The organism is Vibrio sp. UCD-FRSSP16_30, assembly GCF_001676025.1.
GTDB lineage: Bacteria > Pseudomonadota > Gammaproteobacteria > Enterobacterales > Vibrionaceae > Vibrio.
In genome coordinates, this window is record NZ_LZFW01000015.1 from 1 (window position 1) to 56,639 (window position 56,639).

The window sequence follows — 56,639 nt, forward strand, 5'->3', positions numbered from 1 at the left end:
AACGTATAATTTAATTCGATATCAAATGGTCGAACTCTGCTTAAATTTAAAGGGGAATTACCTTCCTTATCAGTTGAGTTTTAATGGAACCTTGGCCCATATATCGGCGTTACTTGTTGGCTTACCTTACTCAACGCCGGGCGCAATTCCAAGGCAACTAAAAGGCTTCCATAACATGGCAGAAAGCTTAGTGCTGGAGAGGCGAAGGGAAAGAACATTCCCAAGGGCAGTCAAACCTAGACCGCAGCGATATGCCAATAATAAAAAAGCCGTTCACACTCTTAAGTGAACGGCATTAGAGCCTTTGCTCTCGTTTTTTATTGACCCAATCACGGCTAGCTCTATGCTAGCACTTGATTTAACCATTGCTGAAATTGAGATTTTGGTAGTGCGCCATTAATGCTATCCAGCATTTTGCCGTCTTTAAAAACCATCACGGTTGGAATACTACGAATTCGGTATTGAGCCGCCAAGCTTTGCTGATCTTCGGTATTGATTTTAACAAATCGTAAGCGCCCTTCACTTTCCGCTGCAACATCAGAAAATACTGGAGCAAAGCCAACGCAAGGATTACACCAAGGTGCCCAAAAATCGACAACCACCGGTTGTTTACTTGCTATAAGCGCCGAGAAGTTATCTTGTGTACCTTCTATTGGAGAACCATCTAAAAGCAAGTTTTGGCACTTACCACATTTAGGCATTTCACCAAGTCGCTCGGTAGGAACTCGGTTTAAACTTTGACATGATGGACAGCGAGTTTTAAATGACGTCATTGGCTTCCTCTAATAACAAATTAACGATTTCGCTAGAATACCGACCTTAAACCTAGCGAGCAAAAGATAAAATAGATACCGTTCCACAGCATAATGAAAGCTCTGATTTTAAAGCCTTACTCATTACGGGTAACAACACCACCACCGAGTTGCTTTGGGCTTGTTGTAGCTCCAACTCTGTACTGAGCTGTGCAATGTGTTGCCAACTTTTTCTTTGCGCATCACGGCGACAGCTTTCAATGAACACCTCATCAATACCCTGATAATAAAGCACCATTTCAGCTGACTGCATCAGCCTTAATGCTTTTAAGGTTAGCATTTCAAAATCTTCACCGGTTTCAATCCAGGTAACAGAATAAGCAGGCTCGAATTTGCTCTCGCTTAACATGCTTTGATAATAATCATCCAGTTGCTTGAGGCTACTTGCCGACTTAACCGTTTGCGCTTCAAAGAACTGCTCCCAAAATAACCGTCTACGAGTTACATCAGGCAGTGATTGTTTAATGTCATTACGTTTTGAGGTGGCAAAATCGGCCAATAGCCCCAGATTTTGTGGTAATACCGCCTCAAACGTTCTGCGCAAATTGCGAATGAGCACCGGCGATCCACCACCACTTGAAAAAGCGACTTGGATTCTGCCTCGATTGATCATTGATGGGGTAATAAAATCACAGTAGTCAGTATCATCGACCACATTGACCATTATGCCCGCCAATTTCGCGTCACGATGAACACGATGATTGAGCTCTGGGTTATCGGTTGTTGCCCAAATCTGCACAAATTCATCAATTAAATGCTGTTGATAAAAGCCTTTAATCCAATGAATCTTTTCACTGTGCACCAAATTGAGCAGACATTCTTCCAATGTTGGAGACACAACGGTTATGTATGCACCTGCGTTTAGTAAGCTCTCTACTTTGCGGCTGGCAACTTCGCCGCCACCAACAACCAACACTGGTCTTTGATTCAGATCATAAAACAACGGGAAATAACGCATTACCTTCCTTATAAATTTATATCCATAGCCAACCTTATTTCACTCTTTTGGTGCAGTAAAATATTTTATAAAACAAACGGTTAGCGATATTATTTGATTTTGCCACAAAAACAGCGATAGATCACAAAATAACAAGTTCCATTAGCATAAACATCTAGATCAGTCACAGTTTTAGCGTGTTCTGCCCGTTTACCTAAAGTTAAGCAATGTTGCACTATTTACAAACTAGCAACATTTAGTCATTCTAAAGTGGTTCGTTACAAGTAAATCATAATTTGCAATTAATTGAGATACTTAGCAACGTCAGCTACTTTATATGAGGGCAAGGCAAATATGCCCCAACTTGGTGAGCCCTATATTGAGTTTACATTTACTTAATTAATGTAAACTTTACTATAACCCGCGACACCATTCACGGACTAGACAGAAAGGATACAATTAGATGGCGAATAAACTCACAATTCTAGCGTCTGTAGTTGCAGCATCTACCGCAGCAATGTCAATGTCAGCTTCTGCCGCTGATAGTACGTTAGACAAAGTTTTAGCATCAGGATCTCTCACTTGTGGTGTGAGTACTGGTCTTCCCGGTTTCTCTAACCCAAACTCAAAGGGTCAATGGGAAGGTATTGATGTCGAATACTGTCAAGCACTTGCAGCTGCAGTACTCGGTGACAAAACGAAAGTAAAATACGTTCCTCTAACAGCAAAAGAACGCTTTACTGCCCTTCAATCTGGTGAGATTGATGTCTTGTCCCGAAATACTACCTGGACACAGCACCGTGATACCGCACTAGGTTTAAACTTCGTAGGGGTTAACTACTACGATGGTCAAGGCTTCATGGTCAAAAAAGACCTTGGTGTTTCCAGCGCTAAAGAACTTGATGGCGCAGCCGTTTGTGTTCAATCTGGTACAACAACTGAACTTAACCTAGCCGATTACTTCCGTGCAAGTGGTATGTCATATAAGCCTGTAGTATTTGATACTGCGGCGCAAACATCAGCCGGTTTTGATGCAGGCCGTTGTGATGTTCTTACTACCGACCAATCAGGTCTATACGCACTGCGTTTAAACCTTAAAGATCCGACAACTGCCATCGTATTACCTGAGATCATTTCTAAAGAGCCGCTAGGCCCTGTTGTTCGCCAAGGCGATGACAAATGGTTTAACGTGGCAAAATGGACGCTTAACGCAATGATCAATGCCGAAGAGTACGGTATTTCATCTAAAAATGCCGATCAAATGCTTAAGTCAACGGATCCAAACGTAAAACGTATTCTTGGTGTTGATGGTCCTAAAGGTACCGCTCTAGGTCTTAAAGACGATTGGGGTTACCAAGTGATCAAGCAAGTGGGTAACTACGGTGAAAGCTTTGAGCGCACTGTTGGTACTGGTTCTCCACTTCAAATCACCCGTGGTGTTAACGCACTATGGAACGCAGGCGGTTTCATGTACGCGCCACCAATGCGCTAATCCTTGTGTTGTAACCGAAGGGCGGCCTCGCCGCCCTTTTGTTTAAATGGTTTTTATTAAAGGTTAGTTGTATGACCCCACCAGACGTCAGCCCCACCGGATCAAGTCCGGCATCAAAAAGCTCAAATATTTTTTATAATCCAACGTTTCGAGCCGTAGCCTTTCAGGTGTTCGCTGTTCTCGGATTAGTTTGGTTCTTTTATACCATCGTTAACAATGCCCTAAGTAATCTGGATGCGCGAGGCATCGCCACTGGATTTGACTTTTTATCAAGAGAAGCTGGTTTTGGTATCGGCTTACATCTCGTCGAATACAATGAAACATTTAGCTATGGACGTACCTTTGTGGTTGGCTTGCTCAATACCGCGCTGGTTTCTGTTCTTGGCATAATTCTAGCGACTGTCCTCGGTTTTGTTATGGGTATCGCTCGATTATCCAGTAACTGGTTGGTCAGCCGTTTAGCCGCTGTCTATATCGAAATATTCCGAAATATCCCTTTATTGTTGCAAATTTTCTTTTGGTATTTCGCTGTATTGCAGGCGCTCCCGTCTCCTAGACAAAGTTTAAGCCTTGGCGAAGCGGTATTTTTAAACGTGCGCGGTTTGTTCTTCCCAGCGCCAGTCTTTAATGAAGGTAGTGGCCTAGTTATTGGCGCATTTATCGTTGCCATAATCGCTTCTGTTGTTATCGCCATTTGGGCGCGAAACAAGCAAAAGCTGACAGGTCAACAAACACCCGTTGGACGTATTGCGGTTGGTTTGATCCTTGGTCTAACACTGATTGCGTATTTTGCTGCAGGCATGCCAATTTCAGCAGAGTTTCCAGAGCTTAAAGGATTCAACTTTAGAGGAGGGATTAGTATTATCCCTGAGTTAGCGGCACTGACGCTAGCACTCAGTATTTATACCGCTGCCTTTATTGCCGAAATCGTACGTTCTGGTATTAATGCGGTAAGCCACGGCCAAACTGAAGCGGCAATGTCTCTGGGACTACCCCGCAGCCGCACTCTTCGTTTAGTCGTGATACCACAAGCATTGCGTATCATTATTCCACCGCTAACCAGCCAGTATTTGAACCTAACCAAAAACTCATCTCTTGCAATGGCAATTGGTTACCCTGATTTGGTATCGGTATTTGCAGGGACAACACTCAACCAAACCGGACAAGCCATAGAGATCATCGCCATGACAATGGGTGTATACCTCACCTTGAGTTTACTGACCTCTCTGATCATGAATATCTACAACAAAAAAGTTGCGTTGGTGGAGAGATAATATGAGCATACATCAATTTCAGCCCGATCTTCCACCACCGTCAAACTCTGTTGGCGTTGTTGGATGGATGAGAAAAAACCTCTTTAGCACTCCTGTTAACTCGGTGGTCTCTATTATCTTGGCTTACATCGCTTTTCTACTTGTGAGTCAAGTAATTAGCTGGGGATTTGTTAACGCCGATTGGATAGGCACTACAAAAGATGATTGTACTAGTGCTGGCGCATGTTGGGTCTTTATCAGCGTACGCTGGGAGCAGTTCATGTATGGATTTTATCCAGAAGCAGAACTGTGGCGCCCTCGCCTATTTTACGCCACTCTTGCAATTTTCATTGCCGCGTTAATCTACGAAAAAACACCTAAGCGTACTTGGATATGGTTGTTCTTCGTTAACGTTTATCCTTTTATCATTGCCGCATTATTGTACGGTGGTGTATTTGGCTTAGAAGTTGTCGAAACCCATAAATGGGGTGGACTACTGGTTACGCTAATTATTGCATTAGTCGGTATTGTGGTGTCTTTGCCTATTGGCGTGATATTAGCATTAGGCCGCCGCTCTGAAATGCCGATTATTCGCAGTATGTGTACTATCTACATCGAAGTATGGCGTGGCGTGCCATTGATTACCGTACTGTTTATGGCCTCGGTAATGCTGCCGCTATTCCTATCAGAAGGAATGGAAACGGATAAACTGATTCGCGCCCTAATTGGTGTGGTACTCTTTAGTGCCGCCTATATGGCCGAAGTGGTACGTGGTGGATTGCAAGCCATTCCAAAGGGGCAATATGAAGCGGCTGATGCGCTCGGCCTCACATATTGGAAGAAAATGCGTTTAATCATTCTTCCTCAAGCACTTAAAATTACTATCCCTTCGATTGTAAATACTTTTATTGGTTTATTTAAAGACACCAGTCTGGTACTTATTATCGGTATGTTTGATGTATTGGGCATAGGTCAATCGGCGAACACCGATCCCGAATGGCTAGGCTTTGCTATCGAAAGTTATGTATTTGTCGCGTTAGTGTTCTGGGTATTTTGTTTTGGCATGTCGAGATACTCGATATGGCTAGAAAACAAACTTAACACCGGTCACAAACGATAATTATCAAGGACGTATTATGACGCAACAACAAGATTACATGATCCAATTGAAGGACATGAACAAGTGGTACGGCGAGTTTCACGTACTAAAGAACATTAACCTTAGTGTTAAGAAAGGCGAAAAGATCGTTATCTGTGGCCCATCAGGCTCAGGTAAATCAACAATGATTCGCTGTATTAATCGCCTTGAAGAGCATCAAAAAGGCCACATTTTTGTTTCGGGTACTGAACTGACCGAAGATCTGAAAAATATCGAAGCAGTGCGCCGAGAAGTGGGCATGTGTTTTCAGCACTTCAACTTGTTCCCTCACCTAACGGTATTAGAAAACTGCACTCTTGCGCCAATTTGGGTGAAAAAAATGCCTAAAGAAGAAGCTGTTGCGGTGGCAATGAAATACTTAGAAAGGGTTAAGATCCCCGATCAAGCCGACAAATACCCAGGACAACTGTCTGGTGGACAACAACAACGTGTGGCGATTGCTCGCTCATTATGTATGAATCCACAAGTGATGCTTTTTGATGAGCCAACATCGGCACTGGATCCAGAAATGGTTCGTGAAGTACTCGATGTTATGGTTGAGTTGGCTGATGAAGGTATGACCATGCTTTGTGTGACCCATGAAATGGGCTTTGCCAAAGAGGTCGCTGACCGCGTGATCTTCATGGATGCGGGGGAAATTATCGAAGAAAACAACCCTGTCGACTTCTTTGAAAATCCACAATCGGACCGTACTCAAAACTTCTTATCGCAAATACTTCACCATTAATTGGATTGTTACTTACAATTAAGGGTAGCAATGCTGCCCTTTTTTATTGCTAAACTCACACTAATACACTAAATGTTACACATTACAGTTCACTCTGTGCCGGTATTTGCTTACTATCAAGGGGCATAGGCGAACGCTGTACTTGAAAAATGGAACTTTTCGCCGCATATATATACTAATTATTTAAAGGTCTTTGAGGAACACTATGAACAGTCCAATGGTATCACGCACTCGCACCCAAGAGAGTGTGTTACAAACCAATAAGGTTTTGCGTAACACCTACTTCTTGTTATCACTCACATTACTTTGGTCTGCTATCGTTGCCGGCTTCTCTATGGCTATGAACCTACCTCGTCCAGGGATTATCCTTATGCTGGTTGGTTTCTACGGTCTGCTTTTCTTAACTGAAAAGAACAAAAACAACAGCATGGGATTGGTCTTTACCTTCCTATTCACCGGCTTCTTAGGTTATACAACAGGCCCGATTCTAAACATGTACATCGGTGCTGGTATGGGTGATGCCATCGTGACGGCACTTGGTGGTACAGCATTGGCATTTATGGGTGCTTCTGCTTACGCTCTTACGACTAAACGTGACCTATCTGTTTTAGGTGGCGTACTAATGGCAGGTTTCGTCGTACTACTTATTGGTATGGTAGCGAATATCTTCCTACAAATGCCGATGATTCACCTTGCGATGAGCGGAATGTTTGTTCTGTTCTCAACCGGTATGATTTTGCTAACTACGCAGCAAATCGTTCGTGGCGGTGAGACTAACTACATCTCGGCAACCATTAGCCTTTATGTTTCAATCTATAATCTATTCATCAGCCTACTAAGCATCTTAGGCATCATGAATAACGATTAATCGGTAACCACTTACCTATTTAAAAGCCCGCACTAGTTGCGGGCTTTTTGTTTTTTATTGATAATCACTGCGACTCATCTTTATTTAGGAACTTGTCATGTTTGAATTCAACGGTAAAACCATCAACACTGATGCTCAAGGGTATTTACTTAATCATCAAGATTGGCAAGAAGGTATGATTGAAATATTGGCGCAAGAGGAAGGAATTGAGCTTACTGAAGCTCACTTGGAAGTGGTGCATTTTGTTCGCAATTTTTATCTAGAATTCAATACCTCACCTGCCGTTCGTATGTTGGTTAAAGCGATGGAAAAAGCCCATGGGCCAGAAAAAGGCAACAGCAAATATCTGTTTAAGCTCTTTAAGAAGGGGCCGGCTAAACAAGCAACTAAACTCGCTGGTCTGCCAAAACCGGCCAAGTGCCTATAAAATACTAAAGTCAGCGTAGTGCCTAAATTCCGTTTTTAATGATGTTAAACTGTCAACAGAAGCGGTTCTAGGCCCTACTTCTAACCAAGCCGCCAACTTTTCTATGGCAAGTTCATTGCCACAAGCGACGACTTCAACACTGCCATCATTCAGGTTTTTAGCATAACCTGTCAGCCCAAGTTGCGTCCCTACGTGTGCGGTGTGATAACGAAAGCCCACCATCTGTACTATGCCTGTTACGTGAAACTTTTGACACATGGATTGCATCACAAACTCCTATTTGAACAAATATCACGCTAATGACATAAAGTATAATCTCAACTGATTTGCTTTTGCAGTGAGCTTACACGACAATGTCACAAAATTTTCTTCGAGATACTGATTTCTTATGAGCGCATCCATCAAACTAGCTAAAGGTCGAGACAAGTCTGTTCGCCGTCGTCATCCTTGGATTTTTTCCAGAGGCATTGAAACTGTTTCAGGTGAACCAGAACTTGGTGAAACCGTCGATGTGTACGCTAACAATGGTCAATGGTTGGCAAAAGCGGCGTACTCTCCGCACTCTCAAATCCGCGCTCGTATTTGGAGTTTCATCAAACAAGACATTGATACTGAGTTTTTCATCGGCAGAATCAAACAAGCTCAAATGCTACGAGACGAAAGCATTGCTCGCGGTGAATTGACGGGCTACCGCCTAATCGCGGCAGAATCTGACTCAATGCCGGGCGTGACCATTGATAAATACCAAGATTACTTGGTCTGTCAGCTGTTAAGTGCTGGCGCAGAGAACCAAAAGCAAAACATCGTAGACGCTCTTAAGCATTGCTTCCCTGAATGTTCTATCTATGAGCGTTCAGATGTTGCAGTACGTAAAAAAGAAGGCTTAGAAGAACGTACAGGCCTATTACATGGCATAGAGCCAAGCGAACCTATCGTGATTGAAGAAAACGGCGTAAAGATTCAAGTTGATATTAAGACAGGTCATAAAACTGGCTTTTATTTAGATCAACGTGATAGCCGTGATCAGTCAATGAAGTATGTGAAAAACAAGCAAGTATTAAACTGCTTCTCATATACTGGCGGCTTTGGTCTTTACGCTTTAAAAGCTGGCGCAGATCGAGTGATTAATGTTGATGTTTCTCAGCCTGCATTAGATATCGCCAAACAAAATGTCGAACTGAACGGCTTTAATGTCAAAAAAGCGGTCTTTTTAAACGCCGATGTATTTAAAATCTTGCGTGAATATCGCGATCAGGGCACTAAGTTTGATGTGGTGATTATGGATCCGCCGAAAATGGTAAGTTCTAAAAATAACCTCACTAGCGGTGCTCGTGGTTACAAAGATTTGAATATGCTTGCCATTCAAATCCTTAAATCAGGTGGTACGCTTCTTACCTATTCTTGCTCTGGCTTAATGGAATCGGGATTATTTCAAAAGATCATTGCCGATGCTGCGTTAGATGCAGGTCGTGAAGTGAAGTTCGTGGAATCTTTCACACAAGCCAGCGATCATCTATTTGATACCGCTTATCCAGAAGGTTTGTACCTTAAAGGGTTTGCCGCAAAAGTTATCTAACTAAATTTGCTACCGATAAAAAAGAGCCTCTAACAGTGATAATTCATCATGTTAGAGGCTCTTTTTTTTAAGCTCATGCTTAATTATACCAATCGTAGTAAATCTCTGATCAGCCTAGCTGGTTAAAACACTTGATAACCGCGTTGAAATTTTTGATTGTAGAATAACTACTTATCAAAAATATTCGCCTTGTTCTCGAGTGTTTTTCCTGCGCTATTTCTGATCATTTACTTACTGTGATTGGTATTACATCAACATATAGTCACTTGATTTGTCAGGTATCACTCATTTTTGACGACTAACTGGTCAAGGATTTCTGCCGCATTAAAACTTCCGTTATCACCAATTAAATCACCCAATTGATCCCTAGAGTCCTGAATCACAATGGTTTGAGTGCCGCCACTATGATCAATATCTAAAGTAATATCTTGCCCAACAAGATTCACTTCTATCTTAGCTAAAAGCTCATCCAAATTATCACTGTCTGTTGGTTCCAAAATATCGGTTAGAACAATCAAATCTTGACCGATTTCAAAGTCAGTTATTAAATCAACGCCATTATCAAGACTGTTACTCTTCCACACAAACTGATCTTGCCCATCGGTTGCGAGCAGTATGTCCTCGCCTAGTGTAGCAAGCTGTTCATTGTTATCCTGATCTGCAATAAAGAATGGCACTATTGCGGGAGTATCAACGATAGTGACATCAATTTCATCTTGAGACTCTTTCGGTGAACCAATACTGGCGGCAACCAGATGCAAGGTAAAAGACTCATCGCCTTCGATCTCGATATCTGGATGAGCTTCAACTTCAATAGACAGCAACCCATCATCGGAGTTTCCTCGTCCAACTACAATGTCAGCGCCGGATACATTAGTCACAGAGACTTCAATATTGCCATCACTATTCACCGATGAGCTTGAAACATATTGATCAGATGTGGTCATGTTTAAAACAAATTCTTCAGCGCTTAAACCTTCACTAAAGCCAATCAAAGCGAAAGTAAAAATCAGGGTTGAATTGTCTTTTATCGTAACATTACCACCTTCAAGAAGTTTCACCGCGATTGAGCCACTGATTTGCCCTTCTGCAACAGTAAGACCTCGTTTAGGTGTTAATCCCCACGCCCCATAACTGTCATCATCGGGTTCATTATCGGGCTGCTGTGCTTGTCCATCTAAAATGATCAAAGGCAGTTCAATTGATTTGCTTTGAGCATCACCATTGCTGGTTTCGGTGGCGGTGGCGGTCACTTCAATAATGTAGTTTCCAACCTCTGGTACATTCGCTTTTAGACTGCTCAAATCAAACTGCGATACATCCGCAATTTCATTGCTGCCCACAATTAAACTGTGTCCAAAGTCATCTTTAACTACAGTGCCCTCTGGTAGTCCACTCAGCTGAATCGTGAGCTGTTCACTGCCATCAGTATCATTTAAGCTGCTGTCAATACCCCATAATTCAACAAAGGTATCGACTTCACCATAGGCATCACTCGACTGTAAAATTAGATTATCTATCAAAGCGCCATAACTGTTTGAGTCTGTAGATTGCAGCAGTAAACGATAACTTCCTTCTTGTTCTGATGGTAAGGAAATTTGAACTTGTCGCTGCCAACTATTGTCATCAGGTCTAAATTCATAAAGCGTCTGCGCTTCATCCATTATCGGATTGCCTTGCGCATCTAACTTAACCCAAATAACATCTAAATCACTATCTCCATTGGCCCATCGTCGCGCTGCCACATCAAAGGTAAAGCTGTAATAACGACCTTCTTCAACCTGAATATCGGTGTATATCGAGTTATCACCTCTATCACCTTCTATTTCCATGACTAAGTTAGTCTTACTAGCCCCTTTTCTATAAACAGACTCTTTGCCTATCTCGACTCGGTTATCATCATTGGCATACCAAGTGCCCAAAGTATTAGCGCCAAACAAACCACTGACATCAATATTAGAACTCCAGTTTTTACCCGCTAAGTCTGTATCTTGAAAATCAATAGAGGCTTCTTTTTGATGGTTAATTACCGCAAGGTTTGGGGCATCTGCCTGAGCTTCTATATCGATAGTGATGGTTTCTACACTACTTTTCTTGTCACCATCGCTAATCGAAAAATCAAACTGAGCATAATCAGTTTGCTGATCACCTAAGCCTTGATTATCAAAGTCATCATCTCCAGATTGATTATCAGAAGGTAGGAATCTAAATTGCTCGCTGTCAACAGCTGACCATGAAATCTCATCTCCTAACTCAACATCAAGCCATTTGTCACCGACATATAGCTGCAACACACCAGATTCCGGTAATACTTTAATGACAATGGATAAATCCTGAGTAGCATTATCAACATCAATTACGCCAAAATCAGACCAATTAAAGACTAAAGCACTATCTTCAACGCCATTGAGCATCGCACTTTCTGCGCTCGGTGCATCGTTAATATTAGTCAGGCAAACGGTCACTTTAGCGGTATCTTCCCCGCCATTACCATCTATGACCTTCACGTTTAGCTTATAATCACCTACATAAGCATCGTCGATGTCTTGGTTAACCGTAATAGATCCCGTCTCAGGGTCGATATCAAATAGACCGTTCGTCGTCGTACCATCATCAAAACTGTAGATTAAGTCGTCACCATCCCCATCAAAGGCACTAACAATGCCCACTTGACTGCCTGCTACGATCCCTTCTGGCGTGGTAAAATGATATTTATCACGGTTTGGCGCACTATCTTGAGTGTCGTCACCAGATAAAAATTCGGGCGCATCATTAACATTGGTTAACGCGATGCTCACTTGCGCGGTATCTTCTCCGCTATTGCCATCGGTGACTTTAACGTTAAGCTCATAATCACCAAGTTCTGCATCGTCGATATCTTGATTGACGGTAATTGCCCCTGTTTCAGGGTCAATATCAAACAGGCCGTTTGTGGTAGTACCATCTTCAAAACTATAAGTTAAGTCGTCACCATCCTCATCAAAGGCACTAACCACCCCCACTTTGCTACCTGCTAGGCTGCCTTCTGGCGCGCTGAACTGGTATGCATCTTGATTAGGTGCACTCTCTTCATCATCGTCACCGGATAAAAACTCAGGAAGATCATTAATATTGGTTAACGCGATGCTCACTTGCGCGGCATCTTCTCCGCTGTTGCCATCGGTGACTTTAACGTTAAGCTCATAATCACCAAGTTCTGCATCATCGATATCTTGATTGACGGTAATTACCCCTGTTTCAGGGTCAATATCAAACAGGCCGTTTGTGGTAGTGCCATCTTCAAAACTGTAAGTTAAGTCGTCACCATCCCCATCAAAGGCGCTAACCACACCTATTTCGCTGCCTGCTAGGCTGCCTTCTGGCGCGCTGAACTGGTATGAATCTTGGTTGGGCGCGCTATTTTTATCATCGTCACCAGATAAAAACTCAGGAATATCATTAACAGGCGTGACACTAGGATCAACCTTGGTGGGTTCACCGTCTTGCGTGCCGTCGTTTGGTGTTAGAAAAAATGGGGGAAGCTCATCACCTTGATTAATCAGATCAACGGCTTGCTCGGTAAGGATAACCTCACCTTTATCATTTAGCTGATAGTGTATTTCATCTGACAAACCTACCGTGACACTGTCACCATCAGCATCATTTGTAGTAAAGATGGCAACCACATCACCGCGGGTAGTACCGCTATCTTCTATGAAATCATTGACTAAAGTAACTTCTAGGGTAGGAATTGCGTTTTGTGGCTCCTCATCAACGGGCTCGTCATCAACCGGATCGTCGATATTGGGTTCATCAGTATTCGAAGCTTCAATAATAGGAATAAGATCTAATACTATCGCTTCAATGGCTTCATTTTGTTGCGCAGTAAATTGATCAGAAAACAAAGCCTGCGTATCAAAATTAGTACTGGCGATAGTTTGCGCACCGTCTCGTTCAACCGCGCCTGTTGTGGTAAGACTTGAACCGTCTTCATCTTCATCGTCTAATTCATCATCTTGTTCACTTTGCGCAACTGAACTTAATACACTTTGAACACCAGATTGAACATCGACAGATTGGATAGACTGTTGCTCTGCAATGGAAACACGTATTTCGCTGACCAGATCCTCTGGCACGGTAAGTGGTTTATCACCAACAGATAAGATGACATCCCCTGGTTGTGGTTCATAACCTGGTGGCGCTATCTTAAGATTACCTTGAGCGTCGATAATCAACCATGCATCACCAGAGGCAACGTCTTGAGCAAACGAGATACTGTCCATGTGTTCTCCTCAGCATGCTATTTCTAGCCTGCAATAAACCGTAAACTTTCGTTTATGATTAAATTTTACACTACTTTGAAGATGACAGAGCAATAATTGTACAGAAAACACACACGGAGATTTGTGGTAATTTTGTTTAATTGGTTATGGTAATTGTTTTTTTATTAACTATTATGTACTTATGTAACCAATGTTTTTTGAAACGCGAATGATCGCTTCATAATTGGTTAAACCAAGTAACGGAATACTAGGAGCATACATTGAAAAGGATTAAGCTAACCGCGATCGCTGTAGCGACTATGCTGTGCAATCCAGTTTCAGCCCAGTCATTAGAGCAAGCAATTTCTCATACTCTACAAACGAACCCAACGGTTAAGAGCTCATACAATGAGTTCATGTCATACATTTATGATAATAAAGCAGCAGTCAGAGAGTATTACCCCAAGGTAGATCTTACTGCAGGTGTAGGTTGGGAGAATTATCAAAACGATCAAAGTCGAGACGAGGATTATACTGCGATAGATGCCTCTATCCGGTTAACTCAGCTTTTATGGGACGGTTCAAATACTTTAAATAATATGGACCGCACAGCGGCAGAAGCTGAATCACTTCGTTATAAAGTACTCAGTGATGCTGCCGATACTGCGCTAGAAGTATCAAAAGTGTATTTAGATGCGCTCAAAGCCTATGAAATATTAGCGCTGTCAGAAAGTAATCTTGCCACTCATAAGAAGATTTTTAAGGATATAAAAAAGCGTACTGATTCCGGGATCGGCTCTACTGCCGATCTTTCTCAAGTTGAAGCTCGCGTAGCCAAAGCGCACGGTAATCTTCTTGCCGCGCAAAACAACCTTTTTGATACACACACCCAGTTCACTCGCATTGTTGGGCAAACACCGCAAGGTTTAGTTTTCCCCCGTGCAGACGTTACTCGTATCCCACTTACCTTGACAGATGCCATTGATGTTGCTATCGATAAGCACCCGGTCATTAAGACTGCCATTGTAGATGTGGACGCTGCAAAATTTCAATATAAACAATCGAATAGCCCGAACCTACCCAGTTTCACTATTGATGCAGGCTACGACTACTATGACGATGCCGAAGGCGTTGACGGTCGACGTGACGAAATGAACGCCACCTTGAGAATGCGATATAACTTGTTTAACGGTGGGGTCGATAGCGCTAAAAAAGACAAAGCAGCCTATCAAATGAACCAAGCAAAAGATCTAAGAGACAGAGCCTACCGCCATGTAGAAGAGAGTCTTAGATTATCTTGGAGTGCATTGGATTTAACCCTGCAACAAAAAGAGTTTCTCGCTGACCACGTTGATGCCGCTTCCGATACTGTCGTCGCTTATGATAAGCAGTATAAGATAGGTAAACGAACGCTACTTGATTTGCTCAATACTGAGAACGAACTGTTCGAGTCGCGTAAAGGTTATGTCGATGCTCTTTATGCAGAGCAATACGCAAAATTTCGAGTGCTGAATGCAACAGGTACCCTACTCGAATCTTTATTGGTTGATATTCCAGAAGAATGGAATACGGCGGTGGAGTACTAAAATGAATAAATTAATTTTAGCTTCAATTATCTCATTTACGATTGTCGGTTGTGCAAACGACACCGATGAATACATCACTACACCATTACCCGAGCAACAAGCCGACCTTAGAGATTTTGATAGTGATGGTGTGGTTAACGCTAGAGACAAGTGCCCTGCAACACCAAGAGGTGCACGAGTTAATAACGATGGTTGTGAAGAATTAATTGAAGTGGCTCAAGAGCAAACACTTAAAATACTGTTTGAGAATGACTCAACTGAAATCAATCCTGTTTTTGCAGGTCAAATTGAAGGTATGGCAGACTTTCTCAACCAATACCCTGAAACTTCTATAGAGATTCAAGGGTTTGCCAGTAACCCAGGTGATAGAGAGTACAATCTAACACTCTCAAGAAACCGAGCATTGTTTGTGCAGGACAAACTCATTGGCTTTGGTGTAGCACCAAACAGAGTGACTATTGTGGGTTATGGTGAAGACGAAAACGAAACTCACAACCCAACAGATGAAGCTTTAGAAAGACGTGTTGAAGCCACTGTAATTGGCTTTAAAGGTGACTTTATTAAAGAGTGGACCATCTTCACCAAACTGCCTAAGTAAGATCAGCAACACCTTTAAATCAATATGAGCCGAGTATCAACACTCGGCTTTTTCATTTCTTGTAAGCTAAATTGTGCCATAGCGCTAGCAAGCGTGCTAATATAGCGGGTATATCATACCGTTAGGAAAAAATCATGAGCCAATTAAGCAACGATACTCAGAAGAATTTAGAACAATTCATCGAGCAGAGCAAAAAAGACAATCGTGTTTGGGGTCTTAAAAATGAAGATGGTTGGCTAGCATGTGACTCAAGTGAGTTTGAAGAGTGCGAAGTAATGCCATTTTGGTCTGACCGTGCTGATGCCGAATACCACAACGTTGAAGAATGGTCTGATTTTGAAGTAATGGAAATCCCTCTGGATATTTTTGTAGAAGACTGGTTAATTACCCTTTCAGAAGATGGCGTTCTTATCGGTACAAACTGGAACGCACAACTTGAAGGCGAAGAAGTAGAACCAGAAACTCTCGCTAAACTATACCTTTAATCTTTATAAAACCCCTATCATATCTATGATGGGGGTTTTCTTTTTTGTTGGGTTCAAACTATGTATAAGCTCATTGCCATCGATATGGATGGTACCTTACTTGATGATAATAAAATTATTACAGCAAGAAATAAGCAAGCAATAATTGATGCTAAAAAACAAGGTGTTACTGTTGTTTTAGCCTCTGGTCGTCCATTACAAGGAATGCTTGATAGCTTAGAGCAACTGCAAATGAACACCAACGAAGATTATGTACTTTGCTATAACGCAGCCCTTATTAAAAATGTGGGTTCTGGTGATGTAATCAGTCAAAGCTTAGTCTCTGGTCAAGACGCTAAACGTATCGCAGATTACGCTAAACAACAAAATTGTCATTACCATGCTTTTAGTCAGCAACATGGTTTAATCGCACCAAAAAATAGTCACTACACGCAACACGAAGCCAATATCAATGGCCTTGATCTTACTATCATGGATTTTGATACCCTTGATGATAAACACCCTATTATCAAAATCATGTTGGTCGACCCTGTGGAAATTTTACAGCCCATCGTTGATGCCATTCCCCAGACCTTTAAAGACGACTACTCTGTTGTTCGTAGTGCACCGTTTTTTCTAGAATTTAGTAATCCAGCCAGCAACAAAGGAACGGGAGTACAAGCTCTAGCGCAACATCTAGGCATAAAGCAAACTGAAGTGATGTGTATTGGTGATGCAGGAAATGACCATGCCATGCTCGAATATGCAGGTCTTGCGGTTGCAATGCAAAATGCTGATGCGCAAACTCAATCGTTAGCGCAATACATTACAGATAGTAATAATGACTCAGGGGTAGCTAAAGCCATTGAGAAATTTGTTCTAGCCTAGATTTTTTGGCTAGTGTTTTAATTGGCTATTTTTGGTTAGGCTTAAAGTGTTAAGGTTTTCGTCATACAATGAATATGCGCTTTAAATCCTAACCGTTTATAAGCTTCAAGCGCATCGATATTAAAGCCCCAAACTTCGACATTGATACGTTTTGCGCCACAATCGATAAACTCACGTTCAATACAATTAAATAACGCCTTTCCTACGCCATTATTACGTGCATTTTCCATCACAAACCAATGATCAACAGTGCCAATCAATTCAGTTTTAATCAGCGGTGATTCCATCTTGCACAGCTGACCGGTAATAAAACCGCATAATTGATCGCCATTTTCTATGGCGAAAATATAACAATCTGGCGTCGATAAATAACGGTCAATTTCCTGTTCAAGCTCAAACAGGCATGGCGACTTTATCATGGCCGGACAGTTTTGATGATGCCATTGATAAAGAGAGTCCCACACAAATAGCAAACTATCTGTGTGCGAATGATTAGCTTGGATTAGATTAAAAGTATCCGACATTTTGCCACACAACCCGTAAAGCCAACGCGATAAGAATAACCCCGGAAAGCTTATCTATAATTCGGCCGTTCTTTTTTAGTCGTTCAAATAACATCGAACTGGATAAAATCAGGGTAATAAATGTGTACCAAAGACCATCAACCAGTAATGGGGTAATCACCACTGTGGCCTTGGCGCTGATGCTATTGCCTACTGCGACATATTGGCTAAATAATGCGATAAAAAATAATGCAATTTTAGGATTAAGTAGCGAAATCAACAGCCCTTCTTTGGCAGAAGTGGCAATCGAAACTGCCTCGCCCGCTTCCAGAGTGCTGGCAATGCCACCTTTAGAGGTCAACGATTTCCATCCTAAATAGCCAAGATAGCTTGCTCCGGCAAGAGAGATGGTCACAAATAACAGTTCAGACTTATGCAGTACTACCGCAAGACCAATCACAGTGATAAAGGCGTAAAAGCCAATACCTATCGAGTGCGCCCAAGCAGCAGCAAGCCCATTTAAACGCCCGCCCGCTAAAGTATGTTTACTTACCGTGGCTAAACTCGGACCGGGAGACATTGCGCCGAGTAAACAGATGGCAAACAATGAAAGCCAAAGATGAAATGACATTGATGATTTTCCAATAATCGAAATAAGGCCTTATGCTATCCCTTTTTAAAAATAGGTAAAGGTTCTATATTTATTTTTTTTGTAGCCCGGCGTCTTTATCCGTTTTATCAATGACCACTATCTGAGATAGCTTTTCATCAATCGTTTTATCAATTTGTTTTAATTGATCCGATGCCTTTTGTTTTCTATCACAAGAGTCTGATTTTGCTTCCCAGCTTTTACCTTCGGTAAAAATGCGACATTCTTCAACTAAGCCATTTAAGGTACTGATCAGCTTAATTCGTTCTTTATTTAATTTTCTCAATTCGCGCTGTAAGATTGCTTGCTGTTCAAAATGAGCTTTAGACTCTAGCAATAATGCACTTTGCGTATCAGAACGATGCTGTAATTGCTCATTTTTCTCGGTTAGCTGCGTTGTTATTGCTTTCTGATCAGTCACTTGCTTTTGTAATTGTTTAACTTGCTCGCCTAATTTATCGTTTTTAGATTTCAAATCTGAGCTTTGTTTTTGTTGCTGTTTGTCTTTTTCTAGCGTCGATTTTTCGAGCTTCTGCTGCGCAGTAATATGTTCTATTTGAGAGCTTTTAGCTTGTTCTAATTCTGACTTCAACTGACTATTCTCAGATTGGAGTAGCTTGATATCATCCGTTAATTGCTGCTGATTTTGTCGCTTGGTTTCATTGTGCTGAGAAAAATGATGAGACATCACTACACTCGTACCAATGGCGCCAATACACAAACAAACGATCCCAGTTAAGACGTGAGCTTTAGTTAACCCTAAATTATTCATTCTATTTAGGCTCTTTAAGCGAACTATTGCGACTTTATTACCCACAAGCTTCCCCATTAGCGAATTAACTCACTGACAACCAAACTTACAGTGTAGAGCGCAAACCCACTGCACAACACAATAATCACCCACTTTTGCAGCTTTTCACTGGCGTTGTAATACACCAAGAAAAAAGCAAGGGCACCTAATATGGCAATAGCAAATAAACGAGTCATTTACACTCCAAAATCCATATAGAAACATTCAGCTTTCAGTTTAACAGTTAACTCTTTGTTTTAGTTATCCTAAAGTAAAAGAAATTTCGAAAGCCTCTTGAATCTGTAACTATTTATGTTAATTTAGCCACCTGTAAGTAAATTACTTACACACCTAGCGTTTTTACGCTAGTTCCGATGAAAACTGCAGGAGAGTGACGTTTTATTACGTCCACCGAAGAAGTAAATCTTTCAGGTTCTTGTGATACGTTCTTGTTTCAACAAGTGAGGACTGCAGTTGGAGGAATCTCTGGAGAGAGTCATTAAATTGGCCGCCGAAGGAGCAAGCCCTTTTAGGGTGAAACTCTCAGGCAAAAGGACAGAGGAGTGAAATTGCGTTTAACCATTTTTTTGTAGTTAATTTTGTTCTTTTGATCCGCATTCACTCTTCTCCTTATATGTAGTTTTTTTAAGGGGAAACCATGCTTTTTTCACAATCTTCGCTTCACTCTATTTTACAATCCATCGACAGTTTTGTCTGGGGACCACCTCTTCTTATTTTATTGGTCGGTACCGGTGTTTATTTTACCTTTAGTCTAGGTCTAATTCAGTTTAGGCATCTTCCTACTGCCCTAAAAATGGTATTTAGTAAATCAGGAGACTCGCAAGCTAAAGGCGACGTTACTGCATTTGCTGCTTTATGTACTGCCCTTTCCGCCACCATTGGTACAGGTAACATTGTAGGTGTTGCGACGGCTATCAAGTTAGGTGGTCCAGGCGCATTATTTTGGATGTGGCTTGCCGCTCTGTTTGGTATGGCAACCAAATACGCCGAGTGTTTGTTGGCTGTTAAGTACCGTACTACCGACGATAAAGGCGGTATGCTAGGCGGTCCAATGTACTACCTACGTGATGGCGTTAAATCGCCAGTACTCGCAACTTTGTTTGCGGTATTTGCCTTAGGCGTTGCGCTATTTGGTATCGGTACATTCCCACAAGTAAATGCAATATTAGACGCATCAGAGGTCACTCTTGGTGCTAACCGTACCTATGCAGCAGTCGTGCTTACTATCCTTGTGGCTTTGGTTACTTTAGGTGGCATCAAGTCTATCTCTCGTGTGGCTGGCAAAGTTGTGCCTACCATGGCTGTGATTTATGTGGTGGCCTGTCTTAGCATCTTAATTAATAACAGCCATCAGATTCTATCTGCGGTTGAACTTGTTATTGTCTCTGCCTTCACCCCAACAGCGGCAAGCGGCGGCTTTTTTGGTGCTAGTGTCATGCTTGCCATTCAATCGGGTATTGCCAGAGGTGTATTCTCTAACGAATCCGGTTTAGGTAGCGCGCCAATGGCAGCTGCGGCTGCTAAAACAGATTCATGTGCACGCCAAGGCTTGATCTCAATGACGGGTACATTCTTTGATACCATCATTATCTGTACCATGACAGGTTTAGCTCTGATCATTACAGGCGCATGGCAAACGGATTTAGCGGGCGCAGTAATGACGACTCACGCGTTTGCGGTTGGTCTTAATGCGGATGTATTTGGCCCTATCATTGTCTCTGTTGGTTTACTGTTCTTTGCTTTTACCACCATCCTAGGTTGGAACTATTACGGCGAGCGTTGTGTGGTTTACTTGTTTGGCACTAAAGCTATATTGCCGTACAAAGTCGTGTTCATCGCATTAGTATTTTCTGGGGCGTTCATGAAGTTGGATATGATTTGGCTGATTGCCGATATCGTGAATGGCTTGATGGCAGTCCCTAACTTGATTGGACTGATTGCCCTGCGTCAGGTGGTTATAGCGGAAACTAAACTGTTTTTTAATACCACGTTACCGGTAGGGCGAACGCATGAGTAAACAGTTTTCGACCAATCATGTGCATCATCTCCACAAGACGCCGTAAAATCATCCTTGATGGCTTCATTGTGGCATCCATGCCACAAAGACTTGTTCCGATAATGCACATGATTTTGTTCAAATAACGTTCGTGATCTCACCCTGACGTTACCGACGAAAGTAACTGGTAAGTAGTTAATATTTAATTACCCTAATAGGTTAAATCAATAAAGGTCGCTGTATACAATAGCGACCTTTATTTTTATGTAGATTAGAGAATATTGGCTTTAGTATACAACTTGAATTTGAGAGTAAAATTAACCTTTCTTTATCGCCAGTATATTAGGATTACCGGTACTTGAATTGGTTGACACTTTTACTTCAAATGGATAAATCCCTTCGATTTGCTGTTGAGTTAATACCTTTTGCGGTGTGCCATCGGCGATTAATTGCCCTTTATTTAGCAAAAGTAATCGGTCACAAAATTCTGCGGCGGTATTTAAATTATGCAGCGCGACAATCACCGTCTTCCCCTCTAAAGCCAAGCTATACAAAATATTCATCAGCTGCGCTTCGTGGCCTATATCTAAACTGGCACTGGGTTCATCAAGCAAAATAACGGGGGTGTCTTGCAATAAAATTCGAGCCAAATGAACCAGTTGTTGTTCACCACCTGATAACTGATCGACCTGACGATCTTCAAGGGATTCAATATCAAGCCTTTTAAGCACTTGCTGTATCTTTTGCTTTTTGCTGTTTTTATCCAAATGCTCACTGTTTAACAACCCTAATGACACCATTTCGGTGACCTTATAAGGAAATTCAACTCGATTAATTTGTGGTAGATAGCTGAGTAAACGTGCTCTTTGTTCTGAAGGCAGCGAAAAAACCTCCTGCCCTTGAATGAGTACCTGTCCTTGCATCGGATTAAGGTAACCACTAATGTGTTTGAGTAAACTCGACTTACCAGCGCCGTTAGCTCCGATAATACCCACTAGAGAACCTGCATTAAGCTGAAAGTTAACCTTGTCTAAAATAACAGACTGATTGAACTTAACGTAGAGATCACTCACTGTAACCTGGGCGTGACTCTTATCTATTTGCTCATCTATTTGCACATCTAAGTTCATCTACAATAACCTTCCTTGCTTTTGCACTCGAACCACTAACCAAAGGAAATATATCCCACCAACAATGGCGGTAATAATGCCGGCTTTGATCTCATAAGGTGCAATTATATAGCGTCCAATCAAATCACAGATGAGTAAGAAAATAGCGCCAAATAACGCAGACAGTGGCAATAAACTAATATGGTTTGCCCCTGTAAGCATACGCACTAGGTGTGGAACCATTAATCCAATAAAACCAATCGGTCCAGCAATCGCGATAGACATTGCGGTTAATACTGACGCGCAAAGTAGCAGTAAAAAACGACTTCGCCCCACGTTCATGCCAAGTCCGTGTGCGGCCTCATCACCAATTGATAAAGTATTTAACCATTTACTGTGTCTTAGTAGCCAAGTGGCGCACACCACAATGACAGGCAGAGGCCAAATAATTTGTGTCCAAATTCGACCTTCAAGACCGCCCATGGTCCAAAATACAAACTGGCTCACTTCATATTGGCGAGCAAACAGTAAAACCGCTAAGGTTGCGCCGCCAAGCAATGAAGATAAAGCAAGGCCGGCCAAAATGAGATAAAGAGTCTGCCCAGTTGAAGAGTTTCGCGCTAACACAAACACAAACATGGCGCAGGTTAATGCGCCAATACAGGCGATAATAGGTGTCCATAATGGATGGGTAATAGATAAGCCTGAAGTAATTGCAATCACTGCGCCAAAACTGCTTCCGGCGCTAACGCCTAGAATGTCCGGACTGGCCAATGGATTACGAAATAGCCCTTGAGTACACGCCCCCGCTAGCGCTAATGCACTGCCTGCGGCAATGGCGGCAATCACTCTTGGCAAACGAATGTGCACTACAATGGCCGATATCATAGGGTATTGTGAAGCGGCAACAGTTTGCCCTTCTGTTATCAGCAGTTTTAAATAAGAAAACAGATCGATAATAGAAAGATCAACCGCGCCTAGTATTAGCGCCGCCCATATAGAAGCGATTAATGCAATGACCCCGCCATAACTATACCACTTCAGCTTTGCGTAGCTGGAGTCTGCAATCATGGAGCTGGCGCTCCAAGCACACTTTGATTTACATACAAAATAGTATCCACAATATATTGGCTATAAGTGCTTCTTAACGCCTCTGGAATTGGGTATACGCAACCTTGTTTAACGGCTTTAACTTGACGTAATGCAGGATCAGTCATCACTTGCTGTAATAACTTGCTATCACCTTGCTGTTCATTGTCTAACCATCCAGGGATAAACATGACATCTGGATTAAGAGAAATAAGCAGCTCTTTTGACATGGGCGTTTGACCATATTTATCGGCATCAAGATCTTCCACCAAATTAACAAAGCCTGCCTGCTTAACAATCAACTGCCATGTGGAATTTTTAGTGCTGGATGTGCCCCAATTATTGTAATCAAGCAGTTTAAATTTATGTCTGGTTAGAATTAACCCTTCTTGAAGGCGGTGTTCCATGTCGATAACAATGCTTTTTGCGTTGTTATCTTCTCCAACAATTTTGCCGACAAGTTTTATTGTATCTTTAATGCCATCGAGCGTTGTGGGTATTGGCAATAGGAATACTTTAATTCCCGAAGAGCGTAATTGCTCTACTCGCCCTGCATCGGTCCAACTTGCGGCAAAGACAATATCAGGTTGATTAATCAAAATGCGTTCAACATTGAGATCCAATCGCGGTACAGACTTTGGAACTTTACCGACGATAGGCGAAAACTGTTTGTCATCCACTAGATTAGTGACCGAAGTAAAACGTTGCGGTTCAATAAGATCTAATAACACCTCATCACTAAATAGAGTTTTTGACGATATTTTTTGCGGTGCAGCAGACAGAGTGATAGTCGTACCACCGGCATCCGTTACTGTTAGAGGAAATTGAGCCCAAGCAAATGCGGAGAAAAATAGTCCAAATACAGACAACGCTCTCAATAAACTTCCTATGTTTTTCATCTAAACCCTTTACATACATCATTAAATACAAGCATGTTGCATCAGCCTAAAACTTAGGACTCTCATTGTTTATTTAACTATTTTTATTTAAGAATAGGGTGATTTTAATCAGTAACAATGATTAGATGGCAACTAAGGCTATAGAATAGCAATCTTTGACGTGTAACGCATTGAAACCTAGCCTGTTTTTTTTAGTAAAGTACAACAAAGGAAGCATTATGAAATTCAGCGGCAACATTGATGAGCTGGCCTACCCTTTTATTTTTGAAGAAAGCCCTTTATGCGACTTTGAAATACTCACCGATGAATTGTGCACTATTGTAGGTTTAGCCCTGAGTAACATTGAAAATGTTGAAGTTCGTCAATCACTTGAAGATCTTCAACCAAAAATATTTCATCTTAATGGTTCTATTCGTGGCAAAAATGGCATTTTTGAATCGGATATCGAGTCATTAGCAAAAGAGTATCATTTGTTTAAAGATAAAGTGACCGATGACAACAAGCGTTTTGTGCTTCCTAGAGGGACAGGTCCTGTTATCGTTCTTCATCAATGCCGAAGCTTGTCTAAAAAAGTGGTTCGACAACTCGTGCTAGTAGAGAAATACGGCAAAACAGTGCCAGAAACCCTACCAAGATTTGCTAACCTGCTAGTGAATTACTTTTTCGCATTAACTCGCGTGCTTAATCAAGAAATGGGCATCATCGAGCCGGAGTACACCAGCATCAATTACCCCGGCAAAAAATAACACTCAGCCTAATTCCAAACCATAACCTCTGGGTTCAATGCGGTCTAGATACACTCAAAAACCAGCAGCGCACCCAGAGCAAGCAACACCAAACTACTCATCATTTGCAGGCGATAATTAACTTTACCGCTTGATAGCCACTCTTTTGCTCTATCTAACATACTCGCCAAACCACACTGCCACAGCATAGCAATGATAAAATGAATCGAAGCAAGCACTAAAGACTGTAGCCATAAATTACCCGCAGCATCGATAAACTGTGGCAAGAATGCCAAATAAAATACCGCCGTTTTGGGATTTAAGACATTCGATAAAAAACCCTGTCTAATCGAGGTCATAACTGAAACGTGAGAAGCGTTAGTAGAGACATCAATCAAGCCTGAGCCTGTTTTAAGTGAGCGAATGCCGGAGATCCCAAGCCAAATTAGATAGAAAGCGCCCACCAGTTTAATGCCGTTAAACAGCTCCGGGCTTTGGCTAATGATTGCCGCAACGCCAATTGCTGACCATGTTGCATGCACATATAAGCCCAAACAAACCCCAAGACTGGTTGCGTAACCATCAAGCTTTCCACCACGACTGGTGTTACGAATGACTAATACGGTATCAAGGCCCGGAGTAATTGTCAGAAGGGTCATTGCGCAAATGAATGTATATAAGTCGTTAATCTGCATTGAGTTTTCTATCTGTAAGCTAGGTATGAAGCAGGAAGTTTGTTAGTCTAAACCAATTCAATACTGTTAAGGAAGCGATATGTCTGCTTTTCAATCACTCAAAGACCATTTCCAAAAGATTGATAATTTCAATCACCTTTCTGCTATTTGTGGATGGGACGCTGCGGCCATGATGCCAAGCGGAGGCAATGAATCTCGCGGACGCGCAATGGCAGAACTCTCTGTTCATGTTCACCAACTCAAAACCCTTCCTCAACTTGAAGAGTGGTTTGGTAAAGCATCAGAGCAATCATTAACTACGCAAGAATCCGCGCAACTTAGAGAAATGAAGCGCAGTTGGTTAATGGCCAATGTCTTACCGACCAAGCTTGTTGAAGCTAAATCACTGGCTGGCTCCAAATGTGAGCACGCTTGGCGCACGCAAAGAGGCGAAAATGACTGGAACGGTTTTGCTAAAAACTGGCAACCGGTTGTGGCCCTTTCACAAGAAGAAGCGCAAATTCGCGCGCAAGCAACAGGGTTAACGCCTTATGACGCCATGCTCGATATATTTGAGCCAGGCACCAATTGTGACTCGCTAACCGCACTCTTTGACAATGTGAAAACTTGGCTACCGACTCTTATTGATGACGTAATTGAAAAGCAAGCGACAGAATCGATTATTGTTCCTAGTGGCACTTTCTCAACAGAGAAACAAAAAGCACTTGGCCTGCAAGTAATGAAGCTTTTGCAATTTGATTTTAACCACGGACGCTTAGATGAAAGTGTGCATCCTTTCTGCGGTGGTGTGGCCCAAGACGTCAGGATCACTACTAGATACGATGAGCACGAGTTCATGCAATCGCTAATGGGCATCGTCCATGAAACCGGTCATGCACGATACGAACAAGGGCTACCAAGTTCTCTTTCTGGCAACCCAAGTGGCGAAGCTCGCTCCATGGGGATTCACGAATCTCAATCACTCTTTTTTGAGATGCAACTTGGACGCAGTAAGCCATTTATTGATCACCTAAGCCACCTAGCAGGTAAGCAATTTACCGATCATAATCCCGCTTTATTTGAAGCCACTAACCTAAACAAGCTATACACACGAGCTAAAAAAGACTTCATTCGTGTAGATGCTGATGAATTGACTTATCCCGCTCATGTCATCTTACGCTTTGAAATAGAACGAGATCTTATCAACGGTAAGATTGCCTACAATGATGTGCCCGAACTATGGGATGCAAAAATGCAATCCTACTTAGGCTTGTCTACTGCCGGAAATTATAAGAACGGTTGCATGCAGGATATACACTGGACGGACGTCAAGGGTAAAATGTCGCCTACAAAAACACATAATTATCGAGACGGTTGTATGCAAGACATACATTGGTGTGATGGAAGTTTTGGGTACTTTCCTAGTTACACATTAGGTGCCATGTATGCAGCACAATTTATGGCGACGATGAAGAAGACTATATCCGTTGAAGATGTAGTAGCGAGTGGAGATTTGTCCCCTATTTTCACTTGGTTATCTGAAAACATCTGGAGTAAAGGAAGTCTTCTAAGCACTGATGAATTGGTGAAGCAGGCTACAGGGGAAACACTTAACCCTCAGCATTTTAAAGACCATTTGATCAATCGCTACTTGTAAGCTTGGAAAATTATCGGCTTAGATTCATCAAACAAGATATTTAACTACTAACTCCTTTTGGGACATAAAACGTTTTAGAGTAATGACGCTAAGTCGATTTTGTCCCAAAGCATGGATTGATAACACATCTCTTGACGAACTGAGCTACATAGATTGCTAAATTAGCGTTTAACGGTTTACTTTGGGTATAGCAAAACCTCAATTTAATGGCCAAACTCACTTACTTACTACAATTCAATCACACCTGCACAACTAATACGATTAAATCTCCTAACATCGATATACTTAAGGCTTTGAAGAAGCGCAAAATCTTCCTAAATGATGAGGCCGCAACCAAAATGGTGTACCTAGTAATCAGAGATGCCAGCAAGAAATGAACGATGCCCATTCAAAACTGGCGTCAAGCTATGAGTCTATTTATTGTCTAGTTCGAGGAACATCTTGACAAGCACGTTAACTGAATTTTGGTCTGAATTAGCACATGTCAGTAATAACAATATTCATTGAACTGTTGAACTTACCCTTTAAGTATAGAACTTCAGTATCTTCATCTGAATCTTTAGATACAAACTTTAGGTTTAACTCTACTGTATCTAATAGAAGCAATAGTTTGCGGACTATTTGTTTATCCGTAAGTTCATCAAAAATCAATGTCGCCATCATTTGCTTATTACCTGTTTTAAGATCCGCTACAGCTTTAAATTTCCTGCCAATTACCTCTGTTTTAATGCTCGTATTACCTGACCATAAATGTGAGTTTGGATCTTCAAAATTACTGGTTTTATCCTCTATCACTCCTAGATATAATTGAAGTGTATTATATAGTTGCAAAGCCCCTACTCCTCCTAGATGGTAAAAGTCTTCAAAAAAGAGGTCTTCGAGTTCACTTAGTTTATCAAAACTATCAACGCTATTAATAAACAACCAATGTATATCATCAGGTTTAAGAGTGCTGCTATTAATTAATACTGGCGAAATTTCTCCAACATCAATATCAACAGACTCAATATTGAAATGTGAGTTTCTTTTCTCTACTTTCCTGCTATCACTCTCTTGCTTCTCCACTTCATTTAAAATTTGTTGCCGCTCTTTTCGAGTCAAGTTTGTATTAACTCTTGCTATTAGAAGTGTATCTTTAAAGCGCGTTTCCCCAAGTAGGTCAGAGAGTAACGAAAGTAATTCCTTGTCTAATCCTTCTGCATCGCAATAGTAGTCAATTGCCGACGAAACATTTAAAAATTTGACACCTTCACTTTCGAAAAAATGAGAATCATCGATCAACTCTAAAGGAATTTCATCGTAGGTCAAAGGCCAACCCTGGAAGGCTATTCTCTGTCTGGCAATCTCATACATACCCCAAGCGCTCTCATTAAAGCCAACAAATGCTGCACCACTTAATTGCTCACTTTCTAACTCTAATTTAGTCCAGTTAATCCCAATGCCGAGCACTCTTGCATACTTTATCAAGTTCTTATGAGTGAGTTTCAATTTCAAATCGTATATTGAATTGGAAGATTCTTTCGTTGCTAATGAATTGCACTCATCACAAATTGGTAGATTAATAGACAAATGACCCTTAGCTTCAAAATCAACCCTTCTTGGGTAGTCCAATGATATTTCACTTGGTTCTCCGCAAAACCAGCATTGATGTCGATTATTGAATGGTATATCTATTTTAAAATAATCCATAGATCATTACTCGCTTAAAATTTAATCTAAGTATTGAGAGAAGTGTGTCGAAGCAACAGCCTCCAGTTGAGACCATTGATGTCTTAGTGCAGCATTAGATTTAGTACTCATTTTTAAATTAAACGGAGCATTTTCAAGCCACTCCAAAAGCCTCAATGCCTCCGATTCAAGACAATTTTGCGAGTAATTGAGAACATTTGATAGTGAACTTTCATCATACTCAAGATTATTAACGTCTAGTTTAACTTCAATGTCCATACTTCTGGAACTAACGCTAGTGTCTTGTGCTAATAATGTGGCAATCCAGGTCGCTTCGATATATTTCGCTGATATCTTGTTCCAATCTTTTATATTAAGAGAATGTGACAACAATGCCCAAAATTTCCAGTCTTGCTCAGAGCTAAAACCTGGAGTTTTTAGTAACAAGGGTAGAAACTCAGTACCAAGATCTGCTATACCCGGCCAATCGAATTCAAAAGTATCAAATGCTTTCATATTCTCGCAGGACTGTAGTATCACAGCTTTCATTACTGCAACAATTACTCCGCTAGATACTACCTGAGCAGATACATTTCTAGCACGGCTTAAATCTATGATTTCATACCATTTTTCTTCTTTTTCCAAAATCATAAACTTTAGCGTATCTTTGTTTCTTCTATCAAGATCTTCGCATTTCTGAATCGATTCAAAATTAATTCTCATTGATTCAAGATCATTCGACTCATATGCTTTTATAAAACTTTTAATTAGCACACCAACAGGTATTGAAGTTTGAAGATCAATATTGGGAGCTATATTGAATCGCGCGATCATTTCATCCAATGCTGCTTGAACCTGATTCACTGCAGTAGGAAGAAATTTGCGGTACTCATCACTACCAAAACCAGTATGAGATTGACTCCAAATAACTACCTTCAGAAAACCATGAGGCCAGTGATCAAGTAACCCACTTTCAAAGTCAAACTCTGCACTCTTATATGGTTTAGCATATTGGCAAAAAATCCTTGGCAGAGAACAGTTCAACCAGTCTTTCGTGTGCTCCGTTAACTCATCAGAATCACACAAGACATAAAATGTAGGCGTAGATCCTTGGGGATAGCCTAAGAAATACTTTATGCGGTTACTTGTCTCTAACTGCCTTGATGCTAGTTCAACCTTCGCATTCCATTTACTCTGCTGAGTTATTCTATTTTTTCCGCTAAAAAACGAAGATAAAAGACTGCTAGAATATCCAGTCATCATCATCCTCCTCAACTGACTCTGGTTTAACTTCAGTGAAATAAAGGTCGTTGTAGGTATTTTTCTTCTCTGCTATCGCCGCTGCATTAGTGGTGTAAGTAATACCTTCATAGTTAATTGAAGCCCCAAAGTAAGTGAAGTTCATCGAACCACGGATCAAAGCACATTCAGTCAATAGTCCTTTTTCATGGAGATCTTTGAGTTCCACAACCATAAACTGAGTCGGGTAGTTTTTTAGTGCTTGCTCCAACTGCAAAATTTTGTCTCGATTTTCCCTGATTGCTAGTTTCAAAGTCGCTCCAGATTCAACACAGTTTTGTAGCAATTCAAAAAAACTCACGCTTCTGTGCCCCCAAGAGGGGTTAACCGTATCAAAATTACCGGTCGTATTATCTAAGACAGGGAAGTCAGAGATCCAAGGGCTCAATATATATATTTCTCCTGGGTTGAGGCTCTCGGCAATTAACAGAGAGCCAAGCAAGTCCTTTACATGAGCTCTTCCTATTGCCTCTTTAGTTTCAATAGAGCGTTCGATTTGGATTCTCATTGAAGAATATCCCTCACTTGGACAGTAACCTCTATCGCAAATAAACGTGCTTTTACTTTGGTTACCCGCGGATAAAACAGCATCTTGTTGTATTCAAGTATACTGAGGTTAAGTTCACTCACTACAGACTTAATGTCAGCTCTATCTGAGCCACTGAAGACCAAAATACACTTGCCAGATAACTTTAACTCTGCAGATAGTTTTTCCCTCCAGTCTCCTTGTACCTCATAATCAACCAAGACTTCTTTTGCCCTAATGACTTTTGCCAACAAGAGTCGCTCTGTCTTATTCTTGTCCGAACTAAACTGGTTATAAAAACCTAGTTCTTGCTCACGGATACTGGCCCCGCGTTGCCATAATTGGGATTGGATTCGATTTTTATCTCGATAGACATCTGTGAAGCTACCACTCTTGTTTCTTGCTGAGAGGTACGACATCATGTGCAAAGGAATTTCAATACCGATACGATCTTCACAAGAATTCCACTCATTGAGAAGATCTGCAAGACGTTGGTCAGTGATAGCACTTGCACCTGTTTTCAGAATTCGAGAATAAAGCACGCTATTCCAAGCATGAGTTGGTAAAATCCCCATCCGAGATATCTGTTGCTTTAATACCTTCGTTGCTTGAGAACGAGATTTCAGACTGCTCGCAGAGCGCACATCTTCTAATCCTGACCTTAACTGTTGGTCTTCACTAACCACGATAAGAAAATGTTGTAGATCGAAGTTTACCTGTTCATATTCGCCAGTCTCGAAAGCATGACTAAGGTAACCTAGGGTGCGCAGAGGATCCTCTTTATACGCATCTCTAAATTTCGTGATGTAACCAATTCCACCAATCTCATTTTCATTTAGCCAGATATTGAGACAGTTTCCGTCCCATCGATGATCTAGGTTGAATGATTGTTCGGAAACATCCGAAATGAGGTTTAGGAACATGGCATTGATGCCACCACACAAAGTCTGACCGAGTAAGTTCTTACTCCATTCAATATATTTTTCTGAAAGATGGTACTCAGGGTCAAGATCAAGCGCATTCTTTACAACTATCAGATTGTCATCATCTTCAAAATAACCGGTAAGGGTACGATGGAGGTCTTGCTCTTCATCGCCAGATTCTGTACTTCTGCGCTGGAACATTCCATTAACCACCTCATTCAACAGTCGCTTGCCTTCAGAAGTAAACAAGTGTTCAAACGATTTATGCAAAGGTCCCCGCTGAGTTTGGGATACAGCGAATAAAGCAGACATTACACATTCAAATATCCATCCTGCGAGAAAATACTCGTGCTCATATTCTTCTGCATTAATGAATGTGTGTTGAAGATACTGATAGTAAAGAGCTTTTCGATTATTTTCATAGTTGAGCAAACTCAAGATATTTTGTTTTGAAAAATCAAAATTGAATTTAATGCTATCCACCCACAACTTTGTACCAATAGTCGCTTGAGCATTGTTTTGCTTCCAAATGAAGTTTACATTTGCCTGATCATTACCAGATGAAAATGGAATGCTCGCTTTTGCTCCAGTACAAAACCTTACTAATTCTATCGGTTTTGAATGTTCATGAGTGAAAAAGTCGATAGATTTAAGTACACCAAACCATTCACTATTTTGCGGAACTTTAGTCACATTTGCTGAGTGCGGTTCTCGAATAGAGAAGTCCCACTGTAAAACACTACCGCTTTTATTCGTCAGTTGCTTGCTAAAGGAACGTTGGGTTTGAATAAATCTTGGTTGGTAGACCGGCACTTGTTCGCCATTGATTTCAACATGGTCTTGCAGTACTAGTTTACTTATATCACCAAAAGCCTTTTCGATATCAAAATCAATATCGCCTCGCATACCTGGTGTTGGCTCAAACCCATAAGGAACCAACCAATCAGGAACGTTTCTGGCTTTTACTGTATATCGCTTTGACATGCGTCCTGGAGCAAACTCTTTTAGAGCTTGAAAAAATGCCATTTCTTCTCGTTCAAACTCTTGTTCTTTCTGCGTAGAGCGGTCCAGCATTATCGTCAACCCCTGGGTGTTTAGTTCAGAGAAAAGTTGTGCTGAAATATACTTTGGCATTGGACCAGAATTTGAGTCTCCTAATCCCAACCAACTATGACCTCGAGAACCCCAACTGTACTTCAGGTTCTGTTCGAGTTCGGGTAAGAAAGACATCATAATTGAACGTGGAGGGGCCCACATCACCGTATTTATCTGGTCGTCATTGAGATCAAGAGTAGATTTAAGGTGACTTGCTAATTGCACCTGGCGAGTCTGACTACGAAGTAAATCTGAAACTGCATGTTGTAACTTTTGGAGTTTAGACGAATGTTTTTGTGGATTTTTAAGTGCTGTCCAGACGTTCAACCACCTTAGTTTATAGGTTTTCACCAACCATTCTAAGGTTGCTAAGGCGGCATGCATTTTGTGTATATGAGAGTTTGCCGTCGGCAGTTTAGTTGTATTAACCTTTGGATCGATCAACTGCTCATACTGCTGGAACGCTATTCGATCTCTTCCAAAATCAGACAAAATCGTATACATCCATGGCCTCATTCCACGACGGCGCCCCGCACGGCCTTTCCTTTGCAAATATGACGCAACATTACGTGGCGCTTTATGCTGAATAACAGCCCCAACTGTCGGGTCATTGTAACCAACTTCTAGGGAAGCAGTCGCTACAACCACATTTGCTGATTGGTTAACACCACTGTCCTGACTGGAGGTACGTTCTACAACGTTGGCTTGCTCTAAGTCGTGACCAATGCTTTCTGCGGATGACCAATCCTGACCTAATTCTCGTTTTAGTGCCAAATCTATATTTAAATTGTTTGGAGAGCGCAGGTAAGCCAGTGGGTGTTCATTTCGCGTACTAGGACGCAATTGTCCAAAGTAGTCTTGCTTTCCTTCCGCATCCAAATAATCGTTATAAAGACGGTTGATTACATCAAGATCATCAGTAAATACAAAGGATTTTTGACCGAATACATTCTGAGATATATTCTTTTTTGGACCCACATGAGTATCCATCATACGACTTCCAAGTATCGTTGCCTGGATAGTTGCCGAAAGTAAACCCGTCTGAGATGCAGGGTCACCACGTAGAGCAAGGAGATATTCAGCCCCCTCCTCTTCTAGTTCTCGTTCGAATGACTCGACCAATTCGGTATATTGAGGCTTAGTTCCGGTCAGGTCTGAAAAGAAATTTTTGGCGTCCGCGAGTGTCGCTGATAAACCAACGAAATGCGGTTTAATGCCACTAAAGGTCATCCATCGCTTCAATAAATATGATGTTTGGGCACCAGTGCTACCCTCATAAGTATGCACCTCATCCAGAAGCACTAGTGGAATAGCAGTATTACCAGTATTTACCCCGAAAAGATGATTAAAACCCTCATCACTGATACGTTGGTTTAACATCTCTGTCGTCGTAAACAAGATGTCAGGGGGGGTGCGCTTTGCGCTCTCTCTAGTGGTCAGGACTTCTTGTGGTGAAAGAGTAGTTTTACAATTCGCACAGACTATTTGTTTCGAAGTAGCATTGAACTTTAGTACACCACCGCAACCATCTTCAGGACACACCATGGGCTCGAAAGTACTTCCATCTTTAGCAAAACCTTCAGAAAAAGTATCGCCGTAGAACGTGCCTATGGTGATCTTTCTTTTGCCTTGCGAACCCAAAAATTTATCAAGTTTGCGAGCTTCTTTGTAGGTTTCAGAAAACTGATCCTTAAGAAGTTCCTTACGCGGGTATATCGCTAAAATTCGTACTCTATTGCTGTCATCGTCAAGAATGTCAGCAGCAAGTTTTGTCATCGCAGGTAAATAGAAAGAAAGAGTTTTACCACTACCCGTGCCGGCACAGACTATCGTAGCACTTGCGTTAAAAGATGCTTTCTTTCTATGCTTCTCATACTGTTTAAGAATGCGCTCCGTAGAGCGCATCTGAAAACCCGATAGTTGGAACCAGTCATCCCCGTTTCTGAGCAAATCGCTCAAAATAGTTTTTTCGCTTGGAGAGCGGAATAGTTTATTTTGTTCCCACTTAGTTACTAATTCTTGGGCAGGGTTGTCTCGCTTGGGGTATTGCCTAGGTCGCTTCAAAAAGCGAAAGTCAGATATTAGCGGCTTGGCGTCTTCTACGCCTTGCTTGGAAAACCATTGACGAGATAGTACTTGCAAACGAACTGTCTCGGCCATTCGAGTACGATAACAATCGTTACCAATAGAAAAGATAAAACACCGCTTTACAAGAGCTTCAAAATAATCGTCTGTGTAATAATTTGAAACTCCTACCTCTGCGAGACTAGATTCTATTTCAGCACGACTTGAAAAAACCTCAACGTCCCCCCAGGCTAACAACTCGGATTCTTTGTTTTCAATTTTATCTAATGCTTCGATGAGCTTATCTTTATCGATAGTTGTCATTATCTTTGTTTTACCATCAATGTATCAAGTTTATTATTCTTGTCTAGCCAATCCATAACTTCAGGTGTCAGCATAGATACGAACGCAACAGCACCAGGGTTTTTTAAAGCATCAAAAAGCTTCCTTACTCCTTCTGGCAATGCTTCTGTATTCATTTGAGATTTGAATTCCACACACTGTTTTGCAAACTGTTGAATTCTAGCTAACTGCCCTTGGTCAAAAGTGAAGCCATCCATTTGGCTATCAAACTCTCTTTTTGCTCGTGTGTATTTATTATAAAGTTCGATATTACGGTGCACGGATTTCTGCTGTTCCAAGATCACATCGTTAACATTGGCTAAGCCTTTTTGCTCTTCGGCCCACTCTTGCCAAACTGTCTCGTGATTATTGGCAAACAAATCAGCAGTTTTTGCAATAGCTTGGGTCATTTCATAAAGAGTGTTTGCTTCATCAGACAAGCTCTGGTCTTCAATCTGTTCCCAAAGAGTCTTGAATGTCGAGTATTTAACGTAAGCAGTTTCAAGAACTTCATTACTACCCTCACAAGTAAGATCGATTCCATCTATTAGCTTTAGACATTGGAACTTCTTAGCTTCTTGTTCTATTCGCGAAGTGGGATTCGCTATACGCGTAGAGATAGTCTTCAGTGCATTCATTTGGTCTTCCAGGTTTGCACTGTTATGGTAATACTCTATTTGCTTGTTCAATTCTGCCACTTGCCTTTCAAGACTCATGTGTTGCCCCCAGTTTCTTTAAAGATTCTTCTACGCTCAAGAGACGGTCTTTTATAACTTTTTTATAGGTCTCTATTTGGTTAACACCATTCTTATCATTAAACTCTCTGATGTTTTTATTTACCTTTGGGGATATTTCTTTCCAGTCATTGAGAACTTTAACCCAAAGGTCTAGTTCGTCTCCGCTAATCTTATTAAGTAACTTGACAGGATCGTCTTGAGTTCGGTTCAGAGCAATTACAGACTTAGGGGTATGCGAAGTGACTATCTCGCTCAATTGTTTAATTCTTGAACGCACTGTATTTTTACTCACGTCATAAGTCGGCATCATCTCTGCTGGAACATTTTTATAACTGATGGTCAATGATTCCAGTAGTTCCTGCAATTCATCTTTTGTTTCTGAACCTTCCAGATACTCTTGCAATGAAGCACTGGTAGTCTTAACTTCTCGAATTACCGGTTCCAGTTCCCTGGTAGATCTAACAACTTTATCTCTTTGTCGGAACGTGTTACTGAAGGTAACTGGGTGCACAGCATTGTTTGTACCGATTAGCATGGTATTCAACCATTTAGTCCGTAACTCATCCCACTCTATAAGCCACTTGTCGAACACTGCTTCATGTTGTGGATTGATCGGGGGAGGCAATTCACTTTTAACCTGGCTGGACGTTTTTACTAGTTGATTTAACGCTTTGTCGATACCTGATACATCGAAACCCATGCTAGTTGCCAATGCGACATGTTCGCTTAAGGGGTTATGGGCCGTTTGCTTCGCCAACTTCACACATCTTGCCATAGCATTTGGTACCCATTTCTGAGCAAATTGCATATATAGCGCGTAGTCTTCTAATCCCTGGGGGTATGACCAACCAACCCTAACGGTATTTTTATCGTTATTATCTAGTTTATTTAAGGTTGCAAACCGCAAGATCGCTGTCATCTGCTTTTTTAAAACCAAAGAATCCGTAGAATTCGATAGTTCCTTGTCACCAAAAGCATTAACTTTCCACTGTTCAGGGTTCGTGCGAGAACCTGGTAGTTTAATTAATGTCAGTTTATTTTGTTTTAGCATTGCTTGAATTAAGCTTTCTTTACCTTTGCCCCATACAGAGTTTGAATTCAACGAATAATCAGTAAAAGCCTTTTGTTGTTCAAGCATCTGATAAAGCGCTAGTCTCAAGAGATTACTTGGTTTTTGCTCCAATGTAGACACTCCAGAGAACCATTGATTTACCCACGTAACAACTTCGTCAGAAGATGAGTTAGGATTAGGCTTACTTTTAGCTTCTGTAGATCGTTGCGCGTTTTGAGATCCTTGACTCTCTGCAGTTTTATTAGTATTTCCGTCTAATGGTTCACGTGAAACAGGGCGTTTCACAACAATCACTCGACCTGTCGCCTCCAAAGAGATCTCTTGAGGTAGCAATGACGAATCTAAACCAAAGGCTAGCGCCTGCCTTTTTGATACTTGCTTGAAACAATCGGCACTAGTTGATGCATCTGTGTATAAAGACATGAAGGCAATTAAGCGCCTTGCCTGCTCTTTATCGTGAGGGAAATTGCGCTCAACGAGCAACGCAGTATCATCGTTACGGAACTCCCTTAGTTGATCTTCAAACCAAGCGCTAGGGTAAGCGTTTTTAGAATAACGTCCTCGGTGATCGCGAAGGATAGCTAAAAGAACTTCCTGAATAACGACACGAGGATTAAATCGAGTATTGTTTCCTCTAAATACATGCTTTTGTGTTAATTTGGCTATCGCCTGCCTGTTATAAGGAAATAGAGGGATTCCAATTTTGCCAGTACTGCCTTGAGATACTGATACTTTTGAATAACCAAAATCGTCTAAAACCTTCAAATCCGACTCTTCAAGGTCTATATTCCATGCCATCAATCCAGTCTCAGCATCCTCAACATCGATCAACGTCTCAATACCTTGGATACCGTGACGAGCAGCATTGACGTAACGCGCGCAAAAATCAACTACGTCCTCTGTTGAAAACTTGAGTTCAGGGAATTTATCAACATATTGATCAGTTGGAAGATGCCACTCGAGACTAGTTCGTGTCCAGATTGTGTTTCGGTGGGATTCATAACTAGCAAGGTCATCTGTAGTTGCGATTACAGATTTCATGGGGCAAAGCACCTGCACCCCATCGTCTTTATCCTGCTCTAGGAGACTTTCTATCAATACATCATCAATAGATGAAATTGCTGCTAAATCTTCCACTAGAACGACTAAAGTCCTATTTTGTTTTAGCAAATACCTTCGAATCTCTTTAAACAAATCTTGGAAGTTACCAGTACTAAACTGAAAAAGACGATTGAACATTAACTTACAAGCGCGCTCAATGGCTTTGTTAGTCATCTCTGCAGCCATTTGACGTTTTGCTGCATCAGATTCTAATTGGAGATTGGCGTAAGCTCTTCGCGCCCTTGCCCCCAACTGAGTAGAGATTTCGTCTCCACTGGAAAATTTAAAGTCTTCGTCAACAACTTGAAAATTATCATCTAAAAGCTCTGCATAAGATCTGATTTCAATCAATCGAGCAACACGACTTCTCACAGCAGTATTTTTTCCAGAAAAAATTGCCTTTATATGGGGGTCATCAAAAAAATGCTGAAGTTCACCAGCAAATGACATTTCAGCCATAAACTGTTCCCCTTTTTCTTTCGTCATCTTCCCTTCAGACTGAAGCGCTTGATGCTGTTTTTCCAACCTACCAGGTATTTCACGAAAAGCCTCTACAATGTGTGCGAACATTAGGCTTGTAGTGGTTTCATGGTCCATTGAATTAGCGACTTTCCCAATTTGATCACGCGCATTGTCAAAGATGTCACCCTCTAAATCGCGAAGTATTATCTCTAGAACTTGGGACAAACTTGCGTTCTTTGGTATTCGAATGATATGCCATTGCTCTTGCTTAGCTTTTGGGTGATTGTTAGCCACAGCATGTAACCAACGAATCAAGTGTGACTTACCGCTACCTGACTCCCCAACGAGAGGGATTATATTGTGGTTAGCCAACAAATGACCTAACAAATCCTGCTGACTTTTTACCACTGGGTCCTTTGTACTGTAACGAATCGCAACTAAGTTCATTGGATGGTGGACTGAAAGGAGCAATTTGTCACTCAATCGCTCTGCCTCACTCAGGATGCAATTTTCGATATTCTCGAGACTTGGCCAGTATGCTTGTATGCTCATTTGTGCTGCACCTTGTTGTATCTAATGTGAGTCACTTCTGTGATGGTTGTCATAGGTAATGTAAGCTCAAAACGCCGGTTACTATCCGAACGTGCTTCTAAACGAAGAACATTCGAAGACTCCAAACGGAAAAGAGCATGGCTCATTGACGAAGATAGGCGAACGTTACCACCACTTGACACAAGTTCTGGTCTCTTGGTATTGAGGTACTGTGGTAATTCATTTTGATATGCTCCGGTATCAAAGATGGGCAAAATACTGTTTAGGTCATCAAGAAATTCTTGTAGTGACAACTCAGTTGAGGATTCAAAAATACTATCTAAGTGCCACTGTATAAACCTTGTAGGATCAGGTATAAAAGTTTCATTACCTATCGACTCTAGCAAACCTAGCATGTGCCCGAAGTTAATAACACCTACGCCTTCGTTACTTCTGTTGTAGGTAATTTTTGCTGCATCCGGAATGACACTACTAACCATCAATTCATACGCATCATTAACTGTAAATGGCGTATGCTTTGCAAACGTTAAATCTTCTTGATACAAGAAAAAACACATAGATAACACAAATAGAGAAAAATCTTTAGATAACTCATCGTCTTTGAAATAATCGTTCAATGGAACAATCAACTCGCCATCTTTAACATATTGACTTGAGATAATATCTATAATTCTTTTGGGTAAATTTGAAGAGTTGCATAGAGGACTAACTGCGGAGTATGCTCTTTCCTCCTCAGAAACAAACACTCCCCACAAACCGTACTTCCCCCAAAAAGATAGAGATTCCCGCATTTTTTTCTGAGCATTCTGATTTACTTTAAACTCACCTTCTGAATCCTCTTTCAAATAAAGTGCGTCCGGCATTGCAGAGCCTAACAATTTTGATTCAGGTATTTTTGTTTCACTATTTTTTATTTTTTTTCTGTTCAGCAGTTCATCGATGAGTTGTAATGTCGATATATGACTGCCTGGGTGTGCGTTGTTTATAATTGCCATAATTATTAATTAACCAAAGTAGTTATATTCTTAATATTATTGCTGGACTCCCACCATTTTCTGTGAGTGTTTAGCGGATCTTTTAATTCTGAGTTCCCAAAATAATAATTAGGAAATTTTTCCATAAACGTAAGGGGGATATTTAAAGTTGAGTGTATGGTCAATTCATCCTGTACGATGAATTTTCGGTACTCATAGACCAACTGTTCGCTTTCATCGTAAGTACTAAATGTCATATGAAACCATATCTTATTTGTGAAATTATCTAGATAAGGTTTTGACTGTTGTAAAAACTTCTCACTACAGACAAGGGTTGTAACTTCACCTTCATTCACTTTTTGTTTGAATATGTTTATTAGAAGTTCGACAGAGTTTTGTGTTGGCTCAAAATAAAACTGATGAAGGTTGTTCAAATTATCAGTAGGTTGAGAAACTGAATAAACATCACCAACCAACGTCTTACTATTAACTCTATCGTTTTCAACATCGCTTCTACCACATACTTTCAAAGGCATGAAGTTGTCCAGTCTAAAACTTTCCTGCAAGATTTCTCCTAAAGGTCTCTTGTCAGTGGCCCACTCGAGCAATAATTCACCACGTTTATTGAGCACTCTGCTTTCTTGAACTCGATGAGCATTGACCTGCTCTTCCCATGTAGACTTGATTACATGTCTATCTTGGAGCACTTCTACAAACACTTTGTTTGTAAAGTTAGACCAGAAGTTAGCCCAACACTCTTCACTATCAGGCACTAGAGAAGCATCTGGGTATGATAAACGAACCAAACCTGCTCTTTGCATCAATAGTAGTGTTTTCCAGTTCCATGTTGCGTTAGCATCTGAATTCCTCTCTATATGATTTGCTTGAGTGTTTACCTTTATCTCGAATAGGTTATCAGTTACCTCAGAACGCTGCTTCCACATTGAGTTCCAACGTTCAAACCCAAGTTCGATGCCTATTGTATTGCTACGACTTCGATTGATAAGTTGGCCACGGTGGTAAATCAGTTCACAGTAAGAAGCCTTGCCGTCACGGCCACTTCGGCCGATTTCTTGATAGTACCCATCGATATTCTGACTAAGCCCGGCATGCAGTACCGTTCTTACATCTCCTTTATCCATACCAACGCCAAAAGCTGTTGTAGCAACTATGATATCTAGAGCATTAGCATCCCATTTTTCGATAATATCCGATCGTTGGGTGTCTCCTGTATCACCAGTGAACAATCGAACTCTACTCACGCCTTGTGACGCCAGTTGATGGTAGATATCAGAGCATTCTTGCTTGGTGGACGCGTACACAATTAAAGGTTTTGGCGAACTAAGTGCCTTATTTACTACCGTTGGAATATAGTCTTCAAATGAAACCATTTGCTTTAGGCAAATCGGTTCCGGGCGCAAGAATGCACCATTAATCAGAGTAGGTTTAGTTTGAGCATCGCCAAATAATGAGCGTATGGTGATTAATGACTGATCTGTGAATGTAGCTGAAAGAAAAACTTTCCGAAAACAACCGCCTTTGTTTTTCAGAGACTCGAGCAGTGCACCAAGTTTCTGGAATTCAGGCCTAAAGTCATCGCCCCAAGTGTCAATAAGGTGCGCTTCATCAAACACAACGTTCTTTAATATTTTTGATTCAGCTGCTTTGAATAAAGTAGGAAGTATCCCACTCACCATAGATTCCGGTGAAACAAACAACACACGTTGCTTTCCAGACAATATATCCGACTTGATCTGTGCTTTCACGTCTTGACTCAGTTCACCTCGCCAAGCATATTCCGCACAAGGTTGATAACCCATTCTAGAAATAGACGCTTTCATACGTTTAGCCTGATCAAGAGCCAACGCAGTGGTAGGAATGACCACTACCGTTAGATCATCCGCGCGACTAAAACCGGTGAGTGTTTCCGTGACTAGCGTTTTTCCGCAACCCGTAGGTAGATTGACTATTACCGTAGCATCTGGCTTTGATACTAGAGTCAAACGGACAGCCTCTCGCTGCGCTACAGTTGTGTAAGTATTAAACGGCAAGTTAAGTTTGGCCAATATAGGGTCATGTAACGGTTGCTCTGAATAACGCTTAACCACCTGTTTGTAAACGGGACAGATGTATTTGCTGACGGTATCAGTCTGCAAACCTACTGAATCAGAAATTGAATCAAACTTTAAGCCCACGCCAATTCCAGTTGTAAACTCTTCTTGAGTCGGTCTTTTGCCCAATCTCAATCGAGCGTTATCTAAATCTTTTTCTGTAGACAACAAGTCCTTGGTCAAATACCAGAACTCCGTAAGCGTTAACTCCGGAGAATCGAGTGCCTGCAGAAAACGACTTTTAAATTGAGAGTCAAAGAAAAACTCAGCTTCTGATTTGAGTTGCTTTATCATATTGTTTGGATAGAATTCACAAAATTTCATATCTAGGCACCAATTAACAATACATACTTCACTGTAAGCAAATTAGCTTTAGGTATTACGTGCGTGAGTTCATTTTGTTGCATGAATTGCTCAACAGCAAGCTCACGACTTTTCGCAAGTGCAAGTTCTAATGCACTGTTAAATCGGTTTTTACTAACTAGAGGTTCAACCAACTGCCATACATCCGTATTACTGTCATCGGCTTGTATCGTAATATTGGTATCTTGATATGGAACCTTGTTTCCACTGATATCCACTTGCGCACTGTTGGAACTATAAGTTGCATTTATTAGTGTCGCCATATTAGTTGGAGTAGGCTCACCGTTTTCTCCAAATACGTTTTGGAAAACGACTGGTGGATGCACTGCATCTACGTTGATTTGCTTAGATGCAGAATCAGCCTCTCCTTCCACCAACCACTGGGGTATAAAAAACAGTGTAGGTTCTTGCTTAATCGGGACTTTGCGAATGATTGCGCTACAGTTTCCTAACGTAGACTGACGCGAAACATCTGCGATAGCGTCAACAAACGGTTGCCCATATCGAAGTGGATAGCTACCATTCCTCACACTATTTATCCTAGATACCGACAGTTCTTGAGTTACCGGAGATATATAATCCGATGCCTCGATATCTAACCCTACAATACATTTATCGATCAAGGTCGAAGAGCGCATTTTTGTTGAGCCTGATGAATACTTAAAACGGTATAGGTCGTTGCTTTCGCCATGTTGACGTCTGAATAACATCCCCTCTTTGATCCAATTAATGAGCGCAGATGACTCTTCAAATGCTTCGTCATCCTCACGCATTTGCGTGAGTAACTTTTCTGCCTCTTCTGCATCAATATCGACCGTTGCGAGTTTCGCAATGATATCTAAGTGGTTGTAGGTACTTTCGGTTTTATCTCTAAGCTTTTCTTCTGCTTCTTTTAGTGCCAAATAGCCTTCTTGCAAGACAGCAGGCCAGATTTCTTTCTCTAGCAACTTATCAATCTCGTCTTGAATATTTGCTCTGTAATGAGAGAAGCAACCAACTCCTCCCATCAAAGATTGGATCCACTTGCTGTAGAAAGAACTTCTCGCTGTAACGAGAATTATAGTGTCGATAGGGTTTACACCTGTCGACAAAGCACTATATCGGTTTAAGCGACCGTTGCGCTGCTCAATTCGACTGATTGACATTGGCATGCTGTAGTGTATTGCCAGTCGGTTTTGTCCTTGGAGGTTAAGTCCATCTTCTCCTCGTTCGTCACATATCAACACTCTAGTAAGTTCATCAGAATTAAACTCCGGAGTTACGCCCTGCTGATGACGTTCAACAACAACGTCTACCTTCTCAGATAAATACTGATATGCATTGTCTGCAGTTAGACGGTCGCCACAAAAAACAACTGCTTTGCCTTCAGGCTTTGAAACTAGCCATGTTGACAAAGCATCACTCAACGCACGGTTTTTGGTCAATTGTTCGCTTTCAACTTGCTCCAACATGTGTTGCCAATGAGAGGTCTCAGCACTATCGATTGAAATTTCTTTTAGATAGTTCTCGATACTTGATGCAAAACTAATGGGACTAGTTAACAGTGCTTCAACCATTCGCTTAAACTGATTTAAATTCATTTGATTGAAATCGTCACTAGCCATCATTTCTGAACGATACTGCTCAAAATGTTCATCGAGATAAGCTTCATCTTTTGGAGCATCCCAAGTTACAATTTGAACCGGGTTTAGGCCTGGGAATAGGTTTTCGATTTCACAAACCTCATTTGGAACCAACCCTGTAGCCCTAGAAGTACGAATCATTCTGTAATCAAAAAGGTACTTGTTGTTTAAGTATTCCGATAGTTGCTTAATCAACGACTCACGAGCATCTGGATCTTTGTCCATGGCAAACATATTGACCTGGGGCATAAGTGCTTGAACTAATTCCTCCAGAGTAGGATCTTCGATATCCAAATTCAGCAAATCATTTAATGAAGTGTAAAGAAGGTAATCTTCATTTTCTGGCACGAAAATACGGCTTAACTCTCGGATTCTGCCCTGAAGTGGAAGCAATTTGTTAAACAGATCTATAGTCCTATCCGTCAGTGGAAAGTTCTCAGCGTTGAGTAAGTGAAGCAACGCAAGATACGCAGAACGGTGCCCCGCCATTGGAGTACCTGTCAATAACAGGGTTATTTCCGACTGATTTGTAAGTGCTGAGATAGCACTAAATAGTTCGCTTTCCATCCAATTTTCATTGAATGGATAACTTGAGATCTGATGTACTTCATCGATTACTACCATGGTAGGTGAATGCTCATATGTCAGAGCTTGGCTAAACGAGAGAATATCGATATTTGGTTCATCGTTATCTTCGTCTGTGTTTAATAGTGCACCTAGATGGAAACGATCGGAAAGTTCTTGTTCCCATTGCTTAGTAAGAGAGTCAGGCACCAATACCAATACTTTTGAATCTCGACCCTTTTCAAGTACATGCTGGCGAATGATAAACCCAGCTTCAATAGTCTTCCCAAGGCCAACTTCATCACAAAGTAAGTATTTTTTTTCAGTATCTTTAAGTACTTCGTAAACCGCTGCTAACTGATGCTTTTCCAACTCTACGGAGCTTGACAGCAATGCCGATATTGAACGACAAGAACGACGTTGAGCGTAATATTCTGAGTAAAAATCAGACAGTAAGTTACATAGAAACGGTGACGAGGTTCCCTGACCTTTCAAAAACTCTTCTGCATCAAATTGTTCTTTGGGATAAGCATTGGGTACATATAATTCGGAAAAATTATAGGCATCTTTCATTTTTCTTGAAAAAACAACCAGTGCCTGATCTCCCGGTCTTTCTCCTTGATAATAACCCATTTTCCAGGAGTGTGTGCCCGGAAACTGAACATACACTTCCGTATTTAAACCTAGAGAGGTAACAGATTGCAGTTCTGTAGCAGGGACATTAACACTGTTCGCCAAAGGTTTAATAGGAGAAGCAAAAAAACCTACTTCTGCAGATAATGTTTCCTTATTTATCGAAATTATCTTACCAATCCCGGTAAAAGCACTATTACTTTTAACTAGTGAACCCACTCGAACAGATGACATAAGTTACTCAACCATATAAAAACAAACAGAACCGCATTCTCAAAACTAAAATACGACATTTACTCACTTAAAAATTTGAACAATATCCGATATTTAATATTGCTCCACATTTAATATTGCTTCACATTGATACTAAGATTACATTCAACAGTCTAATCTGCATCACTATTTTACGCTTACCACTTCCCGCCAAACCATAAAATACAAATACGCAAAGAATGGTAAAAGGAAATAGAGTGCAAAAAAGGTTTTAACATGCAGAGCAGCAAAAGTTCAACCTACTCACACATTCAAAACAAGAAGAGATACTAAGCATTATAAAGACAAAAACTGTCTCCAATTATACATTGATCACATCCTATACACGTGGAATAAGCCTAACTCCCAAAAATAGCGAAAGAAAGGTCTACATAATGCGGGTAGATGAGTTGTTGGTTGGTTATTTTGAAGACTAGATATTAATACGGGTTAACTGTGACGTTAACCCTAGGATTCTTATTCTGCTTAGAACTGAGACTTCTTGAATTGACCACCAGTTTTAACGGTAGTAGTACTGCTCGATGAATCTTTTACGCCTCTGCTTTTCACGCAATAATGCGTAGCCTCTAATTTCACGTAAACATCGTCAACCCCTAGCAGTGTTTTCATAGCTAAGAATATCTGTGCTGTGAGCCTTTCTTGGACCTGCGGTCGTTGAGCAAAAAAACCAACCAAACGATTTATCTTCGATAACCCAATCACTTTGTCGTTTGGTATATATCCAACAGTGGCCATCCCATCAAATACAACTAAATGATGTTCACAGGTACTAGTGAAGGCGATGTCTTTAACAATGATTTCCTCATCAACATACATTTTGTTTTCAATAGTCGTAATCTTTGGAAAGTTCGCGTAGTCCAAGCCCGAAAATATCTCTTCAACAAACATTTTCGCAATCCGATTAGGGGTCTCTCGCAAACTATCATCGGTTAAATCTAGCGATAGTGCTTTAAGGATAGTCGTTGTGGCATTTTGAATAATACGGTGCTTTTCTTCTTGAAGAATGACGTCGTCAGACATCGGAGTTTCAAGTCCGTGCTCAAGCAAAGCGTGCTTTACTAAGTATGCCTCATGGCTAATTTCGCTCATTTCTATATTACACCTTTCTGCTTAATTTGAGACTGATACGCTGACTGACTACCTATATAGTCACTTAACCCTGCACTTCTCAACGAGCATGATGGGCAGTCACCGCACCCTTCCCCAATAACTCCGTTATAACAAGTCAGTGTTTTTTCAAAGATAAATTGAAGTGAATCATAAGAATCGGCTAGAGCCCATGTTTCAGCCTTATTCAACCACATCAAGGGAGTTTGTATCTCCAACTCATAGTCCATTCCTTTACATAATGAGTCATTCATGGCTTTTATAAAATCATTTCGACAATCGGGATACCCTGAAAAGTCGGTTTCACAAACACCTGTAATCAGAGTCTTTGCGCCAACTTGATATGCATAAATTCCAGCTAAAGTTAAGAACAGGATATTCCTTCCTGGTACAAATGAATTGGGAAGGCCATTCTCTTGGAGTTCATGTGAGACCTGAATGTCTTCGCGGGTCAGTGAACTTATTGCAAGTTCATTTAATAATCCTACATCTAACACTTTATGACTAACGACATTTAATTCTTTAGCTATAGACTTTGCAACTTCAATCTCAGCTCTATGGCGTTGACCGTAATCAAAAGTGATCGCGTGAACTTCATCGAAGTGGTCTAGAGCTTGTATCAGACATGTAGTTGAATCCTGGCCACCACTAAAAACTACAACTGCTTTTGTTTTCATAATCATCCCTATGCAATATTCAAATACTTATGTGTTTGTATCGACAATCTCCAGTTGTTATCAATACAGGTCTGAATACATAATTCTGTTGCTCTTTTTTTTTGGCTGATCGGTTGCAAGGAAACAATAACATTTTCTCTAACGTCAAAACTGTTAAGTAAAGCTTTTAAATTATCGATATCCTTGTCTGTACCTACTGGATGTTTAAGTTCATTCGCTCTAGCCATGGCTTGTGAGGAGATCTTCAGTCCACCACGCATATCAACCTTTGGAGAAACAGTTACCCATGTATCATCAGTTGCTAAGATCTCGAAAGTACCGCTCGTCTCTATCTGGCAACTATAACCTTCTTTTTGCAATCTTTCTGTCAGATCTGTTAGATCATAAATACAGGGCTCCCCACCAGTGATGACCACATGCTTTGCAGAATAGTTATCCAACAGATAATTAACCAACTCTTGTTCAGAGTATTCGACCCAGAGATCATTTTCTTCTTTTTTATTCACTACAGAACTAAAGTCAATACTCTTGCTTGGATCTACTTCCCACGTATGCTTTGTATCACACCAAGCACAACCAACCGGGCAACCTTGCAGGCGTAAAAATACTGAGGGTAATCCTGTGTAGAAACCTTCACCTTGTATCGTCTCAAAAAACTCATTAATTTTTAACAATTTCTACTCCTCTTTCTTGGCTATCATATATTCTCAAAAGATATTTGGTAACCATTGATATATCCTGTGATAGATTTTGAAGTTGGTTCCATTTCCTAGTTATAGGCTCCCCATCGATATCATTGCCAAAAAACCAACTACCACTACTCCAATGGCAATAAGGTTTAATCATAAATAACTTTGACACGGAATAATCAAGAAAACTTTCATTAATATTATTTACTTTATATGAATAATATATTTCATCAAACAATTGACCTAATGATATTATTCCTACGCCATGAAACAACCTAGAGTACTTCGGTTTTTTACCCCAATCATCAAAAAACACTTCTTTCACTGCGCTAAAATATGAATAAAGTAAGACAACAGCATCAACTCTATCTACATCTTCAATAAAACCATTTTCTTTATTTCTATATTCATATAATGCACCTTCTCTTAAACTATTGTCTATTAACTTCATCAAGGAGTTGTCTGCAATAATACCTGAAGGGTTAGTTGTTAACTTGATTAATCCAAACAATGGAGATTGCTTATCAAAGTTCAAAATTTGCGTGATCATTGATGGTTGCTTTTTCTTCATGAGTTCTTCACTAAAGTTACCGCTCGCATGAGGAAGCAATTCATAGATCAAACTTCTAGACAATGGTTTAGCTGAGTTTATCAGCAAGAACTGCTGTCTTTCAAAGTTGGTACAATCGTTTATAAATACGGTCACTGAAAAATGGTAGTCTTCTTTTCCTGATAACTTTAACGCAGCTACCCTTTGCTGACCATCAACAAGAACACCAACATTCTTATCATTAGGAAATCTCAACTCAAACAAGTTACCTTCTTTCTCTTTTACTTGAACAGATGACTTAAGTCCGATGATAATCGAGTTTGGAACAATCGAATCATCACTGCATATGTAATTAGCTATATTATCCACATGATTTTTTATTTCTGAACGCTGATAACCATTAAGCATATTGTTATCATCTCTAAATATTCTAGAAATAGTACATATACTCTCTATTTCTAGAATATTCATACTCAACACAAATACTCTAACATTATTATTTTGATTTACCTCTAAGGCTAACTTATTCATTGGTTTTCTATCCTTTGCATCTCAGAGTAAAAATCAAGCAGATTATGGAACCCTCTTCTTTTATTCCTTTCAGAACCCCTATATATAATAACTTCCACTCCTATATCCTTGCATATTTCACAATTACAATTTTCCCAAGGTTTATCTAATAACGTTTTCTTATATTTATCATAAAGAACGTCCCTTTTATTCGATATTAGACTTTCATAATTAAATATATGTTCTAACGTATCTTCTATATTAGTAATACCTTTTGCATACTTTCTAATTGCGAGCAAGGCTAAGTTTTCTTTTAGCTTTAGTTCTCTTTGAGGAATTTTCCCACTCGATACTCCTTGCCTCAACTTCAAGTTCCCATATGATTGAGGAATACGTATTGCACAATAATTTAAACCATTTATCTGATAGTTTTTACTACTATTCATAAACGACTTTTTAAGAGGAGTAGTACTATCCATACTAATCAGGCGACTACCTACAAATCTTTGTGCTATATCTATTCGTCCAACTCCCAGTATATGAAACTGAACATTCGAGTTCGACACTCTAAGGGCATCTTCTAATAAGTCACATATCTGATCTGTTTTTAAACTAATCACTCCACCAATCGTTATATATTGATACCCCATTTTTTGAAGGGCGAGAATCGAAGACAAATAAGATTTTTTATCCCATCCATGAGCAACGCCATATGGCATAAAACTATATTCACCCTTATGCTTAATTAGGTATTCAGCGTTATCTAGAGTTACCTCCATCCGATAGTGTCTATCAGTTTGTAAATGTGTACGGTTTTTATTCTTTTTATCTTGGTAACCAAAAATAATGTGATCCAACGATACACCAATATTAACCCCCGCTTTTTCATAGAACTCAATAAGTTCACTGTTACTATAAGGTGGCCTTTCTTCATTTACATAAGTAAAAGCCCCACTATCTCCCATAACAGTAAAGCTCTTATCTAGTCTAAAAAAGCGATGAGCACCCTCTCTAAAGAACCGATATCTTTGCCCTTCAGAATATCTAGTCTTGCTTGAATGACCTGGTACACCGTCAACGACCGCCTTTGAGATTAATATTCCATCATATGGCTTCTTTGCAAACAACTGATGAGCATAGACGTCATCTCTTTGACGAACTCTCAAAGAAGATTTTTTCTCTGTTATAAAATCAAAGTAAGGGTCTACGAAATCCTGGCTATCTGGGAAAAAAAATTTCATTACCACCTCCATGTAAGATAAGCATATACGAAGTTATTCGATTCAGCTAGACTACCTGTGCTTGATTTGAAGCCTTAATGAAAACTGTTTGATTTGAGTTGGAGGATAAATGACAAAAATTCGCTTACTCGTTCCTTGCACCGCGAGAAAGAGTCAACCGACACATCCGAATATGGAGATGTGTCAATACAACACTGAAGATCTTAATTGCGCTCTGAAAAACTGGGAACACATCTTTAAAAACTCAGAGTTCGAAGAAAGAGTCTTAGCAAAAGACCTGTATGTTGGCCAAGCCTATTCAAAATTAAAACAACTCGCTCATCGAGATGAATTAATCTTAGACATTCTATCCGCCGGATATGGTTTGATTAGTGGAACTGAAAAGCTTCCTAGTTATAACGCTACTTTTGCTTCAAATAAAAACCACGTTCCTAGGCCAAATCATCAGTGGTGGTCATCGGTGACTCATTCAAAGTTGCCTGGTCGATCATTTGAAGGTGTGTTCGAAGAAAATCAACAGGATTTTTACATTTTAACTGTTAGCAATGCATATTTAGGTGCCATTGAGTATGATTTATTGAATACTTTAAAGCGCTTTAACGATGCTAAGAACAGAATTGCGATAATTTCCACATCCATACCTAGAAAACTAGAACATTTCAGTCAATGTTTTGTTCAATGCTCCCGTAATGTGCTAGGTCACGTATCAGGGGCAAGTGTTGGGTTAAGTCTTACTGACAGAAACATTACCGCTATCGCAACTCACCTATTTGTGGAAAAATTAGAAATTACAAAGCCTGACTTCAATGCTACTATTCGCGATCTCAATGAAGAGTTTGCTTTAGTAACTTCAAATACTGCAAAGAAACGAACCAAGCGTAGCGATGAGTTCATAGTTTCGTATATAGAAGACAAACTTCTTAAACAAGGCAAAGCCCCTCCTTCTATCAACTCTGCTTTCAAGCAGTACAAAACTGATGGGAATGCTTGCCAAGACAAGCGCTTCGCCACTCTTTATAAAAGAATAAAATCACAAAAAGGTTTATCGTGACTAAGTTTCGTTTTTACTTCCCAGACAACAAAGATTTTGTCGATCCAAACTTCGATGGAAGAGATAATAGTCGTACCAAGTACCATCGTCCATATGACGACGACAATTACCCTCATGAGATTTTGCATGAAATGCCTTATGACGGAATGCTGGTTTCTTTAGCTGGTGTTGGCACAATGCAAAAACGAGGGAAATACTATGAGCAAGAGCTGACTGAAGACTTCTATTTTTTAGGTGCAAGAGAGTTTTTACGCCTGAACAAGCCTAAATATTCAAATGTTAAATTAATGGGGGACTGTGGTGCTTTTGACTATCACAATGAAGATGAACCACCATTTACAGTCGATGAGTTAATTGAGTTCTACGATAGAGGTCAATTTGATTATGGTATTTCTCTCGATCATATAGTATTTCCTTACTTCAAGGATGAGACTGCAAAATGTGCCGCTGCAGAAAAATGTGATTTACATGAGTTAATTGCTGAGAGTGAACGACGTATTGATATAACTTTAAAAAATGCAAAAGAGTTCTTTGAAAAAGCAAAGATGTATCGCTTTGAAGCTTATGGTGTTGCACATGGTTATGATAAAGCATCTTTCATTCGTTCAGTAAAAGAACTACAAGATATAGGCTATAGAAAAATAACTATCGGCGGTATGATCAAGTCTAAAACAGATGAATTATTAGACTTACTAGAAAGCCTGAAGGAAGTAAGAGAAGCTGATACTGAATTCCACCTACTGGGAATATGTCGTTTCGAAAACATCCCTGCGTATGTAAAGGCAGGTGTTACAAGTGCGGACAGCACCTCTCCGATGATGCAAGGTTTAAAAGGTGGAAAGTACTACACCCTAGATCCTGAAGATCACAAGTATCAAGAATCACTCATGATCCGGGCTAGGCAGTGCGATCATGACAACGTTCAAAAGCACATAGAGAAGCACCGTGACGAACTCCGCCAACACATATCAAACATGTCAGAAAATAATGAGTTTGATATCGATTTATCGAACACTGCTTTGTCAGTCAACGAATGTGTAAAGCGCCTAGAAAAAGATTGCCTTATAAAACTTCAGCGTTTTGACGAAACGGGAATGGATCTAGAGGGTACTTTCAAAGCACTTATTGCTTACGAGAAGGTGAGTAATGAAAGCTATTTACCCTCTAAGCTCACCCCATCAAAAGAAGGTCCATTAGCGCGAAATGAATCCAAGTATCGCGACTTCTTGAACCAACGAGCTTGGCGACAATGTGGTTGTGGAATATGTGAAGGAGGACTAATGAACATTATCTTCCGCGCTAATCAATCAAACCGACGCCGAGGTATCCACAATTTAGCTATTGTGACGAAGCATAAAGATCGTGTTATTAAATCATTACAGTCAACACTAAAGTAAACAACCATGTCAGAAATATTAAAAATTAAAGTAATTCAAGAAGTGGTAAATGGTGTCACTGTTTATACTGGTTGGGTTGAAGGGAAAAAAGTACGCGACGTAGCAAAAATTGTTCACATAACTCGCGAAGGTGAATTTATTAATGGCTATCAACGAAACGAGTTGCCAAAACATATTGAGTCGATTACTGATTATGTTGAGTCCAAGAACTCAACAATTCTTGCTAACCTAGTTATTGGATTTGATCAGTCTGTTAAATTTGAGCCAATACTTGAAGGTTCGGAGTTCGGCCACCTGCATGTACCCTATGATCCAGAGAAACCATCAAGCGAGTTACCTGGTGCTATCGTGGATGGGCAGCAGCGTTCAGGTGGGGTAAAGAACAGTCACCATGAAAGTTACCCTCTTCCTGTTTCGATTTTTATCTCTGAAGATGAGAATGATTACATCCAACAGTTTCTAATTCTTAACTTAGGTAAACCACTAACATCTGTTCAACTAAATGCGTTAGCACTGTACGACGATATCTATAAACCACCAGCATTAGCTGCAAAAGCTTTCCCTCTATCCGTTTGCGAAGAGCTTGGATATAGACATATTTCTTCTCCACTAAGAGGCCTTATCAAGTCTAATGGAAACAAAGATGGGATTATTGCAGAGTCTTCAATAACTGAGTTTATAATCAATGTAGAACGCCAACTATTGCAGATTATTGGTGTACGTGTTTATCAAGAACTCGATGAACTAACCAAAGTTAAGTTCGTAAAGATAATTATGAACTTCTGGGACGCAGTAAGAATAGTATTCAACGACGATTGGCAAAAAAAATCTCGTGATATGAAAAGTTCTTATATAACGCATGGAACATCAATTATTGGCTTCTCATATCTTTGTCGTCATATGTTGAGAGTTTTCCAAACCCCAAGTAAAAATACGAGCAATGAATCAATATTAACGCATGAAACCCCTTCTACTGGCTTTTTTGTGAAAGAATTATCATTGATTAAAGAAGACTGTAAATTCAGCAAAGGCTATTGGATACTAGGCCTTGCCAACAATCCTGATGTTAAAGACCTTCCTTATAGTCGACGTTGGAACGACTTTCAGAATACCACATCTGAAAAACAGCTTTTTGCTACGAACATATTGAGGCTATATGAAATCAAAAAAGAGTGGCGAAAAGAATACGATATCTATGTAGGCTAAAATGTTAAAAAGAAGGCTCATAGCCTTCTTTTTTAATTTTCTAGTTCATCCATAAACTCATATACTAGTGCCAGTGGTTCATAAGAACTCATTTCGACCATCATTCGAATATCGCTTTCTGAAAGTTGGTTCGATTGAGCCTTACGCTTTAGTTCTAACCAGTCCGGCGAGCATGTTACAGGCACTACTCTTCCGCTAGAAACACCAATTAAAAACTCACCAATTTCATAATTGAATAATTTCTGCCCAATATTACTGAGCTTTTCTGCGTCCATGTTACTCTCCTATATAAATGCATCCAGCTGTACAGGTTTCCTTCACTTCAACTTTAGATAACTGTGGCAGCACCGCTTTTGTTTGCTTCCAGATCCACTCAGCAAGAACCTCACTAGTTGGATTTTCTAGACCGGGAATATCATTAAGATAGTAGTGATCCAATTGATCATAGATCGGCTTAAAAGCGGATTTCACATCACCAAAATCAAGTATCCACCCGGTATTAGAGTCAACCTCACCAGTCAAATAGAGCCTAACTAAAAACGAATGCCCATGCAATCTGCCACACTTATGTCCCTCGGGGACATTTGGTAATTTATGAGCAGCTTCAAACATAAATTCTTTATATATTTCGTGTTTCATTGCGTTCCTTGTTAGTTAGCATTCTTATTACAAATCATACCCGAACCCAGTAATTATAGGGAGGCATTTCATCGAAAATCAGCACGAATTGTTATGTTCGCTTGATCCCATGCTCACACTTTCGACGAGTCGATATTTGTTGAATGTGTAGTTTGTTAGTACCTCCTCTAAGATTCGTTGGCTCGAAATATCTTTAAGTTCAACTTTCTGCTCTAGCAATTGTTTTGTAGCATCAATGATGTGTGATTCTAAATCTTTATTTGACATGATATGGCCTAATTATTTTTGTTTTACAGCCGCTTTACAGCTTATACATAAGGTTTACGTAAACTGTAAAGGCAATTTACTTATCTAGATCGTAAGAGCGTGTCGATGTGGTTTTATTTTTCGTCACAAGCTCTTTCCAACGATTATAAAATTTGGGCGTCGAGATTATCTGGGAAACGGAAGCTTTAACTCGCTCAACGAAGTTTCTAGCCCTTTGAACAAACTCATTAAATTCAACACGTCTTGTTCCACGTTCTTTATCCTGTCGTTTTGCTTCTCTAGCTCGCTGTTTTGATTGTTCGATTGCTCGAGAAACCTTGATCCCAACATCTCTAGCAATTCGCCCAACATTAGGTAATTTCTCTTGATTGTCTGATAATCCGCCTCGATTATCTCTAATCGCTGATTGTCGTGTTTGTCCTCTAACTGTTGTAGTGCTGTTTGTGCCTGCGAGAGTAGTGTTTGCAATTGGTCTGCTATTTGTATTGTTAAGTGGCTCATTGAGTACCTCTTTATTATTGTTATTATGAGTGAGCGACTCATACGTTAAGTGCAATTGTTTAACACTTTCGTGTAAGTCACTGATGAGTTGTTTCGTGCCCGTACTTTCAACTTTCTTATCCAAATTTTGTTTAACATTCGAAGAGTTTGGTTGAGGAGGTTTGAGGTCTAATTGCTCAGTAATTATGAGCTCTTTGAAACTCGAATCACCGTTGAATCGTTGGTTGAAACGACGTCGTCGCTCAACACATTCATCAAACTGCTCTTTCAGTTCAGCAACCGAGAGCTCTTGAGTTAACGGTTGAGATTCACTTCGATATAGTGCTTCAAGGGACGTAAATTGGTCACTAAAAACAAACCCTTTGAGACGAAATGCTTTTTTCTCTTGTTTCAACTTTATTGAAATATAATTTTTCGAGACCCTGACGGTTTCGATATCGGTGTAGTTTTTCCAACTTTCTTCTCTAAACAGAGTAATCAACTCATCGCGGTTCTTTACGTCAAAGGAATTGATGGCTGCGTTGACATACACTTTAAAAACGTTGATGCGTTCACTTCGTGTTTTATTATCAAAAGCACCCGTTAGGTTGATGTCTTTCCGACGTTTTAAGTTGGTTGGTGAGGCAAGCTCATATTTTGCATTGAGGTAGTTACACAGCACGGAAAAGTCATGAACATGACTCGGTGGAGCAGGGTTAAAATACTTCCCTGTAGAGAGATGAATCCGTGGCACAATGAAATGGTTTTCAACATTGCCTTTATCACGATGCTCAACCCACTCAATCAGCATTTCATCCTCAACACCCGCGAAGATAAGAGCTTCAAAACAATCACGCCACTCTTGTGTGATTTCAGGGGACTGATTAAGTGTATGAGTATCTTCCAAGGCATGAGCGATAACACCCGACACATACTTTCTCTTATGTGGATTATTCGCTATCGCATCGACGACCAATTCACGGTTAGCTGTCAGAGCTTTCGGTGTATGCATATTTCGGAGCATTCCGATCACCCATTTCGGGATTATCCGATCACCCATTTCGGTTTAAACCGATCGCTGATTCCGCGATTATCAGATCACTTTTAACCTAACTCCGAAATCGATGATCGGAATAGCGAAAACTGCGATCGTAATGGCCGAAATCCTTCCTTTTTCTCTTTTAAATCAATRGCTCGCTATCCTTTACTTCTAAAACAAGAAGGAAAGGAAGCGATAATGGCCAAAAAGAGAACTCCAATGAATAAAATCAAAGAGGTATTACGCCTTAAATACGACTGCGGTC

Annotated in this window: 47 protein-coding genes, 1 pseudogene and 1 riboswitch; of the genes and pseudogenes, 19 read left to right on the forward strand and 29 right to left on the reverse strand. The window is 40.5% G+C overall.

Features of this window, described 5'->3' with window-relative positions:
- Window positions 1-289: pseudogene (locus tag A9260_RS08650) on the forward strand (IS4 family transposase); the annotation flags it as partial.
- Window positions 290-341: 52 nt separating this feature from the next.
- Here the strand turns inward: A9260_RS08650 and trxC are convergent.
- Window positions 342-773 (reverse strand): thioredoxin TrxC, encoded by a 432-nt coding sequence (gene trxC, locus A9260_RS08655; protein ID WP_068698102.1) that lies wholly within the window; start codon window positions 771-773, stop codon window positions 342-344.
- Window positions 774-825: 52 nt separating this feature from the next.
- Window positions 826-1,770, reverse strand: a complete 945-nt coding sequence (locus A9260_RS08660; protein ID WP_068698104.1) for a precorrin-2 dehydrogenase/sirohydrochlorin ferrochelatase family protein — start codon at window positions 1,768-1,770, stop codon at window positions 826-828.
- A gap of 442 nt (window positions 1,771-2,212) precedes the next feature.
- Between A9260_RS08660 and A9260_RS08665 the strand changes: the two genes are divergently transcribed.
- The 6 genes from A9260_RS08665 (at window position 2,213) to A9260_RS08690 (ending at window position 7,675) form a co-directional block, all read left to right on the forward strand.
- Window positions 2,213-3,241 carry an amino acid ABC transporter substrate-binding protein gene (locus tag A9260_RS08665; RefSeq protein WP_068698106.1) on the forward strand — a complete coding sequence of 343 codons (1,029 nt, stop codon included), beginning with the start codon at window positions 2,213-2,215 and terminating at the stop codon, window positions 3,239-3,241.
- Window positions 3,242-3,312: 71 nt separating this feature from the next.
- A complete protein-coding gene (locus A9260_RS08670) occupies window positions 3,313-4,515 on the forward strand; it encodes an amino acid ABC transporter permease (RefSeq protein WP_068698107.1) in 1,203 nt (400 codons plus the stop codon).
- 1 nt (window position 4,516) lies between these two features.
- Entirely contained in the window at window positions 4,517-5,614 is a 1,098-nt protein-coding gene (locus A9260_RS08675) for an amino acid ABC transporter permease (RefSeq protein ID WP_068698108.1), read from the forward strand.
- A gap of 16 nt (window positions 5,615-5,630) precedes the next feature.
- Window positions 5,631-6,380 (forward strand): amino acid ABC transporter ATP-binding protein, encoded by a 750-nt coding sequence (locus A9260_RS08680; RefSeq protein ID WP_068698109.1) that lies wholly within the window; start codon window positions 5,631-5,633, stop codon window positions 6,378-6,380.
- Window positions 6,381-6,585: 205 nt separating this feature from the next.
- Window positions 6,586-7,248, forward strand: a complete 663-nt coding sequence (locus A9260_RS08685; RefSeq protein WP_068698111.1) for a Bax inhibitor-1/YccA family protein — start codon at window positions 6,586-6,588, stop codon at window positions 7,246-7,248.
- Between the two features lie 97 nt (window positions 7,249-7,345).
- A complete protein-coding gene (locus A9260_RS08690) occupies window positions 7,346-7,675 on the forward strand; it encodes a TusE/DsrC/DsvC family sulfur relay protein (RefSeq protein WP_068698113.1) in 330 nt (109 codons plus the stop codon).
- Here A9260_RS08690 and yccX read toward each other — a convergent pair.
- Window positions 7,670-7,942 (reverse strand): acylphosphatase, encoded by a 273-nt coding sequence (gene yccX, locus A9260_RS08695; protein WP_068698115.1) that lies wholly within the window; start codon window positions 7,940-7,942, stop codon window positions 7,670-7,672. The genes A9260_RS08690 and yccX overlap by 6 nt on opposite strands.
- 121 nt (window positions 7,943-8,063) lie before the next feature.
- On the opposite strand from yccX, the gene A9260_RS08700 reads away from it, so the two are divergent.
- Window positions 8,064-9,251: a class I SAM-dependent methyltransferase gene (locus tag A9260_RS08700; protein WP_068698117.1), complete on the forward strand. Its 1,188-nt coding sequence runs from the start codon at window positions 8,064-8,066 to the stop codon at window positions 9,249-9,251.
- 281 nt (window positions 9,252-9,532) lie between these two features.
- Here A9260_RS08700 and A9260_RS08705 read toward each other — a convergent pair whose 3' ends face one another.
- Entirely contained in the window at window positions 9,533-13,513 is a 3,981-nt protein-coding gene (locus A9260_RS08705; protein ID WP_068698118.1) for a cadherin domain-containing protein, read from the reverse strand.
- A 260-nt stretch (window positions 13,514-13,773) separates the two neighbouring features.
- Here A9260_RS08705 and A9260_RS08710 point away from each other — a divergent pair, with 260 nt between their 5' ends.
- The 4 genes from A9260_RS08710 to A9260_RS08725 all read left to right on the forward strand — a co-directional run bounded on the left by A9260_RS08710 (window position 13,774) and on the right by A9260_RS08725 (window position 17,028).
- The gene (locus A9260_RS08710) at window positions 13,774-15,078 is read left to right on the forward strand and encodes a TolC family outer membrane protein (RefSeq protein WP_082957096.1); all 1,305 of its coding nucleotides are present in this window, start codon (window positions 13,774-13,776) and stop codon (window positions 15,076-15,078) included.
- A gap of 1 nt (window position 15,079) precedes the next feature.
- Window positions 15,080-15,676 carry an OmpA family protein gene (locus A9260_RS08715; protein ID WP_068698120.1) on the forward strand — a complete coding sequence of 199 codons (597 nt, stop codon included), beginning with the start codon at window positions 15,080-15,082 and terminating at the stop codon, window positions 15,674-15,676.
- 134 nt (window positions 15,677-15,810) lie between these two features.
- Entirely contained in the window at window positions 15,811-16,161 is a 351-nt protein-coding gene (locus A9260_RS08720) for a DUF2750 domain-containing protein (RefSeq protein WP_068698122.1), read from the forward strand.
- Between the two features lie 60 nt (window positions 16,162-16,221).
- On the forward strand, window positions 16,222-17,028 hold the full coding sequence (locus tag A9260_RS08725) for a Cof-type HAD-IIB family hydrolase (RefSeq protein WP_068698124.1): 807 nt from the start codon (window positions 16,222-16,224) through the stop codon (window positions 17,026-17,028).
- A gap of 41 nt (window positions 17,029-17,069) precedes the next feature.
- On the opposite strand, the gene A9260_RS08730 is transcribed toward A9260_RS08725, so the two are convergent.
- The 4 genes from A9260_RS08730 to A9260_RS17030 all read right to left on the reverse strand — a co-directional run bounded on the left by A9260_RS08730 (window position 17,070) and on the right by A9260_RS17030 (window position 19,167).
- Window positions 17,070-17,552, reverse strand: a complete 483-nt coding sequence (locus tag A9260_RS08730) for a GNAT family N-acetyltransferase (RefSeq protein ID WP_068698126.1) — start codon at window positions 17,550-17,552, stop codon at window positions 17,070-17,072.
- Window positions 17,536-18,162: a LysE family translocator gene (locus A9260_RS08735; protein ID WP_068698127.1), complete on the reverse strand. Its 627-nt coding sequence runs from the start codon at window positions 18,160-18,162 to the stop codon at window positions 17,536-17,538. The genes A9260_RS08730 and A9260_RS08735 overlap by 17 nt, the downstream gene beginning before the upstream one ends.
- A 70-nt stretch (window positions 18,163-18,232) precedes the next feature.
- Window positions 18,233-18,952, reverse strand: coding sequence for a hypothetical protein (locus A9260_RS08740; RefSeq protein ID WP_082957097.1), 720 nt, complete (start codon window positions 18,950-18,952; stop codon window positions 18,233-18,235).
- Between the two features lie 56 nt (window positions 18,953-19,008).
- A complete protein-coding gene (locus tag A9260_RS17030) occupies window positions 19,009-19,167 on the reverse strand; it encodes a hypothetical protein (RefSeq protein WP_197485269.1) in 159 nt (52 codons plus the stop codon).
- A gap of 279 nt (window positions 19,168-19,446) precedes the next feature.
- A riboswitch (glycine riboswitch) is annotated at window positions 19,447-19,539 on the forward strand.
- 89 nt (window positions 19,540-19,628) lie between these two features.
- Between A9260_RS17030 and A9260_RS08745 the strand changes: the two genes are divergently transcribed.
- Window positions 19,629-21,008: an alanine/glycine:cation symporter family protein gene (locus tag A9260_RS08745; protein WP_068698131.1), complete on the forward strand. Its 1,380-nt coding sequence runs from the start codon at window positions 19,629-19,631 to the stop codon at window positions 21,006-21,008.
- Window positions 21,009-21,304: 296 nt separating this feature from the next.
- Here A9260_RS08745 and A9260_RS08750 read toward each other — a convergent pair whose 3' ends face one another.
- Genes A9260_RS08750 through A9260_RS08760 form a run of 3 tightly spaced genes read right to left on the reverse strand, consistent with a single transcriptional unit; the run spans window position 21,305 to window position 24,084 of the window.
- Window positions 21,305-22,117, reverse strand: coding sequence for an ABC transporter ATP-binding protein (locus tag A9260_RS08750; RefSeq protein ID WP_068698133.1), 813 nt, complete (start codon window positions 22,115-22,117; stop codon window positions 21,305-21,307).
- On the reverse strand, window positions 22,118-23,167 hold the full coding sequence (locus A9260_RS08755; protein ID WP_068698135.1) for a FecCD family ABC transporter permease: 1,050 nt from the start codon (window positions 23,165-23,167) through the stop codon (window positions 22,118-22,120).
- Window positions 23,164-24,084: an ABC transporter substrate-binding protein gene (locus A9260_RS08760; protein ID WP_068698137.1), complete on the reverse strand. Its 921-nt coding sequence runs from the start codon at window positions 24,082-24,084 to the stop codon at window positions 23,164-23,166. The genes A9260_RS08755 and A9260_RS08760 overlap by 4 nt, the downstream gene beginning before the upstream one ends.
- 218 nt (window positions 24,085-24,302) lie before the next feature.
- Here A9260_RS08760 and A9260_RS08765 point away from each other — a divergent pair, with 218 nt between their 5' ends.
- On the forward strand, window positions 24,303-24,830 hold the full coding sequence (locus tag A9260_RS08765) for an ATP:cob(I)alamin adenosyltransferase (protein ID WP_068698139.1): 528 nt from the start codon (window positions 24,303-24,305) through the stop codon (window positions 24,828-24,830).
- Between the two features lie 44 nt (window positions 24,831-24,874).
- Here the strand turns inward: A9260_RS08765 and A9260_RS08770 are convergent, their stop codons facing one another.
- Window positions 24,875-25,504: a LysE family translocator gene (locus A9260_RS08770; RefSeq protein ID WP_068698142.1), complete on the reverse strand. Its 630-nt coding sequence runs from the start codon at window positions 25,502-25,504 to the stop codon at window positions 24,875-24,877.
- 79 nt (window positions 25,505-25,583) lie between these two features.
- Here A9260_RS08770 and A9260_RS08775 point away from each other — a divergent pair, with 79 nt between their 5' ends.
- On the forward strand, window positions 25,584-27,140 hold the full coding sequence (locus A9260_RS08775) for a carboxypeptidase M32 (protein ID WP_068698144.1): 1,557 nt from the start codon (window positions 25,584-25,586) through the stop codon (window positions 27,138-27,140).
- Between the two features lie 206 nt (window positions 27,141-27,346).
- Window positions 27,347-27,517 (forward strand): transposase, encoded by a 171-nt coding sequence (locus tag A9260_RS17260; RefSeq protein WP_197485270.1) that lies wholly within the window; start codon window positions 27,347-27,349, stop codon window positions 27,515-27,517.
- 97 nt (window positions 27,518-27,614) lie between these two features.
- Here the strand turns inward: A9260_RS17260 and A9260_RS08780 are convergent, their stop codons facing one another.
- The 14 genes from A9260_RS08780 to dpdA (A9260_RS08845) form a co-directional block, all read right to left on the reverse strand.
- Entirely contained in the window at window positions 27,615-28,829 is a 1,215-nt protein-coding gene (locus A9260_RS08780; RefSeq protein ID WP_068698147.1) for a hypothetical protein, read from the reverse strand.
- A gap of 21 nt (window positions 28,830-28,850) precedes the next feature.
- Window positions 28,851-30,068, reverse strand: coding sequence for a hypothetical protein (locus A9260_RS08785; protein WP_068698148.1), 1,218 nt, complete (start codon window positions 30,066-30,068; stop codon window positions 28,851-28,853).
- Window positions 30,052-30,615, reverse strand: a complete 564-nt coding sequence (dpdK, locus tag A9260_RS08790; RefSeq protein WP_068698150.1) for a phospholipase D-like domain-containing protein DpdK — start codon at window positions 30,613-30,615, stop codon at window positions 30,052-30,054. The genes A9260_RS08785 and dpdK overlap by 17 nt, the downstream gene beginning before the upstream one ends.
- The gene (gene dpdJ / locus A9260_RS08795; RefSeq protein WP_068698152.1) at window positions 30,612-35,039 is read right to left on the reverse strand and encodes a protein DpdJ; all 4,428 of its coding nucleotides are present in this window, start codon (window positions 35,037-35,039) and stop codon (window positions 30,612-30,614) included. The genes dpdK and dpdJ overlap by 4 nt, the downstream gene beginning before the upstream one ends.
- Window positions 35,039-35,773 carry a protein DpdI gene (gene dpdI / locus A9260_RS08800; RefSeq protein WP_068698154.1) on the reverse strand — a complete coding sequence of 245 codons (735 nt, stop codon included), beginning with the start codon at window positions 35,771-35,773 and terminating at the stop codon, window positions 35,039-35,041. Before dpdI ends, dpdJ begins: the two co-directional genes overlap by 1 nt.
- Window positions 35,763-38,981: a protein DpdH gene (dpdH, locus tag A9260_RS08805; RefSeq protein ID WP_068698156.1), complete on the reverse strand. Its 3,219-nt coding sequence runs from the start codon at window positions 38,979-38,981 to the stop codon at window positions 35,763-35,765. The genes dpdI and dpdH overlap by 11 nt, the downstream gene beginning before the upstream one ends.
- Window positions 38,978-39,976, reverse strand: coding sequence for a protein DpdG (dpdG, locus tag A9260_RS08810; protein WP_068698158.1), 999 nt, complete (start codon window positions 39,974-39,976; stop codon window positions 38,978-38,980). The genes dpdH and dpdG overlap by 4 nt, the downstream gene beginning before the upstream one ends.
- Window positions 39,977-39,981: 5 nt before the next feature.
- Entirely contained in the window at window positions 39,982-42,390 is a 2,409-nt protein-coding gene (gene dpdF, locus A9260_RS08815; RefSeq protein WP_068698161.1) for a protein DpdF, read from the reverse strand.
- Window positions 42,391-42,392: 2 nt separating this feature from the next.
- The gene (gene dpdE / locus A9260_RS08820) at window positions 42,393-45,482 is read right to left on the reverse strand and encodes a protein DpdE (RefSeq protein WP_068698163.1); all 3,090 of its coding nucleotides are present in this window, start codon (window positions 45,480-45,482) and stop codon (window positions 42,393-42,395) included.
- Window positions 45,483-45,986: 504 nt separating this feature from the next.
- Entirely contained in the window at window positions 45,987-46,610 is a 624-nt protein-coding gene (folE, locus tag A9260_RS08825) for a GTP cyclohydrolase I FolE (protein WP_068698165.1), read from the reverse strand.
- Between the two features lie 2 nt (window positions 46,611-46,612).
- Entirely contained in the window at window positions 46,613-47,305 is a 693-nt protein-coding gene (gene queC, locus A9260_RS08830) for a 7-cyano-7-deazaguanine synthase QueC (protein ID WP_068698168.1), read from the reverse strand.
- A gap of 8 nt (window positions 47,306-47,313) precedes the next feature.
- Window positions 47,314-47,979, reverse strand: a complete 666-nt coding sequence (gene queE, locus A9260_RS08835) for a 7-carboxy-7-deazaguanine synthase QueE (RefSeq protein ID WP_068698170.1) — start codon at window positions 47,977-47,979, stop codon at window positions 47,314-47,316.
- Window positions 47,966-49,075: a DGQHR domain-containing protein DpdB gene (gene dbpB, locus A9260_RS08840; RefSeq protein WP_068698172.1), complete on the reverse strand. Its 1,110-nt coding sequence runs from the start codon at window positions 49,073-49,075 to the stop codon at window positions 47,966-47,968. Before dbpB ends, queE begins: the two co-directional genes overlap by 14 nt.
- Window positions 49,072-50,295, reverse strand: a complete 1,224-nt coding sequence (gene dpdA, locus A9260_RS08845) for a tRNA-guanine transglycosylase DpdA (RefSeq protein WP_068698174.1) — start codon at window positions 50,293-50,295, stop codon at window positions 49,072-49,074. Before dpdA (A9260_RS08845) ends, dbpB begins: the two co-directional genes overlap by 4 nt.
- Before the next feature lie 109 nt (window positions 50,296-50,404).
- Between dpdA (A9260_RS08845) and A9260_RS08850 the strand changes: the two genes are divergently transcribed.
- From A9260_RS08850 to A9260_RS08860, 3 genes are read left to right on the forward strand one after another with little or no spacing between them, the layout of a single operon-like run.
- A complete protein-coding gene (locus tag A9260_RS08850) occupies window positions 50,405-51,346 on the forward strand; it encodes a DUF6884 domain-containing protein (protein WP_156684027.1) in 942 nt (313 codons plus the stop codon).
- Window positions 51,343-52,743 carry a tRNA-guanine transglycosylase DpdA gene (gene dpdA, locus A9260_RS08855; protein ID WP_068698179.1) on the forward strand — a complete coding sequence of 467 codons (1,401 nt, stop codon included), beginning with the start codon at window positions 51,343-51,345 and terminating at the stop codon, window positions 52,741-52,743. Before A9260_RS08850 ends, dpdA (A9260_RS08855) begins: the two co-directional genes overlap by 4 nt.
- A 6-nt stretch (window positions 52,744-52,749) precedes the next feature.
- The gene (locus A9260_RS08860; protein WP_068698181.1) at window positions 52,750-53,949 is read left to right on the forward strand and encodes a DGQHR domain-containing protein; all 1,200 of its coding nucleotides are present in this window, start codon (window positions 52,750-52,752) and stop codon (window positions 53,947-53,949) included.
- 32 nt (window positions 53,950-53,981) lie between these two features.
- Here A9260_RS08860 and A9260_RS08865 read toward each other — a convergent pair whose 3' ends face one another.
- From A9260_RS08865 to A9260_RS08875, 3 genes are all read right to left on the reverse strand, one after another.
- Window positions 53,982-54,224 carry a hypothetical protein gene (locus A9260_RS08865; RefSeq protein WP_068698183.1) on the reverse strand — a complete coding sequence of 81 codons (243 nt, stop codon included), beginning with the start codon at window positions 54,222-54,224 and terminating at the stop codon, window positions 53,982-53,984.
- 1 nt (window position 54,225) lies between these two features.
- Window positions 54,226-54,588, reverse strand: coding sequence for a 6-carboxytetrahydropterin synthase QueD (gene queD / locus A9260_RS08870; RefSeq protein ID WP_068698185.1), 363 nt, complete (start codon window positions 54,586-54,588; stop codon window positions 54,226-54,228).
- A gap of 343 nt (window positions 54,589-54,931) precedes the next feature.
- Window positions 54,932-56,359: a relaxase/mobilization nuclease domain-containing protein gene (locus A9260_RS08875; protein ID WP_197485271.1), complete on the reverse strand. Its 1,428-nt coding sequence runs from the start codon at window positions 56,357-56,359 to the stop codon at window positions 54,932-54,934.
- Window positions 56,360-56,639 lie beyond the last annotated feature (280 nt).

Excerpts from the sequence above, each read along its gene's own strand:
- A9260_RS17030 (WP_197485269.1), bottom strand. The coding sequence starts at position 19,167 with ATGACTCGTTTATTTGCTATTGCCATATTAGGTGCCCTTGCTTTTTTC.
- A9260_RS08740 (WP_082957097.1), bottom strand. The coding sequence starts at position 18,952 with ATGAATAATTTAGGGTTAACTAAAGCTCACGTCTTAACTGGGATCGTT.
- A9260_RS08680 (WP_068698109.1), top strand. The coding sequence starts at position 5,631 with ATGACGCAACAACAAGATTACATGATCCAATTGAAGGACATGAACAAG.
- dbpB (WP_068698172.1), bottom strand. The coding sequence starts at position 49,075 with ATGAATAAGTTAGCCTTAGAGGTAAATCAAAATAATAATGTTAGAGTA.
- dpdF (WP_068698161.1), bottom strand. The coding sequence starts at position 42,390 with ATGAAATTTTGTGAATTCTATCCAAACAATATGATAAAGCAACTCAAA.
- A9260_RS08670 (WP_068698107.1), top strand. The coding sequence starts at position 3,313 with ATGACCCCACCAGACGTCAGCCCCACCGGATCAAGTCCGGCATCAAAA.
- A9260_RS08675 (WP_068698108.1), top strand. The coding sequence starts at position 4,517 with ATGAGCATACATCAATTTCAGCCCGATCTTCCACCACCGTCAAACTCT.
- A9260_RS08780 (WP_068698147.1), bottom strand. The coding sequence starts at position 28,829 with ATGGATTATTTTAAAATAGATATACCATTCAATAATCGACATCAATGC.
- queD (WP_068698185.1), bottom strand. The coding sequence starts at position 54,588 with ATGAAACACGAAATATATAAAGAATTTATGTTTGAAGCTGCTCATAAA.
- A9260_RS08875 (WP_197485271.1), bottom strand. The coding sequence starts at position 56,359 with ATGCTCCGAAATATGCATACACCGAAAGCTCTGACAGCTAACCGTGAA.
- dpdE (WP_068698163.1), bottom strand. The coding sequence starts at position 45,482 with ATGTCATCTGTTCGAGTGGGTTCACTAGTTAAAAGTAATAGTGCTTTT.
- A9260_RS08700 (WP_068698117.1), top strand. The coding sequence starts at position 8,064 with ATGAGCGCATCCATCAAACTAGCTAAAGGTCGAGACAAGTCTGTTCGC.
- A9260_RS08665 (WP_068698106.1), top strand. The coding sequence starts at position 2,213 with ATGGCGAATAAACTCACAATTCTAGCGTCTGTAGTTGCAGCATCTACC.
- trxC (WP_068698102.1), bottom strand. The coding sequence starts at position 773 with ATGACGTCATTTAAAACTCGCTGTCCATCATGTCAAAGTTTAAACCGA.
- A9260_RS08730 (WP_068698126.1), bottom strand. The coding sequence starts at position 17,552 with ATGTCGGATACTTTTAATCTAATCCAAGCTAATCATTCGCACACAGAT.
- dpdG (WP_068698158.1), bottom strand. The coding sequence starts at position 39,976 with ATGGCAATTATAAACAACGCACACCCAGGCAGTCATATATCGACATTA.
- folE (WP_068698165.1), bottom strand. The coding sequence starts at position 46,610 with ATGAGCGAAATTAGCCATGAGGCATACTTAGTAAAGCACGCTTTGCTT.
- A9260_RS08690 (WP_068698113.1), top strand. The coding sequence starts at position 7,346 with ATGTTTGAATTCAACGGTAAAACCATCAACACTGATGCTCAAGGGTAT.
- A9260_RS08785 (WP_068698148.1), bottom strand. The coding sequence starts at position 30,068 with ATGACTGGATATTCTAGCAGTCTTTTATCTTCGTTTTTTAGCGGAAAA.
- dpdJ (WP_068698152.1), bottom strand. The coding sequence starts at position 35,039 with ATGACAACTATCGATAAAGATAAGCTCATCGAAGCATTAGATAAAATT.
- A9260_RS08770 (WP_068698142.1), bottom strand. The coding sequence starts at position 25,504 with ATGCAGATTAACGACTTATATACATTCATTTGCGCAATGACCCTTCTG.
- A9260_RS08705 (WP_068698118.1), bottom strand. The coding sequence starts at position 13,513 with ATGGACAGTATCTCGTTTGCTCAAGACGTTGCCTCTGGTGATGCATGG.
- A9260_RS08745 (WP_068698131.1), top strand. The coding sequence starts at position 19,629 with ATGCTTTTTTCACAATCTTCGCTTCACTCTATTTTACAATCCATCGAC.
- yccX (WP_068698115.1), bottom strand. The coding sequence starts at position 7,942 with ATGCAATCCATGTGTCAAAAGTTTCACGTAACAGGCATAGTACAGATG.
- A9260_RS17260 (WP_197485270.1), top strand. The coding sequence starts at position 27,347 with ATGGCCAAACTCACTTACTTACTACAATTCAATCACACCTGCACAACT.
- A9260_RS08775 (WP_068698144.1), top strand. The coding sequence starts at position 25,584 with ATGTCTGCTTTTCAATCACTCAAAGACCATTTCCAAAAGATTGATAAT.
- A9260_RS08715 (WP_068698120.1), top strand. The coding sequence starts at position 15,080 with ATGAATAAATTAATTTTAGCTTCAATTATCTCATTTACGATTGTCGGT.
- A9260_RS08660 (WP_068698104.1), bottom strand. The coding sequence starts at position 1,770 with ATGCGTTATTTCCCGTTGTTTTATGATCTGAATCAAAGACCAGTGTTG.
- A9260_RS08760 (WP_068698137.1), bottom strand. The coding sequence starts at position 24,084 with ATGAAAAACATAGGAAGTTTATTGAGAGCGTTGTCTGTATTTGGACTA.
- A9260_RS08735 (WP_068698127.1), bottom strand. The coding sequence starts at position 18,162 with ATGTCATTTCATCTTTGGCTTTCATTGTTTGCCATCTGTTTACTCGGC.
- dpdK (WP_068698150.1), bottom strand. The coding sequence starts at position 30,615 with ATGAGAATCCAAATCGAACGCTCTATTGAAACTAAAGAGGCAATAGGA.
- A9260_RS08725 (WP_068698124.1), top strand. The coding sequence starts at position 16,222 with ATGTATAAGCTCATTGCCATCGATATGGATGGTACCTTACTTGATGAT.
- A9260_RS08850 (WP_156684027.1), top strand. The coding sequence starts at position 50,405 with ATGACAAAAATTCGCTTACTCGTTCCTTGCACCGCGAGAAAGAGTCAA.
- queC (WP_068698168.1), bottom strand. The coding sequence starts at position 47,305 with ATGAAAACAAAAGCAGTTGTAGTTTTTAGTGGTGGCCAGGATTCAACT.
- A9260_RS08685 (WP_068698111.1), top strand. The coding sequence starts at position 6,586 with ATGAACAGTCCAATGGTATCACGCACTCGCACCCAAGAGAGTGTGTTA.
- dpdA (WP_068698174.1), bottom strand. The coding sequence starts at position 50,295 with ATGAAATTTTTTTTCCCAGATAGCCAGGATTTCGTAGACCCTTACTTT.
- A9260_RS08865 (WP_068698183.1), bottom strand. The coding sequence starts at position 54,224 with ATGGACGCAGAAAAGCTCAGTAATATTGGGCAGAAATTATTCAATTAT.
- dpdI (WP_068698154.1), bottom strand. The coding sequence starts at position 35,773 with ATGAGTCTTGAAAGGCAAGTGGCAGAATTGAACAAGCAAATAGAGTAT.
- dpdH (WP_068698156.1), bottom strand. The coding sequence starts at position 38,981 with ATGAGCATACAAGCATACTGGCCAAGTCTCGAGAATATCGAAAATTGC.
- A9260_RS08755 (WP_068698135.1), bottom strand. The coding sequence starts at position 23,167 with ATGATTGCAGACTCCAGCTACGCAAAGCTGAAGTGGTATAGTTATGGC.
- A9260_RS08720 (WP_068698122.1), top strand. The coding sequence starts at position 15,811 with ATGAGCCAATTAAGCAACGATACTCAGAAGAATTTAGAACAATTCATC.
- A9260_RS08860 (WP_068698181.1), top strand. The coding sequence starts at position 52,750 with ATGTCAGAAATATTAAAAATTAAAGTAATTCAAGAAGTGGTAAATGGT.
- A9260_RS08750 (WP_068698133.1), bottom strand. The coding sequence starts at position 22,117 with ATGAACTTAGATGTGCAAATAGATGAGCAAATAGATAAGAGTCACGCC.
- A9260_RS08765 (WP_068698139.1), top strand. The coding sequence starts at position 24,303 with ATGAAATTCAGCGGCAACATTGATGAGCTGGCCTACCCTTTTATTTTT.